Raw genomic sequence first — 41,167 nt, 5'->3', positions numbered from 1 at the left:
CAAACACATGGAGGTTAAAAACAGAAAGCCCCCCCCCCACCCCGCCGGCCCGCCGAGCCCCCGGGCCCCGCCCCCCCCCCCCGCCCCACCGGTCCCGGGCCGGCCGGCCCGTCCCTCGGCAGCGACCGGTGGGCGGTCCGGCCGCACACGACGAACGACGACGACGACGACGACAAGGATCACGCGATGATCGGCTACGTCGCACGGCGCCTGGCGCTGGCGGTCGGCACGGTGCTCGCGGCGGTGTCGATCAGCTTCCTGCTGGTGCACGCCACGGACACGTCCCCCGGCGCGGTCCGGCTGGGGGTCAACGGCACTCCCGAGGCCATCGCCGAGGTGAACGAGCGACTCGGCTGGAACAGACCGCTGCACGAGCAGTTCCTCGACTACGTCGGGAACCTGCTGCGCGGTGACCTGGGGACCTCGCTCATCGACGGCCGCTCGATCATGGCGGACCTGGCCGCACGGGTTCCCGTGACCGCGTCCATCGCCCTGTTCGCGACGGTCCTCTCCGGCATCGTCGGCGTCGTGCTGGGCGTCACCGCCGCGGTGCGCGGCGGGCGCGTCAGTCGCCTCATCACCACCGGCAGCGGGATCGCGCTGTCCCTGCCGGCCTTCTGGGTCGGCATCCTCCTCGTGTACCTCTTGGCCCTCCAGCTCGGTTGGCTGCCGGCCACGGGGTACGTCCCCTTCGCCACGGACCCGGCCGCCTGGTTCCGCAGCCTCCTGCTCCCCGTGCTGACGCTCGCCATCGGCGGGGCGGCGATCGTCGCCCGGACGGCGAACGCCGGGATGCGCGAGGCGCTGGCGCAGGAGCACATCCGCACGCTGCGGGCCATGGGCACTCCCGAGTGGCGGGTGCGCTACGTGCACGCGCTGCGATTCGCCAGCCTTCCGGTCGTCTCCGTGCTGGGCATCCAGTTCATCGCCCTCTTCGGCGGCTCCGTCATCATCGAGAACCTCTTCGCGCTCCCGGGCCTCGGTCAGGCCGGGCAGATCGCCGCCGCCTCCAGCGACTTCCCGGCGCTGACCGGCGTCGTGGTCGTGGCCACGGTCGTCGTCGTCGTCATCAACCTGCTGCTCGACCTGGTCGTCGCGGCCCTCGACCCGAAGGTGCGTACCGCATGAGCGAGCTTGCGAGCTCACCGGTGGACACAGCGAGCCCGCGAACGCGGCCGACGAGCGCCAGGGAGGAGGACAAGTGAGCGTGCTGCCTCTGGACGCGGCCGACGAGGTCGCCACCGAGCCCGTCCCGCCGGCGCAGAGGCGCCGCGGACTGCCGTGGTTCCTGCGCCGCCCGGGCGGGATCTTCGGTGCCACCTGGTTGCTGTTCATGCTCGTGGCCTCGCTCGCCGCGCCGCTGTGGCGGCCCTACGAACCGGCGCAGCAGGACACCGCGAACCGGCTGGCCCTGCCCTCGGGGAACCACTGGCTCGGGACCGACCCCCTCGGCCGCGACCTGCTCAGCCGGATCTTCTCCGCGGGCACCGAGCCGCTGGTCGCCTCCGCCGTCACCGTGCTGGTGGCCTTCGGGATCGGCCTGACCCTGGCCCTGCTGGCCGCCGAGCACGGTCCCCGCGTCGAGCGCGTGACGAGCCGGCTCGCCGAGGTCTTCCTCGCGCTCCCGGGCGTCATCATCCTGCTCGCGGTCATCGGCGTCATCGGCGTCCGGACGATCATCGTCATGGCCGTGCTGGGCGTGCTCATCTCGGCCGCCGTCTACCGGGTGATGCTGGGTGTGGCCAAGTCGGTGCGCCAGCGGCTCTACGTCGACGCGGCCCGGGTGAACGGCCTGGGATCGCTGCGGGTCAACCTGCTGCACGTGCTGCCGTCGATGGGCACGGTGATCGCCGTCCAGGCCGCGCAGCTGTACGGCATCGGCCTGCTGATCGTCTCCGGTCTCGCCTTCCTCGGTTTCGGGCCGGCCGAGCCCCAGCCGAGCTGGGGCTTCATGATCCAGGACGCGTCCCGGTACGTGTTCTCCTCGCCGTGGCTGATGGTCCCGACCGGGCTGGTGCTGGCCCTGACCGTGGTGGCGGCCAACGAGCTGGCCGACGCCATCGCCAGCAAGGGCTCCGTCGCCGCGAGGACGCCGCGGCGCAAGCGGTCCCGGGAGCAGCACGCCGTCCGGGCCGGGGCGCACGCGGTACCGGGCGACCCCGAGGCCCTGCTCGAGGTGCACGACCTCGACGTCACCGTGGACGACGGGCCGGCTCTGGTCACCGGCGTCTCCTTCGGTCTCCGGCCGGGCCGCGTGCTGGGCCTCGTCGGGGAGTCCGGCTGCGGCAAGACGATGACGGCCCGCGCCCTGCTCGGCCTCCTGCCGGACGGTGTCTCCGTCTCCGGTGGATCGATCCTCTGGCAGGGACGAGACCTGGTGGGCCTGTCGGAGAAGGAGCTGATCGCCGTCCGCGGCCGGGAGATCGCGATGATCTCCCAGGAACCCATGGTGGCGCTGGACCCGATGTTCTCGGTGGCCTACCAGCTGATCCAGCCGCTGCGCCGGTTCCGCGGTGTCGGGCGGGGAGAGGCACGTCGGATCGCCACCGAGCTGTTGCGGCAGGTCGGCATCGTCGACGCGGAGCGCGTGCTCAAGAGCTATCCGCACCAGCTGTCCGGCGGCATGGCCCAGCGCGTGGCCATCGCCCTCGCCCTGACCGGGCAGCCGAAGCTGCTCGTCGCCGACGAGCCCACCACGGCGCTCGACGTGACCGTGCAGGCCGAGATCCTCAGCCTGCTGCGTGCGCTCGTCCGGGACACCGACCTGTCGGTGATCGTCGTCAGCCACGACCTCGGTGTCGTCGCCGACATCTGCGACGACGTCGCCGTCATGTACGCCGGCCAGGTCGTCGAGTCGGGCACCGCCCCGGCGGTCCTCGACGACCCGACCCACCCGTACACGATGGCCCTGCTGGGGGCGAACCCGCACGTGCCCGACGGCGAGCCCGTGCCGCTGCGCCTGGCCTCCATCCCGGGCACGGTGCCGCCGCCCGGCTCCTGGCCGACCGGCTGCCGCTTCGCCACGCGCTGCCAGTTCGCCCAGGACCGGTGCACGACGCCGTTCCCCGAGCTGTCCGCCCACGGGGACGGCTCGGTCCTCTGCGTCCGGGTCCGCGAGATCCACGACGCGGGCATCCGCTGGGGCGCCGAGCACGTGGGCGCCGAGGTCGTACCCGACGCCGGCGTGGTCGCCGAGCCGATCGCCGACGACCCCACCGGTGAGCCCGCCCCGACAGCAGGAGTGATCCGATGACCGCCCCCGCAGACATCGCCCCGGCCACCACGGCCCCCGGTGTCCCGCCCGCCCTCGAGATCCGGGACCTCGTCGTCCGGTACGGATCGGGGCGCAAGGCGCGGCAGGCCCCGCCGGCGATCGACCGGGTCACCTTCGACATCCAGCCCGGTGAGACCGTCGGGCTGGTCGGTGAGTCCGGCTCGGGCAAGTCGACGATCGGCAAGGCCGTCCTCGGTCTGCAGCCGCCGTCGTCCGGGACGGTGAAGCTGCACGGCCGGGACATCACCACGATGTCGCTCAAGCAGCGGAAGTCGCTGGCCGCGGACCTGCGGGTCGTCTTCCAGGACCCGTACTCCTCGCTCAACCCGGCGCGCACGATCGGCCAGACCCTGGTCGAGCCGCTCCGGCTCATGGGCGTCGGCGGCGCCGAGGCCGCGCAGAAGGCACGGAAGGGCCTGGAGTCCGTCGGCCTACCGGGTGACGCGGTCGACCGGTTCCCGTCGCAGTTCTCCGGCGGCCAGCGCCAGCGCATCGCCATCGCCCGCGCGCTCGTCTGCGACCCGAAGGTGCTCATCCTCGACGAGCCGGTGAGCGCCCTCGACCTGTCCACCCAGGCGCAGGTGCTGAACCTGCTGGCCGACCTCCGCGACCAGCACGGGTTGGCGTTCCTGTTCATCGCCCACGACCTGGGCGTGGTGCGGTTCCTGGCCCAGCGGGTCGTCGTGCTCTACCGCGGCCAGGTCATGGAGCAAGGGCCCGTGGAGTCGGTGACCCAGTCCCCGCGCCACCCCTACACGGTCGCGCTCACCGCTGCCGCGCCGGTGCCGCGGCCGGCCGAGCAGGCCGCGCGCCGCGCGGCCCGCGAGGCGCTCGGCGTCGGCACGGCAGGCACCGCCCAGCCGGCCGCCACCGGTTGCCCGTTCGTGCCGCGCTGCCCCCTGTCCACCGACCTGTGCGTCGAGCAGCGGCCGCCACTGCGGCTGGTCGACGGCAACCTCACCGCCTGCCACCACGCGGAGCGGGTCCCGGCTCTGTGACGGCTGCACCGCACGGCCTGCGGGTCGAGCACCTGGACGACGCGCTCGGGATCCGGACGACCGTCCCGCGGCTGTCCTGGCGGCTGCCCGACGGTGCCCGCGAGCAGCGGGCCTACCGGATCACCGCCGACAACGGCTGGGACTCGGGCTGGCTCGACAGCGACGAGTGCCTGCTGCTGCCGTACGCCGGCCCGCCGCTGGGGTCGTCCGAGCGGGTCGAGTGGCAGGTGCAGGTGCACACGGATCTGGGCGAGAGCCCGCTGTCCGCGCCCGCCCGCTTCGAGACCGGGCTGCTGTGGGAGGAGGACTGGGCGGCCTCCTGGATCGAGCCGGGCTCGATGCCCGAGGGCGAGAAGGGGCAGCGGCCGGCTGCGCTGTTCCGCCTCGAGTTCGGCGTCGAGCGGCCTGTGGTGGCTGCCCGCCTGCACGCCACCGCACAGGGCATGTACGAGGCGTTCCTCGACGGCAGACGGGTGGGCGACGCCGAGCTGACCCCCGGCTACACGCAGTACGACGCGCGGCTCCAGGTGCAGACCTACGACGTGTCCGCGGCGATCCGTCCTGGCCGCCACGTGCTGGGCCTCGTCCTCGCCGACGGCTGGTTCCGCGGGCAGACCGGAGTCACCCGGGCCGCCGACCAGTGGGGCACCCGTCTCGCCGTCCTGGCCCAGCTGCGGCTCGAGCACGACGACGGCTCGGTCACCGTCGTCGGCACCGGGCCGGGCTGGCGCAGCGGCCCCGGCCACGTCGTCGCCGCGGACCTCATCGCCGGCGAGCAGTGGGACCTCCGCCTGCTGCCACGGGGCTGGGACGCCCCGGGCTTCGACGACGCGGGCTGGGACGACGTCGCCGTGGTCGAGCACGGCTACGCGGGGCTGGTCGACTCGCCGGCGCCGCCGGTCCGCCGGGTCGAGGAGCTGACCCCGGTGTCGGTGACGCGGCTGCGCAGCGGGGCGCACGTCGTCGACCTGGGCCAGAACATCAACGGCTGGGTCCGGCTGACCGATCTGGGCCCGGCCGGCACGACGCTCACGCTGACCCACGGCGAGGCGCTGGCGGCCGACGGCGACGTCACCGTGGAGAACCTGCGGCCGGACCTCCCGTTCCTGCCGCACCCGCTGCCCGCCGGCCAGGTGGACGCCGTCGTCTCGGCCGGCGTGCCCGGGGACGTGTTCGAGCCCCGGCGGACGACGCACGGCTTCCGGTACGTCCGCATCGAGGGCCATCCGGGCGAGCTGACCGTCGACGACGTACGGGGCGTGGTCGTGCACACCGACCTGCGCCGCACCGGCTGGTTCAGCTGCAGCGACGAACGGGTCGAGCGGCTGCACGAGGCAGCCGTGTGGAGCTTCCGCGGCAACGCCTGCGACATCCCCACCGACTGCCCCCACCGCGAGCGGCACGGCTGGACGGGCGACTGGCAGCTCTTCGTGCCGACCGCCGCGTTCCTCTACGACGTCGCCGGCTTCTCCACCAAGTGGCTGCGCGACGTCGCCGCCGACCAGTGGCCCGACGGGACCGTCGCCAACGTCAGCCCGGCCCCCCGGAACGAGGGGAGGGAGGGCCCGATCGCCTTCCTGAACGGCTCGGCCGGCTGGGGCGACGCCGCGGTGATCGTCCCCTGGGAGGTGTACCGGGCGTACGGCGACGTGCAGGTGCTCGAGGAGCTGTGGCCGACGATGGTCCGCTGGCTCGACCGGGCCGAACGGATGGCGCGCGAGGGCCGGCACCCGACGCGGGCCGCGCGCCGGCCGGAGCCCGCGCCGCACGAGCGGTACCTGTGGGACACCGGCTTCCACTGGGGGGAGTGGCTCGAGCCGGGGGAGGGCCCCGGCCCGATGGAGGAGTTCGTCGCCGCGGACAAGGGCGACGTCGCCACCGCCTTCTTCGCCCACAGCGCCGGCCTCATGGCCCGCATCGCGGAGCTCCTGGGCCGGGACGACGCCGCGGCGCGGTACGCGGACCTGGCCGCGCAGGTGCGGGCGGCCTGGCAGGCGGAATACCTGGATGGCGACGGCCGGCTCACCCCCGACACCCAGGCCGACCACGTGCGCGCGCTGGCCTTCGACCTGGTCCCCGAGGAGCTCCGGGAGGTCGTCGCGGAGCGGCTCGTCGAGCTGATCCGCAAGGCCGACACCCACCTGGGCACCGGCTTCCTCGCCACGCCGCACCTGCTGCCGGTGCTCGCCGACGCGGGACACCTCGACGTCGCCTACGAGCTGCTGCTGCGGGACGACGAGCCGAGCTGGCTGCTCATGGTCGATCGTGGAGCCACCACCGTCTGGGAGCGGTGGGACGGCGTGGACGCCGACGGCGTCCCGCACGAGTCGCTCAACCACTACTCCAAGGGCGCGGTCGTCTCCTTCCTGCACCGGTACACCGCCGGCATCCAGCTCCTCGAACCCGCGTACCGGCGCTTCCGCGTCCGCCCGCGGCCCGGGGGCGGGCTGACCAGCGCCGAGGCGGCGCACGAGTCGGCCTACGGCCGGATCGAGTCGGCGTGGCGGCTCGACGGCGGCACGTTCCACCTGCGCGTCGTCGTCCCGGCCGGCACCGCGGCCGAGGTCGTCCTGCCGGACGGCTCGGTCGACGGCGCCGGCCCCGGCACCCACACCTACACCTGCACGATCGACCAGGAGAGCGCGCGATGACCGCCGAGACCACCGAGTGGGCCGGCCCGGCCCGCTTCCTGCCGCCGCACGAGCCGATCCGCCGGGACGACGGCGCACGGCACTTCAGCGGGCTGACCTACGCCGCCCCCGTGGGCTTCCGCCCCCTGCTGCTGGACGTGTGGGTACCTCCGACGGCGACGCCGAGCCCGCTGGTCGTGTGGATCCACGGCGGGGCGTGGATGGGTGGCGACCGCCGGTACCTGCCCGAGACCCTCCGTCCGAATCAGCTGTTCGATGCGCTGCTGGACGCCGGACTCGCCGTCGCGACCATCGACTACCGGCACGCGCTCGAGGCGCCGTTCCCCGCCCAGCTGCACGACGCCAAGGCGGCCGTCCGCTACCTGCGGGCGCACGCGGATCTCCTGGGCGTCGACACCGCACGCATCGGCGTCGCCGGCGAATCGGCGGGTGGCCACCTCGCAGCACTCCTCGCACTGACCGCGCACCGGCCCGACCTGGAGGGCTCGCAGGGGGTCGTGGGGCCGTCGAGCGCGGTCGACGTCGCCGTCGACTGGTACGGGGTCACCGACCTGTCGACCATGCCGCGGATGACCCCGCCGCCGCACATCGCCGAGCTGCTGCCGCCGGAGTTCGCCACCCCGCCGGAGGACTTCCTGCTGAGAGGGGCGGACGACGCGACGCGCGCCGACGCCAGCCCCATCACGCACGTGACGCCGCAGGCGCCCCCCTTCCTGCTGGTCCACGGCACCACCGATTGGCTCGTGCCCTACAGCCAGAGCGAGCAGCTGCACGCCGCCCTGACGTCGGTCGGGGTGGAGTCCCGGCTGGTCCCGGTCGAGGGCGCCGAGCACGTCTTCACCGGCTGCGACGACATCGACGCCGTCGTCCAGCTCTCGGTCGAGTACCTGGCGGAGGCCCTGAAGTGAGCGATCTGACCGTCCTGCCCGTCACCGTCGAGCACCACCGCGAGCCCTTCGGCATCGGCGAGACCACCCCCCGGCTGTCGTGGGTGGCGCGCACCGAGCTGCCCGACTGGCGGCAGGCCGCCTACGAGCTGGAGATCGAGCCGCTCGACGGCCCGGCGTGGTCCTCCGGGCGGATCGACTCCGCCGAGTCGGTGCTCGTCCCGTGGGGTGCGCCCCCGCTCGCCAGCCGCGAGCGTCGGACCGTCCGGGTGCGCGTCTGGGGCGAGGGCGCGGCCGAGCCGTCCGCCTGGAGCGAGGACGTCGTCGTCGAGGCGGGACTGCTCGAGCCGGCGGACTGGTCCGCCGCGCTGGCCCGGCCGGTGCTGCCGGCCGACGTGGCCGAGCCGGTCGTCCTGCTGCGGCGCGAGTTCGTCCTCGACAAGCCGGTCACGCGGGCGCGCCTCTACGCGACGGCCCAGGGGGTCTACGAGGCGGAGCTCAACGGTGCCGCCGTCTCCGACGTGGTGCTCGCACCCGGGTGGACCAGCTACCGGCACCGGCTGCGCTACCAGACCTACGACGTCACCGGCCTGCTGACCGAGGGCGCGAACGCCCTGGGCGTCCAGCTGGCCGAGGGCTGGTTCACCGGCTACCTCGGCTTCACCGGCAAGCGCGAGTGGTACGGCGACCGCACCGGCGCCTTCCTGCAGCTGGAGGTGGACCACCCCGACGGCACGCGGACGGTCGTGGTCACGGACGGATCGTGGCGCTCGGCCGGCGGGCCCACGGTGAGCAGCGGCCTCTACAACGGCGAGGCCTACGACGCCCGCCGCGAGCTGCCGGGCTGGTCGCGGCCGGGCTTCGACGACGCGGCGTGGACCCCGGTCGAGGTGGGCGACCTGGACGTCGCCACCCTGGTGGCCCCCACCGGACCGCCGGTGCGACGGACGCAGAGCCTGCCCGCCCTGGCCATCACCACGTCGCCGTCGGGGAAGGCGCTGGTCGACTTCGGGCAGAACCTCGTCGGCCGGATCCGCCTCGCGCTGCCCGACGGCGCGGCCGGCACGGAGATCACCGTCCGGCACGCCGAGGTGCTGGAGCACGGCAAGCTGGGCACGCGCCCGCTCAAGGCCGCCCGCGCCACCGACGTCCTGGTCCTGGACGGCGCCGGGCCGCGGACCTGGGAGCCGAGTTTCACCTTCCACGGGTTCCGCTACGCGGAGGTCTCGGGCTGGCCGGGCGAGCTGCGCCCGGAAGACCTCGAGGCCGTCGTCCTGCACACCGACCTGCGCCGCACCGGCACGTTCACCTGCTCCGACCCCGACGTCGAGCGGCTGCACGAGAACGTCGTCTGGGGCATGCGCGGCAACTTCCTCGACCTCCCCACCGACTGCCCCCAGCGCGACGAGCGGCTGGGCTGGACCGGCGACCTGCAGGTCTTCGCGCCGACGGCGGCCTTCCTCTACGACAGCGCCGGCATGCTGCGGTCCTGGCTGGCCGACCTCGCCGCCGAGCAGCTGCGGGACCACGGCGGGCTGGTGCCGCCGTACGTCCCGTACCTCCCGCTGATGCCCTTCCCGCTCCAGGCGGACGTCGGCTGGGGTGACGCCGCCGTCGTCGTGCCGTGGGTGCTGTACCAGCGCACCGGGGACGACGGGCTGCTCGCCGACCAGTGGAACAGCATGGTCGCCTGGATCGACGCCTTCGCCGCGCGGGCAGGGACCGAGCTGGACTTCCCGGAGGGCGGCTTCTCCTTCGGGGACTGGCTGGACACCGCCGCGCCCCCGGACAGCCCCGGCGCGGCCCGCACCCCCTGGCAGTGCGTGGCGACGGCCTATCTCGCGCGGTCGGCGCGGACCGTCGCGGGGGCGGCCGAGGTGCTCGGCCACGACGGGAGCCGGTTCGCCGACCTGGCCGAACGGGCGGCGGCCCGGTTCCGCGCCGAGTACGTCACCCCCAACGGCCGGGTCGCCTTCCCGTCGCAGACGGCGTACGCCCTGGCGCTGGAGTTCGACCTGCTGGAGCCCGGGCAGCGGGAGCACGCCGGCCGGCTGCTCGCCGAGCAGGTGCTCGAGGACGGGTTCCACATCGCCAGCGGGTTCCTCGGCACGCCGCTGGTCACCGACGCGCTCACCAACGCGGGCGAGCTCCCGACCGCCTACGAGCTGCTGCTGCAGCGGGAGAGCCCGTCGTGGCTCTACGCCGTCACGATGGGCGCCACGACGATCTGGGAGCGCTGGGACTCCATGCTCCCCGACGGGACCATCAACCCCGGCGAGATGACGTCGTTCAACCACTACGCGCTGGGCGCGGTGGCCGACTGGCTGCACCGGACCGTCGCCGGCCTGGCGCCGGCCGCCCCGGGTTACCGGAAGCTGCGGATCGCGCCCCGCCCCGGGCCCGGGATCTCGTCGGCCGCCGCGACGCACGAGACGCCCTACGGGAACGCGGAGGTGTCCTGGACGCTGACCGGCGGCACCGCCTTCGCCCTGGATGTCGCCGTCCCGCCGAACACGACGGCGGAGGTGTCGCTGCCCGACGGCTCTGCCCCGGTCCAGGTCGGATCCGGACGGCACACGTTCGCCGCGGAGATCCCCGAGCCGAGGCAGGTCGAGAAGCCGCAGCCGCCGGACTTCTCGGTGTCCGAGTGACCGCTCCCCGCCCGGTGGTCCCGGGATTCCACCCCGACCCCAGCGTCGTCCGCGTCGGCGACACGTACTGGATGGTGGTGTCCAGCTTCGAGTACGCGCCCGGCGTCCCGCTGTTCCGCTCGACCGACCTGGTCAACTGGGAGCTGGCCGGGCACGTGCTCGCGCGGCCGTCCCAGCTGGACGTGTCCGAGGCGCCGGGTTCCGGCGGGATCACCGCGCCGACGATCAGGTTCCACGACGGCCGGTTCTGGATGATCACCACCAACCTCGCCGACGGCGGGTGGCAGGTGCTCGTGCACACCGACGACCCGCTGGGGGAGTGGTCCGAGCCGGTCCGGCTGACCGACGTCCGCGGCATCGACCCCGACCTCGCCTGGGACGACGACGGCACCCTGCTGGTCACCTACGCGGGCTTCGGCGCGGACGGCCCGGCCGGCCTGGTGCAGCAGGCGGTCGACCCGGTCACGGGTGCGGCCCTGACGGACCGGCAGCACGTCTGGCAGGGGACCGGCGGCCGGTTCCCGGAGGGCCCGCACCTCTACCGGGTCGGCGAGCACTGGTACCTGCTGATCGCCGAGGGCGGCACGGAGCGAGGGCACGCCGTGACCATCGCCCGGGGTCCCTCGCCGTCCGGGCCGTTCGAGCCGTGCCCGTGGAACCCGCTGCTCACCCACCGCGGCATCGAGTCACCCGTGCAGAACACCGGGCACTCCGACCTGGTGCAGCGGCCGGACGGCAGCTGGGCGATCGTCTTCCACGGTGTCCGACCGCGTGGGGCAAGCCCCCAGTTCCACGTGCTCGGTCGCGAGACGTTCGCCGCCGAGGTGGTGTGGGAGGACGGCTGGCCACGCATCGGCGAGTGGCTCGCGCCGACGAGCGAGGCGGTGGAGGTCGAGGAACTCGGAAGCCCGTCACTGCCCGCCTCCTGGGTGTCGCCGCGGCGCTTCCCCGGGAATCTCCTCACCCGCGTCGACGACGGCTGGCGGCTCCCCGCCGCGGATCCGGACCCCGCGTCGGAGGACTCCGCGTTCGCCGGCCGGCGGCAGGAGCACCTGCTCGCCACCGCCCGGGCGGTCGTGGACGCGAGCGGTGGCGTCGGCGGGCTGTCGGTGCGCATGGATCCCCGGCACCAGCTCGCCCTGGAGGTCGACGGCGACCGCGTCCGGGCGATCGCGCAGGTCGGCCCGCTGCGCCAGGTGCTGGGGGAGACATCGGTCCCGGCGGATGAGCACGTCGCCCTGGAGATCCGTGCCGTGCCCGACGAGGGCCACTTCTCCTCGACGGCGCTGGGCCCGGACCGGCTCCTGGCCGGCGTGGTCGGAGCCGACGGCGGCTTCGTCGAGCTGGGCCGGTTGGACGGCCGGTACGTCTCGACCGAGGTCGCCGGCGGGATGACGGGACGGTTGCTCGGCGTCTGGTGCTCCCGAGGCGAGTTGCTGGTGCGCTCGTTCACCTACGCCGGCACCGACGACCCGGACACGTCCGCCTGACCCGTCGCGCGCCTGGTGGGAGCGCTCAGCGAAGCTGCTGCCAGCGGCGGCGCAGGTCGAAGGCGGATGCCTTCGGCTTGCGGTCCCGGGTGAACACGCCCTTCCGGTTCCCGCCGACCCGGCCGGGGTTGGACGGGGTCGAGAAGTCCGCGAAGTTCCACACGTGCTCCCCGACCACGGCCCCGACCCGGTCGAAGACCCGGTGGTAGGTCTCGAGCAGCTCGGCCTGGAACTCCTCGCTCCACGGCTCCGCCAGGAGAGAGTGCAGCCCGGGCAGCGTGTCCGCGCCGTACTCGCTGACCAGGATCGGCTTGCCCTCGGTGGCCCAGGCCTCGAGTTCTGCTTGCAGTGCCTTCTCGGCCGCGGGCAGGTCTCCGGAGTCCACGTACCAGCCGTAGTAGCGGTTGAGCATCACGACGTCGCCGAGCGCCTGCACCCGGTCCCGGCCGTGCGGCGCGCCGATCATGTTGGCGCTGCCGACGGGCCGGGTCGGGTCGAGCTCCCGGGTGAGCGCGAACAGCGGCTCGAAGTAGGCGACGGATGCCTCGGTGTCCGATTCCGGTTCGTTCGTGAGGCTCCAGAGCACCACGCTCGGGTGGTTCTTGTCGCGCGCGACGAGCTCGCGGATCGCCTGCGCGTGCACCTCCCGGCTGGCGTCGTTCAGGGCGTCCGGGGAGAAGGTCGGGGGGAACTCGCGCTGCAGGAACCCGCCGATCATGCCGAAGTTCTGACCGACCGCGGCCACCTCGTCGATGACGACGACGCCGTGCCGGTCGGCGTACTCCAGGACCTCCTCCGCGTACGGGTAGTGCGCGGTGCGGAAGGAGTTCGCGCCGATCCAGTCCATCAGCGCGAAGTCGTGGACCATCATCACGTCGTCGTGCCCACGGCCACGGACGAGCGTGTCCTCGTGCTTGCCGAAGCCGCGGAAGTGGAACGGCTCCCCGTTGATGAGGAACTCCGTCCCCCGGACCGCCACGGTGCGGACGCCGACGGGCAGCGTGTAGCCGTCGACGACGTCCTCTCCGGCCAGGAGGTCGACGCGCAGGTCGTAGAGGTAGCCCTCGCCGGGGCGCCACGGCCGGACGTCGTCGACCCGCAGCGTGCCCGTCGCGCCGGTGCCCCGGGCGACCTCGACCCCCTCCGCGTCGTGGAGGGTCACGCGGACGTCGGGCTCGTCCGGTCCGGCGACGGCGATCTCGTAGCCGACGGTGCCCGCCGTCCCCTCGAGGCCGGTGACCACCGTGACGTCGTCGACGTAGGTGGGCGGCGTGCAGTAGAGCCACACCGGGCGGTGCAGGCCGGCGTAGTTGGTGAAGTCGTGGAAGGCGGTCTGCCGTCGCCCGTCGGGGCCCTCGTCCACGATGCCGGGCGGCAGGGACTGGAACGACACCCGGTTGTCGACGACGACGGTGATGCGTGCCGACGTCCCGGGCCGGACGTGGTCGGTCACGTCGGCCTCGAAGGGGGTGAACCCGCCTTCGTGCGCGACGACCTCGACGTCGTCGACCCACACGACTGCCCGGTGCGTCGCGGAGTCGAAGCGGAGGACGATCCGCGAGCCGGCCCAGCCGCGGGGCACCAGGACCGTGGTCTGGTACCAGACGTCACCGACGTGGTCCCGGTAGGCGCGGTCGGGGAACAGATCGGTGAAGCTCGCCGGCACCGGGACCTCACGGCTGTCGGGCAGCCGCCCACGCCACCAGCCCTCGCTCCGCCCGGCATCGGTCGGGTCGAGGGTGAAGGCCCACAGCGCGTCGAGGCGCCGCCGTTCTCGGGTGGGTCCGTCCTGGGGGCGCAGCATGGCGCGAGTACGTCACACGGGCGCACGGCGGAGCAACCGATTGCCAGCAATTGCCGTGGTCGGTCGGCGGGGCGTTGCGGCTTCGCGCGCGAACCACGGCGACCGATCGTGCCGCCCAATGACAAGGCCCTCGGTCCCGGTGACGCCGGTCACCGATGATCGAACCGCGCGAGGCCGGTCATGCGGTCCAGCAGACGGCGGACCGCTCGGACGGCCGGACTCGCGGGCATGGGGCGCTCCAGCCAGGACGCCATCCGTCGCGTGCTGCCCCTCGTTCAGCTCCACGGCGATTGGACAGCCATGCGACGCATCCCCTTCAACCGCGGCTGGGAGACCCGGCCGCACGCCAACTTCTTCGCCGAGATGCACGGCGCCGCCGCACCCTGGCAGCCGGTCACGCTGCCGCACGACGCGGCGCTGGGACGGACCCGCGATGCCGCGCACGGTGCCGGGTCCGGCTACGTCCCGGGTGGTGTCTACGAGTACCGGACGACGCTCGCCGCCCCGGAGGAGTACCGCGACCGACGGGTGCTGCTGGAGTTCGAGGGCGTGTACCGCACCGCGATGGTCTACGTGAACGGCAGCCTCGCCGGCTCCTGGGCCACCGGGTACACCGGCTTCGTGGTCGATCTCGACGACCACCTGCGCCACGGCGGCGAGAACGAGATCCGCGTCGTCTGCCGCGCGCACCAGGACTCCCGCTGGTACTCCGGCGCCGGCATCCACCGGCCGGTGCACCTGGTCGTCGGCCCGCTGACCCACCTGGCGCTCGACGGCGTCCGGGTCACCACCCAGGACGTCGACGCGGAGTTCGCCGTCGTGGAGGTCGCGACGACGGTCGAGCACGACGGGCGGGGCCTGCGGAGGCTGGACCTCGTCACCGAGGTCCGGGACGGGGACGGCGCGGCCGTTGCCTCCGCCACGTCCCCGGTCACCGTGCTGCCCGGCGAACCGGCCCTGATCCGGCAGCGGCTGCTGCTGCCCGCCCCCGCGCTGTGGAGCCCGGACTCGCCCTCGCTGTACACGGCGGCCGTCGTCCTCCGGGACGGCGACACGGACGTGGACGACGACACGGTGGTCTTCGGCGTCCGGACCCTCTCGCTGGATCCGGAGCGGGGCCTGCGGATCAACGGCGAGGTCGTGAAGCTCCGCGGGGCCTGCACGCACTCCGACAACGGGGTCCTCGGCGCGGCCACGATCGACCGCGCCGACGAGCGCCGGGTCCAGCTGCTCAAGGAGGCCGGCTTCAACGCCCTGCGCAGCGCGCACAACCCCATGAGCCGCGCGATGCTCGACGCCTGCGACCGCCTCGGCGTCCTGGTCATGGACGAGCTCTCCGACATGTGGACGGAGAGCAAGTCCGACTTCGACGCGGCGCTGGACTTCCCGGAGTGGTGGGAGCGCGAGGTCGAGGCGATGGTGCGCAAGGACGTGAACCACCCGAGCGTCGTCATGTACTCGATCGGCAACGAGATCCCCGAGGTCGCGAAGCCGCACGGCGCGGTGTGGTCGCGCCGCCTGGCGGAGAAGGTCCGCGCGCTGGACGGCACCCGGTTCGTTCACCAACGGGATCAACGCCATGCTCGCCGTCATCGGTGAGGCGAAGGCCGCGGAGGAGCAGGCGGGCATCAACACGATGCTCACCGACATGGGCGCGTTCATGGACGAGCTGTCCGCCTCCGAGCTGGTGGCCGAGCGGACGGCGGAGGCCTACGACGTGCTGGACGTCGCCGGCATGAACTACATGGAGGCCCGGTACCAGCTCGACCGGACGCTGTTCCCGCGCCGGGTGATCGTCGGGTCGGAGACCTTCGCGACCAAAATCGACCGGCTGTGGCGGCTCGTGCTCGACCACCCGCACGTGATCGGCGACTTCACCTGGACCGGCTGGGACTACCTCGGGGAGGCGGGCGTCGGCCGGGTGGCGACCGCCGACGACCCGACCGCAGGGCAGTTCGGCGCGCCCTACCCCTGGCTGCTCGCGCACGTGGGTGACATCGACATCACCGGGCACCGGCGGCCGGCGTCGTACTACCGGGAGATCGTCTTCGGTCTCCGCCGGGACCCCTACATCGCGGTGCTGCGGCCCGAGCGGCACGGCCGCGAGCTGTCGTCGACCCCGTGGTCGTGGAGCGACACCGTCGGCAGCTGGAGCTGGGCCGGCGCGGAGGGCGAACCGGTGACCGTCGAGGTCTACAGCGACGCCGACGAGGTGGAGCTGCTGCTCGACGGCACGTCGCTGGGCACGGCGAAGGCCGGCGAGGCCAACCGGTTCCGGGCCGCCTTCCAGGTCACCTACGCGCCGGGGGAGCTCACCGCCGTGAGTCGCACGGGTGGGCGGGAGACCGGGCGTTCCTTCCTGCGGGCGGCCACGGGGCCGCTCGCGCTGGCCGCGGGAGCCGACCGCCCGGTGATCCGGGCCGACGACGCCGACCTCGCCCACGTCACCCTGACGCTGGAGGACGCCGACGGCGTCGTCGCGCTCGGCGTCGACCGCGAGGTGACCGTCAGGGTCGAGGGGCCGGGCGTGCTGCAGGGCTTCGGCAGCGCCGCGCCGGCGACCGAGGAGTCCTACCTCGACGACGTGCACACGACCTTCGACGGCCGCGCGCTCGCCGTCGTCCGCCCGACCGGCGCGGGAACGATCACGCTCACCGCGACCGCGCCGGGTTGTCCGCCCGTCTCCGTAGGAATCGAGGCCCGATGAGCTCCCTCCGCATCGGCGTGCAGTGCCGCGTCGTCGTCGACAACGACTGGGCCGGCGACCCCGACGGCCTGGTCGCGCTGGCCCACCACCTGCTGTCGCCGACCAACCGCGTGGTGGCGGTGACCAGTTCCCTGATCAGCCCGATGTTCGCTGTGCCGGACGGGGCGGGAAAGGGTGCCGCGATGGCCCGCGAGCTCGTCGAGCTGATCGGCGGGCCGGCCGCTCCGCCCGTGCACGAGGGGAGCGACACGGCGTTCGGGGCGGGGGGCGCGACCTCGGCCTCGTCGGCCGCCATCGTCGCCGCGGCGCAGCAGGAGGACGCCCTGCCGCTCTACCTGGTCTGCGCCGGTCCGCTCACGAACGTCGCGGCCGCCGTGCAGCAGGAGCCCGGCATCGCCGAGCGGCTGACGCTGGTCTGGGTGGGCGGGGCGCTCGATCCCGCAGCGGAGGAGTACAACCGCGACACCGACCGGGCGGCCGCCGACTTCGTGCTGGGCCACCCGACGCTGGAGGTGTTCCAGTTCCCGCTGGAGACCTACCGGCGGTGCGCCTACTCGGTGGCCGAGCTGGAGCACGACCTCGGGAGGAGCGGTCGCGTCGGCCGCTGGCTGTGGGAGCGGTTCACCTCGCTCCCGCTGCCGGACTTCATCAGCCTCGGCGGGGTGTGGCCGCTGGGCGACAGCCCGCCGCTGCTGGTCACCGCGCTGGGGGACGAGTCGAGCACCTACACCGCGACCCCGGCGGGCGACGGGCACGGGGCGCGGCGGGTGTACACCGACGTCGACCTCCGGCTCCTGGTCGCCGATCTGTACGCCCGGCTCCGGCTGCACGAGTCCCGCCGACCGCTGCCGGAGGTCGCACCCTGAGGCGCCGGCTCCGGTGGGGCATCGTCGGCACCGGCGGGATCTCCCGGACGACGGCCGGCGACCTGCACCTGACCGAGAACCTGGACCTGGTCGCGGTGGCGTCGCGGACTCCGGCGGGCGCGGAGGCGTTCGCCGCCGAAATCGAGGTCCCGAAGGCGTACGGCGACCACGACGCCCTCTTCGCCTGCTGGCCGGCAAGCACGTCCTCCTGGAGAAGGCCTTCACCACCACCGCTGCCGAAGCTCGTGAGTTCGCCGCACTCGCCGCGCAGGAGGGCCGCTTCCTCATGGAGGCGATGTGGATGCGGTTCAACCCGGCGATCCAGCGGGTCCTGGACGAGCTGGCCGACGGCGTGATCAGTGACGTGCGGACCGTGCAGGCGGCCTTCGGCTTCTCGCCGCCACCGGGTGCGATCGGCTGGCGGTCGGACCTCGGTGGGGGAGCGCTGCTCGACAAGGGCGTCTACCCCCCAGCAGGGGCTCGTCGCGGCACAGCCCCGTCAGCGTCGTCCGGCTTGCTCTCCGCAACGGCTCCGGACCGCGCCGACGAGCTCCGCGTCGTCGGCCAGGTCCTGGCCCAGGACCGCGAGGACGGCGGGGACGGCCTCGCCGAGCGGCCCGCCGCCCAGGCGGAGCAGCTCCTCCGCACGGACGTCCCGCACCGGGGCGCCGGCGCCGCGCAGGTGCAGCAGCCACGCCGCCAGGACGGTGACCGCGACGTCCGGGAGGCGACCGGAGCCGCGTTCCCGGCGGAGCACCGGCAGGAGGCGGACCGGCAGCTTCTGCGACCCGTCGGCGGCGATCTGGGCCAGGGCGTGCCGCATCCGCGGGTTGGTGAAGCGGTCGAGCAGGGCGGCGCAGTACGCCTCCGCCTCCGCCCGGCCGAGGGTCAGGTGGGGGATGCAGAGCGCCCACCACTGCCGGACCAGGGCGACGCAGTGGTCGTCGGTCATCGCGTCGGCGACGGTGGCGTGCCCGCGCTGCGAGGCGACGTAGGCGAGCAGCGAGTGCGCCCCGTTGAGCAGCCACAGCTTGCGCTCCTCGAACGGCGTGACGTCGTCGGTGACGACCGCGCCGGCGGACTCCCAGGCGGGCCGGCCTCCGGGGAAGACGCCGGAGACGACCCACTCGCTGAACGGCTCGGTGACCACGGGGCAGCGGTCGTCGAGCCTCGTGGCGGCGAGGACGGCCGCACGGTCTCCGTCGGTGGGCTGCGGGGTGATCCGGTCGACCATCGTGGTGGCCGTGGTGACGGTCGCCGCCAGCCAGTCGGGCAGCCGTGGATCGACCGCCTCGGCCAGCCCGGCGAGGACGCCCGCGAGCACCGGGCCGTTGTCGGGCAGGTTGTCGCAGGGCACCAGCGCGATCGGGCCGGCGTCGGCGGCCCGGTGGGCGATCAGGCCGGCCAGGATGCGCGCCGGGGCGGAGGAGACCGGCGCGCGCGGATCTTCCCGGAGCGCCGCCACGTCCCGCGCCACCAGCGGGTCGGCGAGGTCCGGCCCGCCGGAGGCCGCGCGGTGGTAGCCGGCCTCGGTGATCGTGGTGGTGAGCACCCGGACCTCGGGCGAGGCGATCGTCGACAACCACGTGGCGTGGTCCCCGCCGGGCACGGCCCGCACCACCGAGGTCACCGGGGCGAAGGTGTCGCCGTCGGCCGCGCGGGTGACCAGGGTGTACAGCCCGCCCTGGACGCGCAGGGCGTCGGCGAGGTCGGGCCGGCGCCCGGTGAACGCGGCGATGCCCCACTCGCCGGCGTCGCTCGCCCGGTCGGTGTACCAGGCCTGGTGGGCGCGGAAGAATGCGCCGAGTCCGAGGTGCGCCGCGCGCACCGGCGGCGCCGGTGCCGTGCGGGAGAGCCGGGCGGCGCTCACAGCTTGAAGACCTCTCGCGGCCGGCCCACGACGAGGTCCACCGCCGTCTCGAGGGCCTCGTCCTCGTCGAGGAGGTGCTCGGTGACGAGGCGGGCGAGGAAGCCGCTGTCGAGCCGCCGGGACATGTCGTGGCGGGCGGGGATGGAGCAGAAGGCGCGGGTGTCGTCGATGAAGCCCGAGGTGCGCGAGAAGCCGGCGGTCTCGGTGACCGCGGACCGGAACCGTCGCACGGCCTCGGGCGCGTCCAGGAACCACCACGGGGCGCCGACGTAGACCGACGGGTAGAAGCCGGCCAGGGGTGCGAGCTCCCGGGAGAACACCGTCTCGTCGAGCGTGAAGAGCACCAGGTGCAGGTTGGGGTGGGTACCGAACCGCTCCAGCAGCGGCCGCAGCGGATCGGTGAAGTCGCCCCGCAGCGGGATGTCGTGGCCGGTGTCCGGTCCGAACGACGCGAACGTGGGCCGGTGGTGGTTGCGGCGGACGCCCGGGTGCAGGGTCATCACCAGGCCGTCGTCGCAGGACATGCGGGCCATCTCGAACAGCATGTGCCGGCGGAGGGCGACGGCCGATGACCGTTCCGCCCTGCCGGCCAGCGCCTCCCCGTAGATCCGCTCGGCGTCCTCGGCCTCCAGCGGCTGGGTGCCGACGTCCTCGTGGCTGTGGTCGGCGGAGACGGCGCCGTGTGCCCGGAAGTACGCGCGCCGCTCCTCCATGGCCGCCACCCACCCCGCGTACCTGCCGGTGTCGACGCCGCTCACCTCGCCGAGGCGGCCGACGGCATCAGCCCACCCGGGTGCGGCCGGCTCCAGGTAGCGGTCGGGACGGAAGGTGGGCAGGACGCGGCCGCGGAAGCCGGTGTCCGCGGCCAGCGAGGCGTGCGCGGCCAGGTCGTCGCACGGGTCGTCGGTGGTCGCGAGCACCTCGATGCCGAACCGCTCGAAGAGGGCGCGCGGGCGGTACTCGTCCTTGGTCAGCCGCAGGGCGATCTGGTCGTAGACGTCGTCCGCCGTCTGCGCCGAGGGGCGGACGGGAACGTCGAAGACCTCCGCCAGCGTGGTCTCGAGCCAGACGCGCGACGGAGTGCCGCGGAACAGGTGCCAGTTCGCGCAGAGCGTCCGCCAGACCTGCCGGGAATCCCGCTCGTCGAGGTCCGGGCGGCCGACGCCCAGCCGGGCGAGCGGGACGCCGCCGGCGTGCAGGAGCCGGGTCACGTAGTGGTCGGGGGTCACCAGCAGGCTCGCCGGGTCGCGGAACGGGACGTCGTCGGAGAGCAGCCGGGGATCGACGTGCCCGTGCGGCGACACGACGGGCAGATCCCGGACGCCGGCGTAGAGGCGGCGGGCGACGGCGCGCACGCCCGGCTCCGCGGGGAGCAGGCGATCCGGGTGGGGGGAGAGGGGTGCGGGCGCCGGCATGGCCGAGATGCTGGATGGTGACCGGCGCAGGCGGCAATCGGTTGCCACCTGTTGCCCGGGCGCTTGTGGCGGGGGCAGCGGCCCCGGATCGTCCGACCGGACGACATCTGGACCGCCGCGAAGGGGTCTCCATGGTCGAGCCGGTCGTGGCCGACGGCGGCGAAGTCATCCTCTGCGCGCCGCACATCAGGCAGATCGCGGCCATGCACCCCGAGATCGAGGAGATCGGCTACCTGCGGGGGGCGGGCACCTGGGACGAGGAGCACGGGGAGCGGTGCCGGCTCACGGTCACGCTGGCCACCGGCATCCCCGAGGACGTCGTCCGCCGCGCGAGCCTGGGCTACCTGGACCCCGCCGACGTCGACGTCGAGGCGTCCCGGTCCGACGGCGAGACGCTGGTGGTGCCGGAGGCGGGCGAGGTCCTCTTCCGCCTGCGCTGAGCCGTCGACCCGCGCTCGACCAGCCGCACGGGGAGGACCATCGGGGCCCCGGCCCGGCTCTCCGCGCCCTCGATCATGGCGAGCAGGTGCTTCGTGGCCGTGGCGCCCTCCAGGTGGAGCGGGGCGCTCACGGTCGTCAGCCCCGGCGTGACCAGCTCGGCGGGTCCGATGTTGTCGAAGCCGACGACGCTGACGTGGCCGGGCACCCTGATGCCGCGGGACCCCAGCCCCCGCATCAGGCCGATGGCCAGCTGGTCGTTGTAGGCCACCACGGCCGTCGGCGGGTCGACGGCCAGCTCCTCGGCCGCGCGGACGCCGCCGGGTACGTCGGGGGTGAACGGGCCGATCCGGCGGACCTTCAGCTGCAGGTCGGCGGCGGCGTCCTGGAGCGAGCGCCAGCGCATCCCGTCGGCCCAGGAGGCCTCCGGGCCGGCGACGTAGACCAGCGAGTGGTGGCCCAGGCGCGACAGGTGCTCGACCGCCCGCTGGATCCCGCCGGCGTTGTCGGGAACCACGGAGGGGACGTCGACGACGGCGCGGTTGAGCACCACCACCGGCTTCTGCTTGGCGATCATCCGGATCGCGGAATCCGACATGCGGGAGCCGCCGAGGACGACGCCGTCGACCACGGGGAGCGCGCGTTCGAGCGCGGATCGCTCCAGTCGGTCGGATTCCTGCGCGTCGACGAGGAGGATCGTGCAACCGGCCGAGGCGGCGGTCGCCTGCGCCCCGCGGACGATCTCGGAGTAGAACGGGTTGCCGATGTCGGAGACGACCAGGGCGATCATGTGGCTGCGCGCGGTGGACAGCGCCCGTGCCAGCGGGTTGGTGCGGTAACCGAGGTCCTCGGCGACCTGGCGGATGCGCTCGGCCGTCGCGGCGTTGACGCGGCCGGGCCGGGAGAAGGCGCGGGACACGGTCGACGGCGCGACACCGGCCACCCGGGCGACGTCGTAGATGGTCACGGCGCGGTCGGGCCGCTCGCCGACGGATCCGTCCACCACTCCTCCTGGCTCCGGTGCTCCCGGGGAGCGGCGTCGGACCTGGCCACACGGTCGGCAACCGATTGCCGACCCTACCGACCCATGCAGTGGTGGAGAGGACCCGGCGGCGCCGTCGTCACGCTGGGGGCGCTGGCTGGTCGGTGGCGCCGGTGCCGGACTGGGCGGGACGCCGGGTGACCGTCCGCCGTGCGCGCCCGGGTCGACGCCACGTCGCAGCGAGCCGCCTGCCGTTGGATGGCACGGGTGCCGACATGACCGGTCCACGGTCGGCAGGATCGGCCGGGTGACCGACCGCACACCTCATGACGTGACCGCGCTGCCCCTGGAGCGGAAGGCCGCCCTGCTGTCCGGCCAGGACTTCTGGTCCACCGCGCCGGTCGAGGAGGCCGGGCTGCCGTCGGTCGTGCTCACCGACGGCCCGCACGGCGTCCGCCGGCAGGCCGGCGACTTCGACCGGATCGGCCTGCTGCAGAGCCTGCCGGCCACCTGCTTCCCGCCCGCGGTCGCCGTGGCGTCGAGCTGGGACCCGGAGGTGGCCGAGCGGATCGGCGCCGCGGTCGGCCGGGAGGCGCGCGCCCTCGGCGTGCCGGTCGTCCTCGGCCCGGGCGTGAACATCAAGCGGTCGCCGTTGTGCGGGCGCAACTTCGAGTACTACTCGGAGGACCCGCTGCTGTCCGGGGTGCTGGGCGCCGCTCACGTGCGTGGCCAGCAGGGCGAGGGCGTCGGCGCCTCGGTGAAGCACTTCGCGGCCAACAACCAGGAGACCCAGCGCATGCAGGTCAGCGCCGAGGTCGACGAGCGCACCCTGCGGGAGATCTACCTGCCGGCCTTCGAGCGCGTCGTCACCGAGGCGCGGCCCGCCACGGTCATGTGCGCCTACAACAAGGTCAACGGCGTCTACGCCTCGCAGCACCGGTGGCTGCTGACCGAGGTGCTGCGCGACGAGTGGGGCTTCGAGGGCGCCGTCGTCTCCGACTGGGGCGCCGTCCAGGACCGGGTCGCGGCGCTCGAGGCGGGGCTGGACCTGCAGATGCCCGGCGACCACGGCACCGGGAACGGGCTGGTCGTGGACGCGGTGAAGGCAGGCACGCTGGAGGAGTCGGTCGTGGACCGCAGCGTCCGGCGGGTGGCGGCGCTGGCCGAGCTGGTGACGGAGCCCGCCAACGGCTTCGACGTCGACGGCCACCACGCGCTGGCCCGCGAGCTCGCCGCCGACTGCGCCGTGCTGCTGAAGAACGACGGCGGCGCCCTGCCGCTGGCCGCCGGGGCCCGGATCGCCGTGGTGGGGGAGTTCGCCCGCAGCCCGCGGTACCAGGGCGGGGGCAGCTCGAACGTGAACGCCACCCGCGTCGACGACGCGCTCGGCGCGCTCCGGGAGCTCCTCGACGTCCCCGTGGCCTTCGCGGCCGGCTTCTCCCTCGACGGCTCCGGGAACGCCGAGACCCTGCGCGAGGAGGCGGTCGCCATCGCGCGGGACGCCGAGGTCGCCGTGGTCTTCGCCGGGCTCGCCGACGCGGACGAGTCCGAGGGCTTCGACCGCACGACCCTCGACCTCCCCGCCCCCCAGGTCCAGGTGATCCGGGCCGTGGCGCAGGTGGCCCCGCGGACCGTCGTCGTCCTCTCCTCCGGCGGCATCGTCTCGCTGGAGGGCTGGCACGACGACGTCGACGCGGTCCTGGCCGGGTTCCTGCTCGGCCAGGCCGGCGGTAGCGCGCTGGCCGACCTGCTCACGGGCCGGGCCAACCCGTCGGGCCGGCTCGCCGAGACCATCCCGCTGCGGCTGCAGGACAACCCCAGCTACCTCAACTTCCCGGGCGAGCAGGGGCACGTCCGGTACGGCGAGGGCGTGATGGTCGGCTACCGCCACTACACCACCGTCGACCGGCCGGTGCGGTACCCGTTCGGCCACGGGCTGGGCTACACGACGGTCGAGACCGGCGACCTCCAGGTGACCGCCACCGGGGACGACAGCGCCTCGGTGACCGTGACGGTCGCCAACACCGGCGACCGCGCCGGCCGGCACGTCGTCCAGGTCTACGTGGCGACGACGGCCGGCCCGGTCCGCCGCCCCGCCCGCGAGCTCCGGGCCTTCACCAAGGTGTCGCTGGAGCCGGGGGAGTCCCGGACCGTCACCCTGGCACTGGACCGGCGGGCCTTCGCCTACTGGGACGTCCGCGAGGGCCGCTGGCTCGTCGCGCCGGGGGAGTACACCGTCCAGGTCGGCGACAGCGCGGCCGACGTCGTGGCCGAGGCGACGCTCGCCCTGACCGGTGACGACGTCGTCCCGGAGCTCACCCTGACGTCGTCGGTCGTGGAGTGGTTCGAGCACCCGGTGGTCGGCGCCCAGCTGCTCGAGGGCTTCCTCGCCACGATGCCCGCGGGCGCCGCCGAGATGCACGACGGCATGCTGCACATGATCGGGTCCATGCCGATGGGCCGGTTCGCCGCGGACTTCGGCTCGGCCATCCCGATCGCCGAGCTCGAGCGGCTCATGGCCGTCGCCCGGGACGCCCGGGCCGGCTGACCCGTCCGGGGAACGCCGGCGGGGCCCGGGATCCCTTCGATCCGGGGCCCCCTGGTCCGACGGCTAGGGCGTGCCCCCCACCTGCGGTCCGGACGAGGTCCGGGCGTGCAGCTGCAGCTTCGCGAACAGGTCCTCGACCATCAGCCGGCAGTCGAGCTGGGTGTAGACGCGCATCGGCCGCGCGCCGGGAGCGGGGGTGTACTGCCCGTCCGCGGGATCCCCGGCGTCTCCCGGACGACGTGCCGGCTCGAGGACGGGTCCGGCTGGAACGCCGACTGCAGCGCGGTGAGCAGCACCAGCGGGTTGTCGCCGAGGATGTAGGTCTCCCCGAGGTCGACCCCGTGCTGGATGGCCCCCGCACGGAGGCCGTCCAGCGCGGCGAACAGCCGGGCCCCCAGCGGTCCCTGCTCGGCCATCCGCAGCTGCAGCTCGGCGAAGGTGGCCAGCGTCTGCCGGTAGGCGTCGCGCGGCACCTGCCAGATCGGGACGGCGGAGTCGCCGAACACGATGGATCCGGCCAGCACGTCGATGAGCAGGTTGTACTCGATCGGCATCGCGTCGGGGGGCGGCTCGGCCAGACCGGCGTGCTCGGGCCCGCCGATCCAGACCAGCGTGAGCCGCCCGGCGATCCGCGGCTCGATCAGCCAGGCACTGGCGATCTCGGTGAGCCCGGCACCCGCGCAGACGTACAGCGGGGTGTCGACGTCGGTGCGCATGGCCTCGGCGACCAGCGCCTCGGCCGCCGCGGACCGGATGGGCGTTCCCCGGTCGGTCAGGCCCACGTTGGACCCGGCGAGGACCGGGACGTCGGAGCGGCCGGCCAGCGCCAGCACCTCGCGGGCGAGCGCGGCGGCGTTGTCGGCGGTGGTGTCGGAGGGGTCGAAGTGGTCTCCGGGCCGCAGGTGCGAGCCGATGACCAGCCGCAGGTCGACCGACGGGGAGAGCGCGTGGTGCGCCAGCTGCACGAGGCCGTCGGGGTCACCGCTGAAGTCGTTGTCGACGACGACGCGGATGCGAAGGTGGCTCATCGGTCAGCTCTCCTTGGTCGGTAGTGACTCGGCGTAGCGGCGCACCTCGGCGGCTGGTCCCGAGCGCGGCTGGCCGTCCCGGTCGTCCTCGAGCACCACGGCCTCCTCGACCGCGGCCGGCTTCGAGAGCGCGGCCAGCTCCTCCTCGGAGTTGACCGCCTCGCCGCGGGCCACCATGCCGGCGAAGTCCGACAGCGGGATCTCCTTGAGGAACAGCGCCAGCAGCAGCGCGACGGCCAGGATCGGCACCAGGTACCAGAACACCGGAGCCAGGCTTCCGGCGTAGGCGTCGACGATCGCGGACCTCAGCGGCTCACCGGCGGCCTCGACCGCGGCGGGCACCAGGGTGTCGGGCGAGGTGATGCCCGCCTGCGCCGCCTGCTCGGCGTTGCTGCCCAGGGCACCGGCGAGGTTCTCGGCCAGCCGGCTGGTGAACAGGGTCCCGAAGACCGCGACGCCGAGGGTGGCGCCGACCTCGCGGAAGTAGTTGTTCGTCGAGGTGGCGGTGCCGATCTGCCCGGCGGGCACGGCGTTCTGCGCCGCGAGCACCACGTTCTGCATGATCAGGCCCAGCCCGGCGCCGAGCAGGAAGAACATCGCGCCGATGGTCCAGAGCGAGGAGGCGCCGGTCAGCGACGTCATCCAGATCATCGCGGCCATGATCACCGCGACGCCGGCGATGGTGAAGATCTTGTACCGGCCGGTCCTGGCGATGAGTACCGCCGAGCTCTGGATCGTGACGATGATGCCCGCGGTCATCGGCAGCATGAGCAGCCCCGAGTTGGCCGCCGAGAGCCCGGAGGCCATCTGCAGGAACGTGGGCATGAAGGCGATGGCCGAGAACATGCCCAGGCCCACCGCCATCCCGAGCGCGGTGGCGACGACGAAAGTCGGGTTGCGGAACAGCGTCATCGGGATGATCGGCTCGGCCGCCCGCAGCTCGACGGCCACGAAGGCGGCGGTGGAGACGACCAGCGCCGCGAGCAGCGACAGCGCCTGCCACGAGCCCCAGCCGTCGCGGCCGCCGACGTCGGTGAAGAGCACCAGCGACGTCGTGGCGGCCGACAGGGTGACGATCCCGGCGACGTCGACCGGCGTGGTGCTGCGCTTGCGCGGCAGGGTCAGGGCGAACCAGCCGATGCCGAGGACCGCGATGCCGACCGGGACGTTGATCCAGAAGGCCCACTCCCAGCCGAGGGCGGGGTGATCGGTGAAGAAGCCGCCGACCAGCGGGCCGACGATCGCCGCGAGGCCGAACAGCGCGCCGATCGGTCCCATGTACTTCGCCCGCTCACGCGCCGGGACGATGTCGGCGATGATCGCCTGCGCCAGGATCATCAACCCGCCGCCGCCGAGGCCCTGGACCCCCCGCCAGGCGACGAGCCAGCCGAAGCTCGGGGCCATCGCCGCACCGATGCTGGCGGCGGTGAACAGGCCGATGGCGACCAGGAACAGCGTGCGGCGGCCCCACAGGTCGCCGAACTTGCCGTAGATCGGCATGACCAGGGTGGTGGCGAGCAGGTAGGCGGTCGTCATCCACGCCATGTGCGCGACGCCGCCGAGCTCGCCGACGATGGTGGGCATCGCCGTCGAGACGATGGTCTGGTCCAGCGCGGCCATGAGCATGCCGGCGAGCAGGGCGCCGAAGATCGTGTTGATCCGGCGCCGGGTGAGGACGATGGGGGCGGAGCCGGGACCGGTGGACTCCGCGGTGGCGGCGGGCAACTGCACTCCTCGAGGAAGGTGGGGCGCTACGGGGAGCGGACGGCGGTGTCCGCGCGGGGTCAGGCGGTGGTGCGGGGGGCCGGCAGCCCGGCAGCGAGGACGTCCCAGGCCTCGTCGACCAGGTCGGGGAGCGAGGCCGTGAAGTCGCCGGCCAGCCAGCGGTGCAACGCGGTCCGCATGGCACAGCCCTGCACCGCGGCGAGCAGCGTCGGGTAGGCATCCGCGCCGACGCGCGTGCCGGTGCGCGCGGCGATCGCATCGGACAGCGCCCGCTCGGACTCGCCGAAGGCGGCCATCAGCCGCTGGACGAGGACGGGATTCGCGTCGATCACCGTCATCCGCAGCGGCCACAGCTCTGACTCGTCGGCCATCTCGACCGCTCGCGCGCGCTGGACGGCGCGGAGCGACTCGACCGGCGACTCGGTGGATGGGCGAGCCGCGAACGCCTCGGCCAGCTCCGTGGCCATGGCCGGCTCGAGGCCGACCACCGCATCGACCTTCGACGGGAAGTAGTTGAAGAACGTGCGCGGGGACACCTCGGCGCGTGCGGCGACGTCCTCGACCGAGACGGCGTCCAGGCCGCGCTCGGCCACCAGCTCGAGGGCGGCCCGGTGCAGCGCGAGGCGGGTCGCCAGCTTCTTGCGCTCGCGCAGGCCGTCGGTCACCGCACCACCGTAGGTGGAATATGCACGCTCTGCAACTTTGCAGGGGCTGCAGCGTTCCGGCGTGTCGGCCGCCTTCTGCCAGGCCTACGCTTCGGTGCCCCGATCGCCCAGGAAAGGGACCGCTCATGCCCGACGAGCTGACCGGCCGGCCGACGCCGCGCGGCCCTGCACGCGTCCCGCTGCTGCACCCGGCCCGGCTGGAGGGCGAGCGGGCCCGGCTGCACGCCGAGATCACCTCCGGTCCGCGGCGGGCGCAGTCCTCCGTCGTCCCGCTCACCGACGACGACGGCCGCCTGCTGGGGCCCTTCGCCCTCATGCTGCTGGCCCCGGGGATCGGATCGGCGGTCCAGGCGGTGGGGGCGGCGCTGCGCGAGGACGCCTTGCTGAGCCCGCGGTCGCGGGAGCTGGCCGTGCTCGCCGTCGCCGCCCGGCGCCGGTCGCACTTCGAGTGGCTGGCCCACGAGCAGGCCGCCCGGGCAGCGGGCGTCGCCCCGGCGCAGCTGCAGGCCCTGCTGGACGGCCGGGTCCCCGAGGGACTGGACGCGGTGGACGAGGTCGTCGTCGCGACGACGTGGCGGCTGCTGGACGACGGTGAGCTCGACGACGACGGCTACGCCCGGGCCACCTCTGTCCTGGGGGCCGAAGCGCTGGCGGCGCTGGTCTGGCTGGTCGGCTACTACGCCATGCTGGCCACCGCGCTGGCCACCTTCCGGCCGGAACCGCCGGTGCCGGCAGGCGGCTGAGCCCGGTTCAGACGAGGACGCGGCGGCCGTGGATCCGGTCCGCCGCCTCCGCGGCGAGCAGGATCCGGCGGGCCGGGCGGTACCGGCCCTCGCGCAGGGTGCGGGCCTTGTCCGGGTCGGTTCCGGCGAGCTCCTCGCTGGCGGCGAGGTCGAGGGAGTTGTCCGCGAGCATGACCAGCCGGCCCAGGGGATCGGCGGCGGCGCGGCGGATCGAGCCGCCCATGTAGGGCTCGCCGGGGCGCGGGGTGACCGCGTCGACGGCGGCCACCACCACCTCGGGGACCCCGAGGGCCCGGAGCCGGGCGACGTCGTAGCGCCGCGTGGGATCCCGGTGGTCCCGGGTCAGGGCCACCACGTCGCGCAGCACGCCGGCCATCTCCGCCTCGGGGCCGTAGGGCCGGAGCATCTCGGCGAGCGGCCGCAGGTGGGCGAGGTAGTGGTCGTGGCCGTCCCGGTCCACCTGGCCCTCGTGCGCCGCGAGCGCCAGCAGGTGCGCGTCGGGGACGGTGAAGGCCACGCTCCGAGGCTAGGCGCTGGCGGCCGGTGGTCGTCGGGTGCGACGCGGTGCCCGGCCGAGGAGGCGCAGCCCCGACGTGGCGGGCCGCACCTCCTCCGACGGCGGCACCGCGCCGGCCGCCCGCTCGACCTGCGCGTCGAGCTCCGCCCGCCGGCGGTCGAGCGACGCCACCTCCTCGAGCAGCGCGGCGCGGCGGTCGGCGGCCTGCCGGTCGAGGCGGTCCCGGAGCGCCGCGGCCTCGGCGTCCGCGCGGCACCGCTCGTCCCGGCCGGTGGCCAGCAGCCGGAGCACCTCCGCCCGGCCGGTCAGCCGGGCCGCGGCGACCTCGGCCGCCGCCTGCTCCCCGAGCCGGGCGGCCCGCTCCGCGGCGCGCTGCTCCACCGCCTGCGCCTCCGCTGCGCGCCGCTCCGCCTCGGCGGTGGCCTCCTCACGGATCCGCTCGGCGGCGTCGAGGGTCCGGCCGGCGACGGCGAGCACCATCTCCGCCTGCGCCACGGCGGCGGCGATCGTCTCCCGCGCCCGGTCCCGGGCGCCGGCCAGCTCGCGGGCGGCGCGGGCCCGGAGCTGGTCGGCCTCGGTGCGGGCCGCCGCGCGCAGCTGCTCGGCCTCGGCCGTCATGCCCTGGGCCTGGTCGGCCGCGGCGGCCAGCAGCTGCCCGATGCGGTCGGACAACCGCAGCAGCTCACCGCCGCCGGCGGAGTGGTCGAGCAGCTGCCGGGCCTCGTCGAGGGCGGTCTGAGTCTGCAGACACCGGGCCAGCAGGTGCTCCCGCTCCCGGTCCGCCGTGGCCAGCTCGTCCTCGGCCCACTGCACGTAGGTGTCGACCTGGAAGCGGTCGTAGCCGGCCAGCGCCCGGCCGAACATCGGCGCCGCCCGGAACATCGTGGGCAGGTCGCCGGAGACGTTCGGCGGCGTGCGCGGCGCGACGTCGATGACCTCGGCCGCGCTCTCCTGCTGCGTCGCAGCGCTCATCCGGCGTGCCTCCTCCCGTGCCCCTGGGGCACCCGTCGTGCCGACGCTAGGTGCCGGAACGGGACGGCCGCGCGCCGAGGAGCGGGCCCGTCACCCGGCCGGGTGGGGTGCCCACCCGGTCCGGTCGCGCCCCCCGGCCGGTGTCGCCCCGGGTGACGTCCCCCGCACGGGTGAGCCGGGCCAGGGAGGGGTTCACCGCGGGCAGCGCCCGGGCACACCGTGGCCCATGGCACCGCCCAGCCCCGCGCCGGCCCCCGGCAGCATGACCGTCGCCCTGCTGTTCCAGTGGGAGGTCGTGGCCACCGTCGTGCTGGTGGCCGCCGTCCTGGCTGTCCTCGCGGTGGTGGCGCTCTCGGCGGCGCCCGGGGCCAGCGACCGCTCGGAGTGGCAGCGGTGGCTCGCCGCCCGGTCACGCGCCGAGCCGGGCGAGCCGCGCGCGGACGGCTGACCGGCCGCGCCGCCCGGTCAGGCGCCGCCCCGGAACCGCAGCACCGCCTCGACCCGGCTGCGGGCCTCGAGCTTGGTGAGCAGGCGGGAGACGTGGTTCTGCACCGTCTTGACGGACAGCCCGAGCCGCCGGGCGATGCCCGCGTTGTCGAGGCCCTCGGCCATCAACCGGAGGACCTCGTTCTCGCGGTCGCTGAGCCCGGGCGCCGCGGGCGGCGCGACCTCCCGCACCTCGCTGAGCCGGGCGAGGAGCCGCGGGGCCAGCGACCGCCCGAAGACGGCGGACCCGTGGTGCACCGCCCGCACCGCCGCCAGGAGCTCCTCCTGGCCAGCCCCCTTGAGCACGTAGCCGCGTGCCCCCGCATCGAGGGCGGCGACGATCGCGTCGTCGTCCTCGACCATTGTGATCACCAGCACGGCCGTCGCGGGACTCGCGCGCAGCACGAGCTGGGTCGCCGCGGCACCGGACATCCCGGGCAGGTTCAGGTCCATGAGCACGACGTCCGGCCGGTGCACGGTCGCCAGCCGGACGGCGTCCTCGCCGGTGCCCGCCTCGCCGAGGACCTCGGTGTCCGCGACCGACTCGAGCAGTCCGCGCAGCCCCCGCCGGAACATCGGGTGGTCGTCGACGAGGACGATGCCGATCGGGCCGCTCACCGGGGGCCTCCGCTCGGGCCACCCGTCGGCAGCGCGGCGACGACCACCGTGCCGCCGCCGATGCGGTCGGTGACGACCAACTCGCCGCCCAGCTCCTCCGCCCACTCCCGCATGGTCGAGAGCCCGTTGCCCGGGCGGCTCGGGGCGGGCGCCGCGACCCGGCCGCGCCCGTCGTCCTCGACCGAGACCAGCAGGCTCCGCCCGGCCTCCGCGCGGAGCAGCACCCGTACGCACGTGGCGCACGGCCCGGCGTGCCGGACCGCGTTGGTCACCGCCTCCTGGGCGATCCGGTAGGCGGCCACCTCGGTCGCGGCGGGCAGCGCGGGCACGGTGGGGCAGCCCTCGACGACGACCGGGAGGCGGCCGCTGCTCATCCGCCGGGCGAGCGCGTGCAGCGCGCCGGGCAGCCCCAGGTCGTCGAGCGCGGCCGGGCGGAGGTCCTCCACCACCCGGCGCACGTCGGCGACCGCCTCCTGGACGTCGTCGCGCAGCTCGAGCAGCGCCCGGTCCACGGCCGGGTCGCCGCCCACGGTGTTGCGGGCGGTGTCCACCCGCAGCGTCAGCCCGGCGAGTGCCGGACCGAGCCCGTCGTGGAGGTCGCGGCGCAGGCGGCGCCGCTCCTCCTCGCGGGAGAGGACCAGCCGTTCGCGGGACGCCTGGAGCTGGTGGGAGAGCTCCAGTGCCCGCACGACCGGCGCCAGCTGGTGCGCCAGCGCCGTCAGCACCGCGACCGTGGTGGCGCTCCTCCGGACGCCGGCCAGCCGCAGGGCGCCGACCTCGACCCGCTCGTGCACCAGCGGGACCTGCTGCTCGGGCGGCCCAGGGCGGCCACGGGACGCCAGGACGGCGCCGTCGGCCCCCAGGACGGCCACGTACGGCAGCCGCAGCGACTCGGCGAGCGCGTCGACCACCGCCGGGAGCGTGTGCTCCGGCGCCGCGGCGTCGGCCAGCCGGTCACCGAGGTGCCGGGCGACCTCCACCGGTTCGTCCCACACGCCGAGGGTCAGCCGGTTCACCGCCCGCTGCACGCGCTCCCGGACCGGCTGGAAGGCCACCGCGACGACGGCCGCGGCGACGACCGGCGCCCATCCGGGGTCACCGGAGCGGAGCACCGCACCCACCCCGCCGACCACCACGACGTAGACGGCGACGACCCCCGCCGTGAGGACCCCGTAGACGAGCGTGCGGTTGACCGCGAGGCGCAGGTCGTAGAGGTCGTGCTGCAGGACCGCCACGCCGACGGCGACGGGGAGTGCCGCGACCGCGAGGGGGAAGGCGATCGCGCCGCGGCTCTGGTCGACCACGATCCAGAGGCCGACGACCAGGGAGACGGCGGCGGCCACCAGCAGGGCGCCGACCTGCTGCCGCACGAGCGGGCTCCCCCTGCGCCGGCGCACGGCGACCGCGCACAGCCCGACCAGCGCGCTCACCGCCACCAGCGCGAGGCCGGTCAGCGGCAGGAGGTCCACGGCAGGCCGCCAGTCGAGAGGGAGCCCGAGCGGGTTGCGGATCCTGGCCAGGCGGTAGTCGAGCGGTTCGGGGGCGGTGAGCACCGCGCCCGTGAAGAGCGCGAGCGAGCCGAGCGCCAGGACGACCGCGGGGCGCCAGCGTGCCGACGGCAGCCGTCCGTCCGGGAAGAGCAGCGGGAGCAGGACGACGATCGTGATCCACCCGGCCCCCCGCACCGCCAGCGCCAGCACCGCGACCACGGCCCACCCCGGCTGGTCGGCGCCCGCGACCAGTCGGGCGACCGCCACCTCCAGGGGCAGGGAGGACAGGCCCCACAGGGCACCGCCGGCCCACAGGACGAGCCCGATCCGGTGGCCCGGGCGGTGCACCAGCACCACCGCACCGGCGACGACGAACAGCAGGACGACGACGGCGTCCACCCATCGGGCGCCGGCTTGCGGGAGGGCGTTGCCGACGGCGACGGCGGCGGCCCCGGCTGCCGAGGCCACGGCGGCCGACGACGCGAGCCACAGCCCGGCGGCGCCTGCCCGTCCCATGGCGGTCATGGTGCGGCTCCGGTGCCCCGTGCGGGAGGTCCCCGGTCGCGGCGGGTCGCCGTCGCTACCGGCCGAGCCGGGTGCCCGACTCCGCCACGGAGCGCCGGGGAAGGACGGCGGCCGCCACGAGGACCCACAGGGGGAAGGCGAGCGTCAGCAGGAAGGACAGCGGGGTCACGAGGCCGACCGTCGCGAGAGCCGCGCACGTCCAGCCGAACCACCGGGGGAACGCCGCCGTGCGGAGGACGGCCACCGCCGTGCCGGCCAGCAGCACGGTGAGCCCCACCGGAGCGGCCAGCCCCGACAGCGCCAGCCCGCCGTCGTAGAAGACGACGGCGGACTCCGGTGCCAGGCCGGCGGGGCTCCCCGCCCGCAGGGCCCCGGCGGAGACGAGGGCGAACCCGCCGGCGAGCAGGCCGGTCGCCGCGGCGCCGCCGATGGCCGCCACCCGGGCGGGCCACGGATCCCCGGACGCGGCGTCGTCGAGCGCACGGACGAGCGCTGCGAGGAAGCAGGCGAGCGGGACCAGGGCGATCAGCGAGAGCATCATCGCGACGGCGATCCGGTCCGGTGCCGCGGCGTAGAAGCGCAGCACCGCCTCGGCCTCCGCGTGCGGCGCCGGGGTGGCGCCCTGCAGGGCGTTGCCGGCGACGGCGAGCGCGGCGAAACCGGCGGCGGCGGCGAGCGGGGTGCGTGCGGACGTGGAGACGGGCATGGTCGACCTCGTGGGGGCGGGAGGTGGCCCGCGGGCCGGGCGGCGTACCCCGGCCTCGGCGGTGCGTGGACCGGACCACGGTCGCGCCCGGGAGTTCCCGTCGTCATCGGGCGCACTCCCGCACGGCCGGGAAGTCCTCCCGGTCAGGCCGTGTCGAGGACGATCTTGTACTGGCCGGGCCGGGGCTGGATCGCCGCGGAGAAGGCCGCCTGGACCCGGTCGACCGGGTGGACGTCGCTGACGTAGACGTCGCGGAGCTCGGGGTGGGCGGCGAGGTAGTCGCCCGCGTCCCGCAGCACCCGCGCCCGCTCGAGGGTGACCCCGGCGCGCAGCGTCAGGTTCTTCCGCAGGAACGTGATCATGTCCATGGGGTACACCGGGTCGTCGGGGATGCCGAAGTAGAGGACGTCCCCACCCGGCGCGACGCCGGCCAGGCAGTCCTGCAGCGTCGTCACCTGGTGGCCCACGGCCTCGACGACGATGGCCGGGCGGTCGGCGTCCGCGAGGGTCGCCGCCCACCGGCTCGCGCTGGCCGTGACGGTCTCGTGCACCCCGAAGACGTCGGCCGCGGCGGTGCGGTCCACCCGGTCGACGCCGACGACCCGGCGGGCGCCGCGCTGCCCGAGCACGTGGCTGAAGAGCAGGCCGATGGGGCCCTGCCCGATGACGGCGACCGACTTCCCGCTCAGGTCCCCGAGCTGCTCCGCGGCGTAGAGGACGCAGGCCAGCGGCTGCAGCATCACGGCGGTGGTCGGGGGGAGCGCGGTGTCGTAGCCGGCCAGCCCGTTGCCGTCGGTGACCACCAGCTCGGCGATCCCGTCGAAGGCGGACGCCCAGCCGACGACCGGGTCGCCCGCGGAGTGGGCCGGGTGCCGGCTGGCGACCACCTCGCCGACCACCTCGTGCAGAGGGAAGCCGGGAACCGGTGTCGCCGTCCGGTCCGCCGGGTTCGGGGCGTACAGGAAGGGCGCGCCCTTGAAGAAGGGCAGGTCGCTGCCGCAGATCCCACCCGCCCGCGTGGCGATCAGCACCTGGCCCTCGGCCAGGTCCTCGGCGCGCGGTGCGGGCACCTCGACCTGCTCGAAGGTGAACGGTCCGCTCAGCCGCTGGGCCCACACGTCGCGCCGCCTTCCGTCTCCGCGGCCGCCCGTGCGGCCGTCCGCGAAGTAGACCAGCGCCCGGCTCCGGGCGCAGCGGGACCCCCGGGGGAGCCCGGCGCAGCGCGCCCGGGCGCCGACGGGATACTGGTCCGCGTCGCGCACGCCCGGCGACGCGCCGGCGCGCCGGGCCGGCGGTCCCACGGTCGAGGAGGTCCTGGACGTGCCCAGAGCGCTGCTGCTGGAGAACATCGACCCGGTCGCGACCGAGATCCTCGGTGCGGCGGGCTACGAGGTCGAGTCGCTGCGCGGGGCGCTGGACGAGGCGGACCTGGTCGCCGCGCTCGACGGTGTGGACCTGCTCGGCATCCGCTCGAAGACCCAGGTGACCGCGGAGGTGCTGCGCAGCCGTCCCGACCTGCAGGCGGTGGGCGCCTTCTGCATCGGCACCAACCAGATCGACCTGACCACGGCCGCGGCCGCGGGCGTGGCGGTGTTCAACGCGCCGTTCTCGAACACCCGCAGCGTGGTGGAGATGGCGATCGCCGAGATCATCATCCTGGCCCGGCGGCTGGTCGACCGCGACCGATCGCTGCACGCCGGGACCTGGGACAAGTCGGCCGCGGGCAGCCACGAGATCCGCGGGCGGACCCTCGGCATCGTCGGCTACGGCAACATCGGCAGCCAGCTGTCGGTGCTCGCCGAGGCGCTCGGCATGCGGGTGCTCTTCTACGACCTCGAGGACAAGCTGGCGCTCGGCAACGCCCAGCGCTGCGACAGCCTGGAGGAGCTGCTGGAGCGGGCGGAGACCGTCACGCTGCACGTGGACGGCCGGGCCGGGAACGCCGGGCTGTTCGGCGCCGAGCAGTTCGCCCGCATGCGGCCGCGCAGCATCTTCCTCAACCTCTCCCGCGGGTTCGTCCTGGACCACGAGGCGCTGCGCGACAGCATCCTGAGCGGCCACATCGCCGGGGCGGCGGTCGACGTCTTCCCGCACGAGCCCCGCGAGCAGGGCGACGAGTTCACCTCGGTGCTGCGCGGCCTGCCCAACGTCATCCTGACCCCGCACATCGGCGGCTCGACCCAGGAGGCGCAGCACGACATCGGGCGGTTCGTCGCCGGCAAGCTGGTCGACTACACCGCCACGGGGACCACGACGCTGAGCGTCAACCTGCCCACGGTCGTCCTGCACAGCTCCTCGACCGACCGCTTCGCGCTGCTGCACCGCAACGTGCCGGGCGTCCTGGCGCGGGTCGACGCCCTCGTCGGCGAGCACGGGCTCAACGTCGACGCCCAGGTGCTGGCCACGCGTGGGGAGTACGGGTACGCGGTCACCGACGTCGGCGCCCCGCTGCCCGCGGACCTGCTGGCGGCCCTGCGCACCCTGCCGGAGGCCGTTCGCCTGATGAGGTTCGCGCCGCGGGTCGACTGACCCGCGTACCCCGCCGGACCGGGGGCGTCCCCGCCGGCGGGGCGTCATGCTGGTGCGGTGGCGGAGGACCGCTCGGCCGGAGCGCGGCGCACCCGCCGGTGGTTCCTCGTGGGCGCCGCCGGCGTCCTGCTCGCCGGGGCGGCGCCGGGCTGCGGGGCCCGGCCGGAGGGAGCGACGCCGGAGCCGGCCGAGCGCCCGGCGGCGTCCCTCGCGGCCCGTCCGGGGGAGCCCACCGAGCCGTTCCCGGCCCCCGGCACCCACCCGCTGGACCTCGGGCAGGAGGGCGAGGCGCTGCTGCACGTGCCGCCGGGCCTCACCGCCGGCGAGCCGGCGCCGCTGGTCCTGACGCTGCACGGGGCCGGCGGTGACGCCGCGGGCGGGCTGGCGCTGCTGCAGGCCGAGGCCGACGAGCGGGGCCTTCTCCTGCTGGCGCCGAGCTCCCGGGGCCCCACCTGGGACGCCGTGCGCGGTGGCTTCGGGCCCGATCTCCGGGTCGTCGACCGGGCGCTCCGGCGGGCTTTCGGCACGGTGCCGGTCGACGGCGGGCGGATCGCCGTCGCCGGCTTCTCCGACGGCGCCTCCTACGCGCTCGGCCTGGGACTGGCCAACGGGGAGCTCTTCGACGCCGTCCTGGCGTTCTCGCCGGGGTTCGTCCCGGAGACGTCGTGGCACCGGCCGCCGCGGGTGTTCGTCAGCCACGGCACCGGCGACGACGTGCTGCCGGTGGACCGGACCAGCCGGCGGATCGTCCCGGCCCTGCGCGAGGAGGGGGTCGAGGTGACCTACCGGGAGTTCCCCGGGCCGCACGCGCTGCCGCCCGAGATCGCCCGGGAGGCGCTGGACCTGCTGGGCTGGGAAGCCCCGGGGTGACCGCCGTCACGACCGGGCGGCCGGGTGGGTACGGTCGCGGGGTGCGGCTCCCGGACGGTCTCGTGGCGGTGGTGAAGCGCGACTGCCCCACCTGCGTCCTGGTCGAGCCGGTGCTGCGGCGGCTCGGCGCCGCGGTCTGGTGCCAGGACGACGCCGGCTGGTTCGACGGCGACGACACCGAGCTCGAGCTCTCCTACCGGCTCGGCATCGAGACCGTGCCGACGCTGCTGCGCGTGGTGGACGGCGCCGAGACCGCGCGGGTCGTCGGGTGGAGCCAGGAGCAGTGGGCGGAGCTGACCGGCGTGCCCGACGTCGGCGAGGGGTTGCCCGAGCACCGGCCGGGGTGCGGCTCGCTGTCGGTGGACCCGTTCCGCATCGATGCGCTGGAGGCCCGCTTCGGCGGGAGCGGGCTGGCCAGCCGGCGGGTCGAGCTCGCCGAGCTCGAGGACGAGCACGAGGCGCTGTTCGACCGGGGCTGGACCGACGGGCTCCCCGTCGTGCCGCCGACGCCCGAGCGGGTGCTGCGGATGCTGCGCGGCACGACGCGGGACCCGCAGGACGTGGTGGCCGTCGTGCCGCCGGACCTCGTCGAGTGCACCGTCGAGAAGGTGGCCGTCAACGCGGTGCTGGCCGGGTGCCTGCCCGAGCACCTGCCGGTGGTCCTGGCCGCGCTGGAGGCGGCGGCCGCCGAGGAGTTCGCGCTGCACGGCCTGCTGGCGACGACGTACTTCTCCGGCCCCGTCGTGGTGGTCAACGGCCCGGTCGCCGGCCGGATCGGGATGAACAGCGGGGTCAACGCGCTCGGGCAGGGCAACCGGGCCAACGCCACGATCGGCCGGGCCCTGCAGCTGGTCGTGCGCAACGTCGGCGGCGGCCGCCCCGGCGAGGTCGACCGGGCGACCCTCGGCAACCCCGGCAAGTTCACCTTCTGCTTCGCCGAGCGGGAGCACGACAGCCCCTTCGCCCCGCTGGCCGCCGACCGCGGGGTGGCCGGTGACGCGGTGACCGTCTTCGCCGGATCGGGTGTGCAGCCGGTCGTCGACCAGCTCAGCCGCGACCCGCGCTCCCTGGCGCGCACCTTCGCCGCCTGCCTCCGCGTCAACGCCCACCCCAAGCTCCCCATGGCGTTCGACGCGATGCTCGTCGTCTCGCCGGAGCACGGCCGGGTGTTCCGCGAGGCCGGTTGGGACCGCGCCCGCCTGCTGGCCGAGCTCGACGAGCTGCTCACCCTGCCCGGCGACGAGCTGGTGCGCGGGGCCGGTGGCATGGCCGAGGGGGTGCCCGCCCGCTTGGCCGGGGCCGATCTGCCGAAGTTCCGGCCCGGTGGTCTGCTGGTGGCCCACGCCGGCGGCGACGCCGGGCTGTTCAGCGCGATCGTGGGCGGCTGGGTGGCCGGCGAGACCGGGAGCGCCCCGGTGACGAGAGAGGTGCGCGCATGAGGACCGTCCTGGACCCGACCGGCGAACGGCAGGCGTCCGCCCGGGAGCTGCTGCCCCGGCCGGCCTCGCTGCGCGGCCGCAGCGTGGCGCTGCTCGACATCAGCAAGGCGCGCGGCGACGTCGTCCTCGACCGGCTCGCGGAGCTGCTCGCCGCGGACGGCGCGCTCGTGCGGCGTTACCGCAAGCCGACCTTCGCCCGCACCGCGCCGGTGGACCTGCGGCACGAGATCGCCGAGCAGTGCGAGGTGGTCATCGAGGCGCTCGCCGATTAGGGCTCCTGCACGTCGTGCAGTGTGCACGACATCGCCGACCTCGAGCGCCGCGGCGTCGTCGGGGTGTTCCTCGCCAGCGAGGCCTTCGCCGAGGCCGCCCGCGCGCAGGGCGGGGCTCTGGGGTTCCCCGCGCCGTGCGTGCTCGTCCCGCACCCGGTGCAGGACCGCACCGACGCGGAGCTGCGGTCGGCCGCCGAGGCGGCGTACCCGGCGGTGGTCGCCGCCGTCACGGCGCCGCCCGGTGGATGACGCCGACGGCGCGCGCTGCCAGGGTGGGCCGATGACCGAGATGCCGATCAGCCGCTTCCCGCTCCGGCCCGCCGGCGAGCTGCCCCCCGACCTCGCCGAGCGCTACGCGGAGGTCCAGGAGAAGTCCGGCTTCCTGCCCAACGTCTTCGCGGCGCTGGCCTGGCGGCCGGACGAGGCGCGGGCGTTCTTCGCGATGCACGACGCGCTCATGGACAAGGACACCCCGGGGCTGTCCAAGGCCGACCGCGAGCTGATCGTCGTCGCCACCAGCGCCGGCAACGACTGCCTGTACTGCGTCGTCGCGCACGGCGCCGTGGCACGCATCCGCACGAAGGACCCCCACATCGCCGACCACGTCGCCGTCGACTGGCGCAAGGCACCGCTGTCCCCGCGGATGCGCGCCGTGCTCGCGGTCGCCACCCGCCTGGCGGCCGACCCGGCCTCGGTCACCGCCGAGGAGCTGGGCGCCCTCGCCGACCACGGCCTCACCCAGGACGACGTCTGGGACGTCGGCATGATCACGTCGTTCTTCGCGCTCTCCAACCGGCTGGCGCACTTCGCGGCGATCACGCCCAACCCCGAGTTCTTCCTGATGGGCCGGCTGCCGCGCGGCGCCGGAGAGGCGCCCGCGCCGCCCGCCTGACGCGGGGCCGCCCGCGCTACGGTCCGCCGGTGACCGCTCCGACGACGACCGTGCTCGCCGACGACCTGGGCTTCCCGGAAGGGCCGCGCTGGCACGAGGGCCGGCTGTGGTTCTCCGACTTCCACGACCGCGTCGTGCGCCGGATGCCCGCCGACGGGGGTCCCGCGGTGGTGCTGGAGCTCGACGACAGCCCCTCGGGACTCGGCTGGCTGCCCGGCGGCGACCTGCTCGTCGTCTCCATGGTCCGGCGGGCCCTGCTGCGGGTGGCCGACGGCGGCACCCGCGTGCACGCCGACCTCGCCGGCGCGACGCGGTTCCGGGCCAACGACCTGGTCGTCGACGCGACGGGGCGCGCCTACGTCAGCAGCTTCGGCTTCGACCTCGAGGCGGGCGCGGAGCCGGAGCCGGCCGACCTCGTCCGCGTGGACCCCGACGGCACGGTCTCCGTCGCCGCGGCGGGCCTCGTCTTCCCCAACGGGATGGTGCTGAGCCCCGACGGCCGCACGCTCGTCGTCGCGGAGACCTACGGGAAGCGGCTCACCGCGTTCGACGTCGCCGCGGACGGGTCGCTCTCCGGCCGGCGGGTGTTCGCCGAGCTGCCCGGCATCGCCCCCGACGGCATCTGCCTGGACGCCGAGGGGCAGGTGTGGGTGGCCACCGCCCGGACCCCGGAGGTGCTCCGGGTCCGCGACGGCGGCGAGGTGACCGCCCGGGTCGCGGTGGGCAGCGGCTCGCTCTCCTACGCCTGCGCGCTGGGCGGGGACGACGGCCGCAGCCTGTTCGTCTGCACGGCGCCGAGCTGGCGCCCCGGGCCACGCGCCGGCCGCATCGAGGCCGTCCGGGTCGACGTGGGCGCGGCCTGAGCATGCGCACCGCACACCCCTCGGTCGCGGGCGGGGCGCCCTGCGGGCAGGATCGGCGGGGCGGCAACGGGCTGGTCGACGACGAGGGAGGGCCGGGATGGCGGGCAGCGAGGCGGAGCTGCGGCGGCGGTGGTCGGAGGGCCGGCCCTGCCACGGGCTGTGGAGCGTGCTGCCCGGGGTGGTGACCGGTGAGCTGCTCGCGCGCACCGGCGCCGACTACGTGGTCGTCGACCTCCAGCACGGGGC

The 41,167-nt window shown here is 74.8% G+C and carries 34 protein-coding genes and 1 pseudogene (1 of these 35 running past the window's edge); 22 read left to right on the top strand and 13 right to left on the bottom strand.

The window, feature by feature from the left end; all coding sequences use genetic code 11:
- Positions 1–186 precede the first annotated feature (186 nt).
- The 7 genes from ACI79P_RS16290 (at position 187) to ACI79P_RS16260 (ending at position 11,951) form a co-directional block, all read left to right on the top strand.
- A complete protein-coding gene (locus ACI79P_RS16290) occupies positions 187–1,128 on the top strand; it encodes an ABC transporter permease (RefSeq protein WP_456582094.1) in 942 nt (313 codons plus the stop codon).
- A gap of 73 nt (positions 1,129–1,201) precedes the next feature.
- Entirely contained in the window at positions 1,202–3,253 is a 2,052-nt protein-coding gene (locus tag ACI79P_RS16285; RefSeq protein ID WP_456582093.1) for a dipeptide/oligopeptide/nickel ABC transporter permease/ATP-binding protein, read from the top strand.
- Positions 3,250–4,272 (top strand): oligopeptide/dipeptide ABC transporter ATP-binding protein, encoded by a 1,023-nt coding sequence (locus tag ACI79P_RS16280; RefSeq protein ID WP_456582092.1) that lies wholly within the window; start codon positions 3,250–3,252, stop codon positions 4,270–4,272. The genes ACI79P_RS16285 and ACI79P_RS16280 overlap by 4 nt, the downstream gene beginning before the upstream one ends.
- A complete protein-coding gene (locus tag ACI79P_RS16275) occupies positions 4,269–6,923 on the top strand; it encodes a family 78 glycoside hydrolase catalytic domain (protein WP_456582091.1) in 2,655 nt (884 codons plus the stop codon). Before ACI79P_RS16280 ends, ACI79P_RS16275 begins: the two co-directional genes overlap by 4 nt.
- Positions 6,920–7,831 carry an alpha/beta hydrolase fold domain-containing protein gene (locus ACI79P_RS16270; RefSeq protein ID WP_456582090.1) on the top strand — a complete coding sequence of 304 codons (912 nt, stop codon included), beginning with the start codon at positions 6,920–6,922 and terminating at the stop codon, positions 7,829–7,831. The genes ACI79P_RS16275 and ACI79P_RS16270 overlap by 4 nt, the downstream gene beginning before the upstream one ends.
- Positions 7,828–10,461, top strand: a complete 2,634-nt coding sequence (locus ACI79P_RS16265) for a glycoside hydrolase family 78 protein (protein WP_456582089.1) — start codon at positions 7,828–7,830, stop codon at positions 10,459–10,461. The genes ACI79P_RS16270 and ACI79P_RS16265 overlap by 4 nt, the downstream gene beginning before the upstream one ends.
- On the top strand, positions 10,458–11,951 hold the full coding sequence (locus ACI79P_RS16260; protein WP_456582088.1) for a family 43 glycosylhydrolase: 1,494 nt from the start codon (positions 10,458–10,460) through the stop codon (positions 11,949–11,951). Before ACI79P_RS16265 ends, ACI79P_RS16260 begins: the two co-directional genes overlap by 4 nt.
- A gap of 25 nt (positions 11,952–11,976) precedes the next feature.
- On the opposite strand, the gene uidA is transcribed toward ACI79P_RS16260, so the two are convergent.
- Complete coding sequence (gene uidA, locus ACI79P_RS16255; protein WP_456582087.1) at positions 11,977–13,755, bottom strand: beta-glucuronidase; 1,779 nt, start codon at positions 13,753–13,755, stop codon at positions 11,977–11,979.
- 300 nt (positions 13,756–14,055) lie between these two features.
- Here uidA and ACI79P_RS16250 point away from each other — a divergent pair, with 300 nt between their 5' ends.
- From ACI79P_RS16250 to ACI79P_RS16235, 4 genes are read left to right on the top strand one after another with little or no spacing between them, the layout of a single operon-like run.
- Positions 14,056–15,354 carry a glycoside hydrolase family 2 protein gene (locus tag ACI79P_RS16250; protein WP_456582086.1) on the top strand — a complete coding sequence of 433 codons (1,299 nt, stop codon included), beginning with the start codon at positions 14,056–14,058 and terminating at the stop codon, positions 15,352–15,354.
- On the top strand, positions 15,335–16,462 hold the full coding sequence (locus ACI79P_RS16245) for a DUF4982 domain-containing protein (RefSeq protein ID WP_456582085.1): 1,128 nt from the start codon (positions 15,335–15,337) through the stop codon (positions 16,460–16,462). The genes ACI79P_RS16250 and ACI79P_RS16245 overlap by 20 nt, the downstream gene beginning before the upstream one ends.
- Positions 16,459–17,328 (top strand): nucleoside hydrolase, encoded by an 870-nt coding sequence (locus tag ACI79P_RS16240; RefSeq protein ID WP_456582084.1) that lies wholly within the window; start codon positions 16,459–16,461, stop codon positions 17,326–17,328. The genes ACI79P_RS16245 and ACI79P_RS16240 overlap by 4 nt, the downstream gene beginning before the upstream one ends.
- Positions 17,325–17,684 (top strand): Gfo/Idh/MocA family oxidoreductase, encoded by a 360-nt coding sequence (locus ACI79P_RS16235; RefSeq protein ID WP_456582096.1) that lies wholly within the window; start codon positions 17,325–17,327, stop codon positions 17,682–17,684. Before ACI79P_RS16240 ends, ACI79P_RS16235 begins: the two co-directional genes overlap by 4 nt.
- Positions 17,685–17,827: 143 nt before the next feature.
- Here ACI79P_RS16235 and ACI79P_RS16230 read toward each other — a convergent pair whose 3' ends face one another.
- Together ACI79P_RS16230 and uxaC are read right to left on the bottom strand one after the other, a co-directional pair.
- The gene (locus ACI79P_RS16230) at positions 17,828–19,198 is read right to left on the bottom strand and encodes a mannitol dehydrogenase family protein (RefSeq protein WP_456582083.1); all 1,371 of its coding nucleotides are present in this window, start codon (positions 19,196–19,198) and stop codon (positions 17,828–17,830) included.
- Positions 19,195–20,613 carry a glucuronate isomerase gene (gene uxaC / locus ACI79P_RS16225; RefSeq protein WP_456582082.1) on the bottom strand — a complete coding sequence of 473 codons (1,419 nt, stop codon included), beginning with the start codon at positions 20,611–20,613 and terminating at the stop codon, positions 19,195–19,197. Before uxaC ends, ACI79P_RS16230 begins: the two co-directional genes overlap by 4 nt.
- Positions 20,614–20,744: 131 nt before the next feature.
- Here uxaC and ACI79P_RS16220 point away from each other — a divergent pair, with 131 nt between their 5' ends.
- Positions 20,745–21,053 (top strand): hypothetical protein, encoded by a 309-nt coding sequence (locus ACI79P_RS16220; RefSeq protein WP_456582081.1) that lies wholly within the window; start codon positions 20,745–20,747, stop codon positions 21,051–21,053.
- On the opposite strand, the gene ACI79P_RS16215 is transcribed toward ACI79P_RS16220, so the two are convergent.
- Entirely contained in the window at positions 20,954–22,054 is a 1,101-nt protein-coding gene (locus ACI79P_RS16215) for a LacI family DNA-binding transcriptional regulator (RefSeq protein WP_456582080.1), read from the bottom strand. The genes ACI79P_RS16220 and ACI79P_RS16215 overlap by 100 nt on opposite strands.
- Before the next feature lie 286 nt (positions 22,055–22,340).
- Between ACI79P_RS16215 and ACI79P_RS16210 the strand changes: the two genes are divergently transcribed.
- Positions 22,341–24,581 (top strand): glycoside hydrolase family 3 C-terminal domain-containing protein, encoded by a 2,241-nt coding sequence (locus tag ACI79P_RS16210; RefSeq protein ID WP_456582079.1) that lies wholly within the window; start codon positions 22,341–22,343, stop codon positions 24,579–24,581.
- A gap of 140 nt (positions 24,582–24,721) precedes the next feature.
- Here the strand turns inward: ACI79P_RS16210 and ACI79P_RS16205 are convergent, their stop codons facing one another.
- From ACI79P_RS16205 to ACI79P_RS16195, 3 genes are read right to left on the bottom strand one after another with little or no spacing between them, the layout of a single operon-like run.
- A complete protein-coding gene (locus tag ACI79P_RS16205) occupies positions 24,722–25,609 on the bottom strand; it encodes a nucleoside hydrolase (RefSeq protein WP_456582078.1) in 888 nt (295 codons plus the stop codon).
- 3 nt (positions 25,610–25,612) lie between these two features.
- Entirely contained in the window at positions 25,613–27,334 is a 1,722-nt protein-coding gene (locus ACI79P_RS16200; RefSeq protein WP_456582077.1) for an MDR family MFS transporter, read from the bottom strand.
- 59 nt (positions 27,335–27,393) lie between these two features.
- The gene (locus tag ACI79P_RS16195) at positions 27,394–27,999 is read right to left on the bottom strand and encodes an acyl-CoA-like ligand-binding transcription factor (RefSeq protein WP_456582076.1); all 606 of its coding nucleotides are present in this window, start codon (positions 27,997–27,999) and stop codon (positions 27,394–27,396) included.
- A gap of 125 nt (positions 28,000–28,124) precedes the next feature.
- Between ACI79P_RS16195 and ACI79P_RS16190 the strand changes: the two genes are divergently transcribed.
- A complete protein-coding gene (locus ACI79P_RS16190) occupies positions 28,125–28,742 on the top strand; it encodes a carboxymuconolactone decarboxylase family protein (protein ID WP_456582075.1) in 618 nt (205 codons plus the stop codon).
- A gap of 7 nt (positions 28,743–28,749) precedes the next feature.
- Here the strand turns inward: ACI79P_RS16190 and ACI79P_RS16185 are convergent, their stop codons facing one another.
- Positions 28,750–29,259: a phosphohydrolase gene (locus ACI79P_RS16185; RefSeq protein WP_456582074.1), complete on the bottom strand. Its 510-nt coding sequence runs from the start codon at positions 29,257–29,259 to the stop codon at positions 28,750–28,752.
- A 9-nt stretch (positions 29,260–29,268) separates the two neighbouring features.
- The gene (locus ACI79P_RS16180; protein WP_456582073.1) at positions 29,269–30,231 is read right to left on the bottom strand and encodes a hypothetical protein; all 963 of its coding nucleotides are present in this window, start codon (positions 30,229–30,231) and stop codon (positions 29,269–29,271) included.
- Between the two features lie 226 nt (positions 30,232–30,457).
- Here ACI79P_RS16180 and ACI79P_RS16175 point away from each other — a divergent pair, with 226 nt between their 5' ends.
- On the top strand, positions 30,458–30,679 hold the full coding sequence (locus tag ACI79P_RS16175) for a hypothetical protein (RefSeq protein WP_456582072.1): 222 nt from the start codon (positions 30,458–30,460) through the stop codon (positions 30,677–30,679).
- Positions 30,680–30,696: 17 nt separating this feature from the next.
- On the opposite strand, the gene ACI79P_RS16170 is transcribed toward ACI79P_RS16175, so the two are convergent.
- The 4 genes from ACI79P_RS16170 to ACI79P_RS16155 all read right to left on the bottom strand — a co-directional run bounded on the left by ACI79P_RS16170 (position 30,697) and on the right by ACI79P_RS16155 (position 35,318).
- Complete coding sequence (locus tag ACI79P_RS16170) at positions 30,697–31,335, bottom strand: response regulator (RefSeq protein ID WP_456582071.1); 639 nt, start codon at positions 31,333–31,335, stop codon at positions 30,697–30,699.
- A complete protein-coding gene (locus ACI79P_RS16165; RefSeq protein ID WP_456582070.1) occupies positions 31,332–33,341 on the bottom strand; it encodes a sensor histidine kinase in 2,010 nt (669 codons plus the stop codon). Before ACI79P_RS16165 ends, ACI79P_RS16170 begins: the two co-directional genes overlap by 4 nt.
- A 64-nt stretch (positions 33,342–33,405) precedes the next feature.
- The gene (locus tag ACI79P_RS16160) at positions 33,406–34,056 is read right to left on the bottom strand and encodes a hypothetical protein (RefSeq protein ID WP_456582069.1); all 651 of its coding nucleotides are present in this window, start codon (positions 34,054–34,056) and stop codon (positions 33,406–33,408) included.
- Between the two features lie 143 nt (positions 34,057–34,199).
- Positions 34,200–35,318 carry a zinc-binding dehydrogenase gene (locus ACI79P_RS16155; protein WP_456582068.1) on the bottom strand — a complete coding sequence of 373 codons (1,119 nt, stop codon included), beginning with the start codon at positions 35,316–35,318 and terminating at the stop codon, positions 34,200–34,202.
- Between the two features lie 58 nt (positions 35,319–35,376).
- On the opposite strand from ACI79P_RS16155, the gene serA reads away from it, so the two are divergent.
- The 7 genes and pseudogenes from serA to ACI79P_RS16120 all read left to right on the top strand — a co-directional run.
- Positions 35,377–36,585, top strand: a complete 1,209-nt coding sequence (serA, locus tag ACI79P_RS16150; RefSeq protein ID WP_456582067.1) for a phosphoglycerate dehydrogenase — start codon at positions 35,377–35,379, stop codon at positions 36,583–36,585.
- Between the two features lie 57 nt (positions 36,586–36,642).
- Positions 36,643–37,455, top strand: coding sequence for an alpha/beta hydrolase (locus ACI79P_RS16145; RefSeq protein WP_456582066.1), 813 nt, complete (start codon positions 36,643–36,645; stop codon positions 37,453–37,455).
- Between the two features lie 41 nt (positions 37,456–37,496).
- Positions 37,497–38,894, top strand: coding sequence for a thioredoxin family protein (locus ACI79P_RS16140; protein ID WP_456582065.1), 1,398 nt, complete (start codon positions 37,497–37,499; stop codon positions 38,892–38,894).
- Positions 38,891–39,415: pseudogene (locus tag ACI79P_RS16135) on the top strand (UGSC family (seleno)protein). Before ACI79P_RS16140 ends, ACI79P_RS16135 begins: the two are co-directional and overlap by 4 nt.
- A 31-nt stretch (positions 39,416–39,446) precedes the next feature.
- Positions 39,447–40,058 (top strand): peroxidase-related enzyme, encoded by a 612-nt coding sequence (locus ACI79P_RS16130; RefSeq protein ID WP_456582064.1) that lies wholly within the window; start codon positions 39,447–39,449, stop codon positions 40,056–40,058.
- A gap of 29 nt (positions 40,059–40,087) precedes the next feature.
- A complete protein-coding gene (locus ACI79P_RS16125) occupies positions 40,088–40,921 on the top strand; it encodes an SMP-30/gluconolactonase/LRE family protein (protein ID WP_456582063.1) in 834 nt (277 codons plus the stop codon).
- Between the two features lie 97 nt (positions 40,922–41,018).
- Positions 41,019–41,167, top strand: the 5' portion of a protein-coding gene (locus tag ACI79P_RS16120; protein ID WP_456582062.1) for an HpcH/HpaI aldolase family protein. The gene runs 589 nt beyond the window's last position; only the first 149 of its 738 coding nucleotides appear in the window; it begins with the start codon at positions 41,019–41,021; its stop codon lies off the right edge, out of view.

It is taken from the genome of Blastococcus sp. SYSU DS0510 (assembly GCF_054050835.1).
Note: the sequence above shows the minus strand (reverse complement) of the source record. Positions and strands in the feature narration are given on the sequence as shown.

What these genes read in the sequence shown, in the direction of transcription:
- ACI79P_RS16240 (WP_456582084.1), top strand. Translation starts at nt 16,459, where the DNA reads ATGAGCTCCCTCCGCATCGGCGTGCAGTGCCGCGTCGTCGTCGACAAC.
- ACI79P_RS16205 (WP_456582078.1), bottom strand. Translation starts at nt 25,609, where the DNA reads ATGAGCCACCTTCGCATCCGCGTCGTCGTCGACAACGACTTCAGCGGT.
- ACI79P_RS16130 (WP_456582064.1), top strand. Translation starts at nt 39,447, where the DNA reads ATGACCGAGATGCCGATCAGCCGCTTCCCGCTCCGGCCCGCCGGCGAG.
- ACI79P_RS16180 (WP_456582073.1), bottom strand. Translation starts at nt 30,231, where the DNA reads ATGAGCGCTGCGACGCAGCAGGAGAGCGCGGCCGAGGTCATCGACGTC.
- uxaC (WP_456582082.1), bottom strand. Translation starts at nt 20,613, where the DNA reads ATGCCGGCGCCCGCACCCCTCTCCCCCCACCCGGATCGCCTGCTCCCC.
- ACI79P_RS16250 (WP_456582086.1), top strand. Translation starts at nt 14,056, where the DNA reads ATGCGACGCATCCCCTTCAACCGCGGCTGGGAGACCCGGCCGCACGCC.
- ACI79P_RS16165 (WP_456582070.1), bottom strand. Translation starts at nt 33,341, where the DNA reads ATGGGACGGGCAGGCGCCGCCGGGCTGTGGCTCGCGTCGTCGGCCGCC.
- ACI79P_RS16190 (WP_456582075.1), top strand. Translation starts at nt 28,125, where the DNA reads ATGCCCGACGAGCTGACCGGCCGGCCGACGCCGCGCGGCCCTGCACGC.
- ACI79P_RS16160 (WP_456582069.1), bottom strand. Translation starts at nt 34,056, where the DNA reads ATGCCCGTCTCCACGTCCGCACGCACCCCGCTCGCCGCCGCCGCCGGT.
- ACI79P_RS16220 (WP_456582081.1), top strand. Translation starts at nt 20,745, where the DNA reads ATGGTCGAGCCGGTCGTGGCCGACGGCGGCGAAGTCATCCTCTGCGCG.
- ACI79P_RS16280 (WP_456582092.1), top strand. Translation starts at nt 3,250, where the DNA reads ATGACCGCCCCCGCAGACATCGCCCCGGCCACCACGGCCCCCGGTGTC.
- ACI79P_RS16175 (WP_456582072.1), top strand. Translation starts at nt 30,458, where the DNA reads ATGGCACCGCCCAGCCCCGCGCCGGCCCCCGGCAGCATGACCGTCGCC.
- ACI79P_RS16245 (WP_456582085.1), top strand. Translation starts at nt 15,335, where the DNA reads ATGCTCGCCGTCATCGGTGAGGCGAAGGCCGCGGAGGAGCAGGCGGGC.
- ACI79P_RS16270 (WP_456582090.1), top strand. Translation starts at nt 6,920, where the DNA reads ATGACCGCCGAGACCACCGAGTGGGCCGGCCCGGCCCGCTTCCTGCCG.
- uidA (WP_456582087.1), bottom strand. Translation starts at nt 13,755, where the DNA reads ATGCTGCGCCCCCAGGACGGACCCACCCGAGAACGGCGGCGCCTCGAC.
- ACI79P_RS16290 (WP_456582094.1), top strand. Translation starts at nt 187, where the DNA reads ATGATCGGCTACGTCGCACGGCGCCTGGCGCTGGCGGTCGGCACGGTG.